Annotated in this window: 49 protein-coding genes, 1 tRNA gene and 1 other RNA gene (2 of these 51 only partly in view); 28 read left to right on the top strand and 23 right to left on the bottom strand. The window is 58.7% G+C overall.

What is annotated here, in order from left to right:
• Positions 1–451, top strand: the 3' portion of a protein-coding gene (locus BLQ12_RS11245; RefSeq protein WP_092210746.1) for an OmpP1/FadL family transporter. Its footprint begins 1,046 nt before the window's first position; only the last 451 of its 1,497 coding nucleotides appear in the window; the start codon falls outside the window, past its left edge; its stop codon occupies positions 449–451.
• Positions 452–659: 208 nt separating this feature from the next.
• Entirely contained in the window at positions 660–2,138 is a 1,479-nt protein-coding gene (gene putP, locus BLQ12_RS11240) for a sodium/proline symporter PutP (protein WP_217640292.1), read from the top strand.
• A gap of 300 nt (positions 2,139–2,438) precedes the next feature.
• On the opposite strand, the gene BLQ12_RS11235 is transcribed toward putP, so the two are convergent.
• From BLQ12_RS11235 to BLQ12_RS11225, 3 genes are read right to left on the bottom strand one after another with little or no spacing between them, the layout of a single operon-like run.
• A complete protein-coding gene (locus BLQ12_RS11235; protein ID WP_092210744.1) occupies positions 2,439–3,098 on the bottom strand; it encodes a hypothetical protein in 660 nt (219 codons plus the stop codon).
• Positions 3,098–3,802 carry an MBL fold metallo-hydrolase gene (locus BLQ12_RS11230; RefSeq protein WP_092210743.1) on the bottom strand — a complete coding sequence of 235 codons (705 nt, stop codon included), beginning with the start codon at positions 3,800–3,802 and terminating at the stop codon, positions 3,098–3,100. The genes BLQ12_RS11235 and BLQ12_RS11230 overlap by 1 nt, the downstream gene beginning before the upstream one ends.
• A 16-nt stretch (positions 3,803–3,818) precedes the next feature.
• On the bottom strand, positions 3,819–4,208 hold the full coding sequence (locus BLQ12_RS11225; protein ID WP_092210742.1) for a hypothetical protein: 390 nt from the start codon (positions 4,206–4,208) through the stop codon (positions 3,819–3,821).
• 550 nt (positions 4,209–4,758) lie between these two features.
• Here BLQ12_RS11225 and BLQ12_RS11220 point away from each other — a divergent pair.
• The 3 genes from BLQ12_RS11220 (at position 4,759) to BLQ12_RS11210 (ending at position 7,930) form a co-directional block, all read left to right on the top strand.
• On the top strand, positions 4,759–5,439 hold the full coding sequence (locus BLQ12_RS11220; protein WP_092210741.1) for a hypothetical protein: 681 nt from the start codon (positions 4,759–4,761) through the stop codon (positions 5,437–5,439).
• Between the two features lie 78 nt (positions 5,440–5,517).
• On the top strand, positions 5,518–6,768 hold the full coding sequence (locus BLQ12_RS11215) for an IMP cyclohydrolase (RefSeq protein ID WP_092210740.1): 1,251 nt from the start codon (positions 5,518–5,520) through the stop codon (positions 6,766–6,768).
• Between the two features lie 223 nt (positions 6,769–6,991).
• Positions 6,992–7,930 carry an ABC transporter substrate-binding protein gene (locus tag BLQ12_RS11210; RefSeq protein ID WP_092210739.1) on the top strand — a complete coding sequence of 313 codons (939 nt, stop codon included), beginning with the start codon at positions 6,992–6,994 and terminating at the stop codon, positions 7,928–7,930.
• Between the two features lie 45 nt (positions 7,931–7,975).
• Here BLQ12_RS11210 and BLQ12_RS11205 read toward each other — a convergent pair whose 3' ends face one another.
• The gene (locus BLQ12_RS11205; protein WP_092210738.1) at positions 7,976–9,307 is read right to left on the bottom strand and encodes a MerR family transcriptional regulator; all 1,332 of its coding nucleotides are present in this window, start codon (positions 9,305–9,307) and stop codon (positions 7,976–7,978) included.
• Between the two features lie 117 nt (positions 9,308–9,424).
• On the bottom strand, positions 9,425–9,823 hold the full coding sequence (locus BLQ12_RS11200) for an NUDIX hydrolase (RefSeq protein ID WP_092210737.1): 399 nt from the start codon (positions 9,821–9,823) through the stop codon (positions 9,425–9,427).
• Between the two features lie 243 nt (positions 9,824–10,066).
• On the opposite strand from BLQ12_RS11200, the gene BLQ12_RS11195 reads away from it, so the two are divergent.
• The 3 genes from BLQ12_RS11195 to BLQ12_RS11185 are packed head-to-tail and all read left to right on the top strand — an operon-like array spanning position 10,067 to position 12,733.
• Positions 10,067–10,528, top strand: coding sequence for a hypothetical protein (locus BLQ12_RS11195; protein ID WP_092210736.1), 462 nt, complete (start codon positions 10,067–10,069; stop codon positions 10,526–10,528).
• A 20-nt stretch (positions 10,529–10,548) separates the two neighbouring features.
• A complete protein-coding gene (locus BLQ12_RS11190) occupies positions 10,549–11,616 on the top strand; it encodes a type IV pilus twitching motility protein PilT (protein ID WP_092210735.1) in 1,068 nt (355 codons plus the stop codon).
• 58 nt (positions 11,617–11,674) lie between these two features.
• Positions 11,675–12,733, top strand: coding sequence for a type IV pilus twitching motility protein PilT (locus tag BLQ12_RS11185; protein WP_092210734.1), 1,059 nt, complete (start codon positions 11,675–11,677; stop codon positions 12,731–12,733).
• A gap of 290 nt (positions 12,734–13,023) precedes the next feature.
• On the opposite strand, the gene BLQ12_RS11180 is transcribed toward BLQ12_RS11185, so the two are convergent.
• Positions 13,024–13,548, bottom strand: a complete 525-nt coding sequence (locus tag BLQ12_RS11180) for a YfcE family phosphodiesterase (RefSeq protein ID WP_175469667.1) — start codon at positions 13,546–13,548, stop codon at positions 13,024–13,026.
• Between the two features lie 31 nt (positions 13,549–13,579).
• On the bottom strand, positions 13,580–14,314 hold the full coding sequence (locus BLQ12_RS11175; RefSeq protein ID WP_254782040.1) for a 16S rRNA (uracil(1498)-N(3))-methyltransferase: 735 nt from the start codon (positions 14,312–14,314) through the stop codon (positions 13,580–13,582).
• A 602-nt stretch (positions 14,315–14,916) separates the two neighbouring features.
• On the opposite strand from BLQ12_RS11175, the gene BLQ12_RS11170 reads away from it, so the two are divergent.
• The 4 genes from BLQ12_RS11170 (at position 14,917) to BLQ12_RS11155 (ending at position 20,175) form a co-directional block, all read left to right on the top strand.
• The gene (locus tag BLQ12_RS11170; RefSeq protein WP_092210732.1) at positions 14,917–15,672 is read left to right on the top strand and encodes a TerB family tellurite resistance protein; all 756 of its coding nucleotides are present in this window, start codon (positions 14,917–14,919) and stop codon (positions 15,670–15,672) included.
• A gap of 140 nt (positions 15,673–15,812) precedes the next feature.
• Positions 15,813–16,391 carry a TetR/AcrR family transcriptional regulator gene (locus BLQ12_RS11165; RefSeq protein WP_092210731.1) on the top strand — a complete coding sequence of 193 codons (579 nt, stop codon included), beginning with the start codon at positions 15,813–15,815 and terminating at the stop codon, positions 16,389–16,391.
• A gap of 26 nt (positions 16,392–16,417) precedes the next feature.
• Positions 16,418–17,689: a clostripain-related cysteine peptidase gene (locus BLQ12_RS11160; RefSeq protein WP_175469665.1), complete on the top strand. Its 1,272-nt coding sequence runs from the start codon at positions 16,418–16,420 to the stop codon at positions 17,687–17,689.
• Between the two features lie 278 nt (positions 17,690–17,967).
• A complete protein-coding gene (locus BLQ12_RS11155; protein ID WP_175469663.1) occupies positions 17,968–20,175 on the top strand; it encodes a DUF3141 domain-containing protein in 2,208 nt (735 codons plus the stop codon).
• Between the two features lie 395 nt (positions 20,176–20,570).
• Here the strand turns inward: BLQ12_RS11155 and BLQ12_RS11150 are convergent, their stop codons facing one another.
• From BLQ12_RS11150 to BLQ12_RS11135, 4 genes are all read right to left on the bottom strand, one after another.
• Complete coding sequence (locus BLQ12_RS11150) at positions 20,571–21,497, bottom strand: nitroreductase family protein (RefSeq protein ID WP_092210728.1); 927 nt, start codon at positions 21,495–21,497, stop codon at positions 20,571–20,573.
• Complete coding sequence (locus BLQ12_RS11145; RefSeq protein ID WP_092210727.1) at positions 21,494–22,555, bottom strand: AI-2E family transporter; 1,062 nt, start codon at positions 22,553–22,555, stop codon at positions 21,494–21,496. The genes BLQ12_RS11150 and BLQ12_RS11145 overlap by 4 nt, the downstream gene beginning before the upstream one ends.
• A 189-nt stretch (positions 22,556–22,744) precedes the next feature.
• Positions 22,745–23,500, bottom strand: coding sequence for a hypothetical protein (locus tag BLQ12_RS11140; protein ID WP_092210726.1), 756 nt, complete (start codon positions 23,498–23,500; stop codon positions 22,745–22,747).
• A 10-nt stretch (positions 23,501–23,510) separates the two neighbouring features.
• Positions 23,511–24,320, bottom strand: a complete 810-nt coding sequence (locus BLQ12_RS11135) for a tyrosine-protein kinase family protein (protein ID WP_092210725.1) — start codon at positions 24,318–24,320, stop codon at positions 23,511–23,513.
• 277 nt (positions 24,321–24,597) lie between these two features.
• Here BLQ12_RS11135 and BLQ12_RS11130 point away from each other — a divergent pair, with 277 nt between their 5' ends.
• Both BLQ12_RS11130 and BLQ12_RS11125 read left to right on the top strand, forming a co-directional pair.
• Positions 24,598–25,005: a PaaI family thioesterase gene (locus BLQ12_RS11130; RefSeq protein ID WP_175469661.1), complete on the top strand. Its 408-nt coding sequence runs from the start codon at positions 24,598–24,600 to the stop codon at positions 25,003–25,005.
• 526 nt (positions 25,006–25,531) lie between these two features.
• Entirely contained in the window at positions 25,532–26,605 is a 1,074-nt protein-coding gene (locus BLQ12_RS11125; RefSeq protein ID WP_175469659.1) for an HD-GYP domain-containing protein, read from the top strand.
• Between the two features lie 239 nt (positions 26,606–26,844).
• Here the strand turns inward: BLQ12_RS11125 and BLQ12_RS11120 are convergent, their stop codons facing one another.
• A complete protein-coding gene (locus BLQ12_RS11120; RefSeq protein ID WP_092210722.1) occupies positions 26,845–28,578 on the bottom strand; it encodes a YcaO-like family protein in 1,734 nt (577 codons plus the stop codon).
• Between the two features lie 437 nt (positions 28,579–29,015).
• Here BLQ12_RS11120 and hisB point away from each other — a divergent pair, with 437 nt between their 5' ends.
• From hisB to BLQ12_RS11065, 11 genes are all read left to right on the top strand, one after another.
• A complete protein-coding gene (hisB, locus tag BLQ12_RS11115) occupies positions 29,016–29,603 on the top strand; it encodes an imidazoleglycerol-phosphate dehydratase HisB (protein ID WP_092210721.1) in 588 nt (195 codons plus the stop codon).
• 92 nt (positions 29,604–29,695) lie between these two features.
• Complete coding sequence (locus tag BLQ12_RS11110; RefSeq protein WP_092210720.1) at positions 29,696–30,373, top strand: hypothetical protein; 678 nt, start codon at positions 29,696–29,698, stop codon at positions 30,371–30,373.
• Positions 30,374–30,747: 374 nt separating this feature from the next.
• A complete protein-coding gene (gene dnaG / locus BLQ12_RS11105; protein WP_175469658.1) occupies positions 30,748–32,574 on the top strand; it encodes a DNA primase in 1,827 nt (608 codons plus the stop codon).
• Positions 32,571–34,394 carry an RNA polymerase sigma factor RpoD gene (gene rpoD, locus BLQ12_RS11100; RefSeq protein WP_092210718.1) on the top strand — a complete coding sequence of 608 codons (1,824 nt, stop codon included), beginning with the start codon at positions 32,571–32,573 and terminating at the stop codon, positions 34,392–34,394. The genes dnaG and rpoD overlap by 4 nt, the downstream gene beginning before the upstream one ends.
• A gap of 119 nt (positions 34,395–34,513) precedes the next feature.
• Positions 34,514–34,590: transfer RNA gene (locus tag BLQ12_RS11095), tRNA-Ile, on the top strand.
• Between the two features lie 239 nt (positions 34,591–34,829).
• Positions 34,830–35,960, top strand: a complete 1,131-nt coding sequence (locus BLQ12_RS11090; RefSeq protein ID WP_092210717.1) for a Nif3-like dinuclear metal center hexameric protein — start codon at positions 34,830–34,832, stop codon at positions 35,958–35,960.
• 128 nt (positions 35,961–36,088) lie between these two features.
• Positions 36,089–36,817, top strand: a complete 729-nt coding sequence (locus BLQ12_RS11085; RefSeq protein WP_092210716.1) for a zinc ribbon domain-containing protein — start codon at positions 36,089–36,091, stop codon at positions 36,815–36,817.
• 75 nt (positions 36,818–36,892) lie between these two features.
• Positions 36,893–37,276, top strand: an RNA gene (gene rnpB / locus BLQ12_RS11080) — RNase P RNA component class A.
• A 78-nt stretch (positions 37,277–37,354) separates the two neighbouring features.
• A complete protein-coding gene (locus BLQ12_RS11075) occupies positions 37,355–38,665 on the top strand; it encodes an HPr family phosphocarrier protein (RefSeq protein ID WP_092210715.1) in 1,311 nt (436 codons plus the stop codon).
• A gap of 29 nt (positions 38,666–38,694) precedes the next feature.
• Entirely contained in the window at positions 38,695–39,390 is a 696-nt protein-coding gene (ispD, locus tag BLQ12_RS11070) for a 2-C-methyl-D-erythritol 4-phosphate cytidylyltransferase (RefSeq protein ID WP_092210714.1), read from the top strand.
• 267 nt (positions 39,391–39,657) lie between these two features.
• On the top strand, positions 39,658–40,035 hold the full coding sequence (locus BLQ12_RS11065) for a PilZ domain-containing protein (RefSeq protein ID WP_139163946.1): 378 nt from the start codon (positions 39,658–39,660) through the stop codon (positions 40,033–40,035).
• Positions 40,036–40,258: 223 nt separating this feature from the next.
• On the opposite strand, the gene BLQ12_RS11060 is transcribed toward BLQ12_RS11065, so the two are convergent.
• The 11 genes from BLQ12_RS11060 to fliS (BLQ12_RS11010) all read right to left on the bottom strand — a co-directional run bounded on the left by BLQ12_RS11060 (position 40,259) and on the right by fliS (BLQ12_RS11010) (position 51,938).
• Complete coding sequence (locus BLQ12_RS11060) at positions 40,259–41,275, bottom strand: ABC transporter ATP-binding protein (RefSeq protein ID WP_092210712.1); 1,017 nt, start codon at positions 41,273–41,275, stop codon at positions 40,259–40,261.
• Positions 41,272–42,255, bottom strand: coding sequence for an ABC transporter ATP-binding protein (locus BLQ12_RS11055; protein WP_092210711.1), 984 nt, complete (start codon positions 42,253–42,255; stop codon positions 41,272–41,274). The genes BLQ12_RS11060 and BLQ12_RS11055 overlap by 4 nt, the downstream gene beginning before the upstream one ends.
• A 15-nt stretch (positions 42,256–42,270) precedes the next feature.
• The gene (locus BLQ12_RS11050) at positions 42,271–43,191 is read right to left on the bottom strand and encodes an ABC transporter permease (protein WP_092210710.1); all 921 of its coding nucleotides are present in this window, start codon (positions 43,189–43,191) and stop codon (positions 42,271–42,273) included.
• Complete coding sequence (locus BLQ12_RS11045; protein ID WP_092210709.1) at positions 43,188–44,162, bottom strand: ABC transporter permease; 975 nt, start codon at positions 44,160–44,162, stop codon at positions 43,188–43,190. The genes BLQ12_RS11050 and BLQ12_RS11045 overlap by 4 nt, the downstream gene beginning before the upstream one ends.
• A gap of 307 nt (positions 44,163–44,469) precedes the next feature.
• Positions 44,470–46,053 (bottom strand): ABC transporter substrate-binding protein, encoded by a 1,584-nt coding sequence (locus BLQ12_RS11040; RefSeq protein WP_092210708.1) that lies wholly within the window; start codon positions 46,051–46,053, stop codon positions 44,470–44,472.
• Between the two features lie 551 nt (positions 46,054–46,604).
• Positions 46,605–47,003, bottom strand: a complete 399-nt coding sequence (locus BLQ12_RS11035; RefSeq protein ID WP_092210707.1) for a flagellar protein FlaG — start codon at positions 47,001–47,003, stop codon at positions 46,605–46,607.
• Between the two features lie 130 nt (positions 47,004–47,133).
• On the bottom strand, positions 47,134–47,448 hold the full coding sequence (locus tag BLQ12_RS11030) for a hypothetical protein (RefSeq protein ID WP_139163945.1): 315 nt from the start codon (positions 47,446–47,448) through the stop codon (positions 47,134–47,136).
• Positions 47,429–47,866, bottom strand: coding sequence for a flagellar export chaperone FliS (gene fliS / locus BLQ12_RS11025; RefSeq protein ID WP_092210705.1), 438 nt, complete (start codon positions 47,864–47,866; stop codon positions 47,429–47,431). The genes BLQ12_RS11030 and fliS (BLQ12_RS11025) overlap by 20 nt, the downstream gene beginning before the upstream one ends.
• A gap of 57 nt (positions 47,867–47,923) precedes the next feature.
• The gene (gene fliD / locus BLQ12_RS11020; RefSeq protein ID WP_092210704.1) at positions 47,924–49,363 is read right to left on the bottom strand and encodes a flagellar filament capping protein FliD; all 1,440 of its coding nucleotides are present in this window, start codon (positions 49,361–49,363) and stop codon (positions 47,924–47,926) included.
• Between the two features lie 228 nt (positions 49,364–49,591).
• Positions 49,592–51,241: a flagellin N-terminal helical domain-containing protein gene (locus BLQ12_RS28190; RefSeq protein WP_092210703.1), complete on the bottom strand. Its 1,650-nt coding sequence runs from the start codon at positions 51,239–51,241 to the stop codon at positions 49,592–49,594.
• Positions 51,242–51,554: 313 nt separating this feature from the next.
• Positions 51,555–51,938 carry a flagellar export chaperone FliS gene (gene fliS, locus BLQ12_RS11010; RefSeq protein WP_092210702.1) on the bottom strand — a complete coding sequence of 128 codons (384 nt, stop codon included), beginning with the start codon at positions 51,936–51,938 and terminating at the stop codon, positions 51,555–51,557.
• 533 nt (positions 51,939–52,471) lie between these two features.
• Between fliS (BLQ12_RS11010) and BLQ12_RS11005 the strand changes: the two genes are divergently transcribed.
• The 3 genes from BLQ12_RS11005 to BLQ12_RS10995 all read left to right on the top strand — a co-directional run.
• Positions 52,472–55,489 carry a sigma-54 interaction domain-containing protein gene (locus BLQ12_RS11005; protein ID WP_139163944.1) on the top strand — a complete coding sequence of 1,006 codons (3,018 nt, stop codon included), beginning with the start codon at positions 52,472–52,474 and terminating at the stop codon, positions 55,487–55,489.
• Positions 55,490–55,911: 422 nt separating this feature from the next.
• Positions 55,912–56,913: a TRAP transporter substrate-binding protein gene (locus BLQ12_RS11000; RefSeq protein WP_175469657.1), complete on the top strand. Its 1,002-nt coding sequence runs from the start codon at positions 55,912–55,914 to the stop codon at positions 56,911–56,913.
• Between the two features lie 123 nt (positions 56,914–57,036).
• On the top strand, positions 57,037–57,395 hold the 5' portion of the coding sequence (locus BLQ12_RS10995; RefSeq protein WP_217640291.1) for a TRAP transporter small permease. It continues 166 nt past the right edge of the window; the window shows 359 of its 525 coding nt (coding positions 1–359); it begins with the start codon at positions 57,037–57,039; its stop codon lies beyond the right edge, outside the window.

Here is a 57,395-nt window from a genome sequence, read left to right as displayed (position 1 = left end):
CCAGGATGAGCATGCTGTTATCAACGTGCCCGACGCTTATGTTGGTCTGGTAGGGGCATCGACTATTGAGACGACCTTTGAGCATGAGCGTGACTGGGAAGATACCACCGCATACAAACTGGGCATTGCTTACCAGGCCACTGAGGCTTTCGTCTTTCGTGCCGGCTATACCTACGACCCCTCACCCGTTCCCGATGAGACCTTTGAGTTTGGCTGGCCTGACACGGATCGCAACGTCTATGCCCTTGGTATGGGCTGGCGGATCAATGAACGATGGAATCTTGATGCTGTCCTCCAACACGTTGTTTCGACGTCGAAGCGTTCCACAACAGGTGAAAGCACCGAGCTTAATAAAAATTACTCTGCAGCCTATGGTGCCCCTGCCCAAGTGTACTGCGAAAACGAAGGTATCCTCTGGGGTGCAGGCATGACCATGACCTACACCTTCTAAGGCATCGCTTTAGCGTCTCCTTTGATTTACGGACAAAAAAGGTCGCTCCCCCCGGGGGCGGCCTTTTTTTGTCGGTGGGCCCCGGAGTTGAAAAGCAGGGGCCGTTCTGATAAAAACCACGGGTTGTTCGTAAAAACCGGCGCAACGCCGGTTTTTCTGTGTGTATGAATCATGGGGAGTGGAAGTAGGACGTATGCAGGACGGTAATGTGTCGATTTTGATTTCGTTTGTCCTCTACCTGATATTTATGGTGGGGATCGGTTGGGTGTACTACGGCAAGACAAAGACCCTGTCGGATTACATTCTGGGGGGCAGGGGCCTCAACAGCTGGGTGGGGGCCATGAGCGCCCAGGCCTCGGACATGAGCGGATGGCTCCTTCTGGGACTTCCCGGCTACGCCTATGTGGCGGGGCTGGAATCCTTCTGGATCGCCTTCGGCCTGGCCATGGGCACCTGGTTGAACTGGAAGTTCGTGGCGGTGCGGCTGAGGAATTACACGGAGATGTCCGGGGACTCCATCACCCTGCCCGATTACTTTGAAAACCGGTTTCGGGACACCTCGCACCTGCTGCGGATCATTTCGGCCATCTTTATCCTGATTTTTTTCCTGATCTACACCGCCTCCGGCTTTGTGGCGGGGGCCAAGCTCTTCAGCACCGTGTTCGGCCTTACCTATAACTCGGCCCTTCTCATCGGTGTGGCGGTGATCATCTCCTACACCTTCCTCGGCGGGTTTATGGCGGTGAGCTGGACCGATTTTTTCCAAGGCATGATCATGATCGTGGCCATCATCGTGGTGCCAACCCTGGGCATCATCAAGGCCGGAGGGCTTGCCTCCACCCTGGAGGGCGTTCGTTCCATCAACCCCGCTTTTTTGAGCATCTTTACGGACACCACCGGGGCGCCCCTTGCCGTGATGTCCGTTATCTCCCTTGCGGCGTGGGGCCTGGGCTATTTCGGTCAGCCCCATATCCTGGCCCGTTTTATGGCCATCCGGACCACCGCTGAGATCCGCAAGGCCAAATCCATCGCCATGGTGTGGGTGGTGGTGAGCCTCTCCTTTGCCGTGGTGGTGGGGCTCGTGGGCCTCGTCTGTCTGGACACTCCCCTGGCTGCCGGAGATCAGGAGAAGATCTTCATGGTGATGGTTGATCAGATGGTCCCCACGGTCCTTGCCGGGGTGTTTCTGGCAGCGATCCTTGCAGCCATCATGAGCACGGCAGACTCCCAGCTCCTCGTAACCTCCTCGGCCCTCACCGAGGATTTTTACAAGGTGCTCTTCCGCAAAGAGGCCTCGGATACCGAGCTCGTCTGGGTGAGCCGGTGTGCCGTGATGGTTGTGGCGGTGTTTGCCTGGCTGTTTGCCCGGAACCCCGACAGCTCCGTGCTGGGCCTTGTCTCCTATGCCTGGGCCGGATTCGGCGCCACCTTCGGCCCTATTATCCTTCTCTCCCTGTACTGGAAGCGCATGACCCGCAACGGGGCGCTGGCAGGCATCGTGGCGGGTGGTCTCACAGTTATCGTCTGGAAACAGCTCACCGGTGGATTCCTGGGCCTTTTTGACCTCTATGAGATCGTTCCGGGTTTCCTGGTCTCCATTGCCGTGATTGTGGCCGTGAGCCTCATGGACGACGAACCTGCAAAAGAGATCCAGGCCGAGTTCGACGCGGTGAATCGCGCGATGTAAGGGTTAGGAAATACAAAAGCAATGCCTCCGGCGGCGAGGTGTGCCACCTCGAAAGCAGGTTACGAATGCGCTTTTCCCCTCGTTCCTTGGGGAAAATCACATTCGTCTTTGATTTGGATTGACCTGAATTTGTTTTTTTAAGCCTGTTTGTTAAACTTTTTAAAAGTTTAGCCCCCGGCAGGGCCGCCGGAGGCCGTTTTAACCGGATGGCCTCCTGTACCCACATAAAAAAGCCGTGATGGATCGTAATAACGATTCCTCACGGCTTTTTGTGTCTGGTCTTGGGCATTTTGGCAGGTTTTATTTGAATACCGACGCCAGCCCTTGGGCCAGGGCGCCTTGTCGGGCCAGGTCCACGAGGCTCGTCCCGGCAAGGGGGCAGGTGGAGGGGGTGATCCAGGGGGCAAGGGCTTGCGTGTCGTTGTTCAGGGCGACGGGGCAAAGCGAGTCGGCCCCATTCAGGGCGTCTTCAAGGGCGGCGGGGGGAAGATCGCCCGTGGCCACCACGGTCCACTCTTTTTTCAGCTCCTGGTGGAGGAGAAGGGCGTCGAGCTCGCGGCGGACGATGGCGGTGCGTGGGGTAGAGCCGGTGAGGACCAGGGGAACCGGGGCGCTGCCCTCAACGGTGTGGTACTCGCCGTCGTGGCCGTGGCCCATGCGGAAGATGACGACGCGCTTGAGTTCTTTGTCCCGGATGACGGGGATGGTGATGCCTTCGGGCAGGAGGATTTTATCAACGCCTTCGGTGCCCCAGGAGTCGGCCGGTCGCCTTGTGTTTCTCACCTGCCAGCCGAGGAGGGCTTCCCGCAGGGTTTCAAGGGAGAAGCCCGATTCATAGAGCCAGGCCTGGATTGTTTCGTTGTGTTTTCCCCAGAGCATCTTCGTCGCTTTAATGGTTGCGGCCACGGCTTTTTCGTTCCACAGCCCGGGGTTGGTGACCGTTTTTTCAGGTGTTTCCATCAGTACAGCTCCATTACTGAGTGCCATCGTTCCCGCTCGGTTGCCACGGGAAGGTCTCGTTGTTTCATGGTGTCCACAAGGTGCGGTTCGTTGAATCGCACAAAGGGGTTGGCCCGTTTCTCATCGGCCAGGGTCGAGACCACGTGGTCGGGATCGTAGAGGGAAAGGTAGCGAGCGATCTCCGTTTCATTTTCAGGTTCGATGATTCGTGCAAAGGCCATGGATTCCTGGACGTAGTCATGGCCTGCGTAGATTTTTGTGTCGTCGGGAAAGGTGAGGAGAAAGGTGACGGTTCGGTAGAAGCTCTCCATGTCCCCCGAAAAGCAGGTCCCCACGGTGCCGTTGAAGAGGGTGTCTCCGGTGATGAGGCGCCCTTTGATTTCAAAGGTGAGGCAGTCGTCCATGTGGCCCGGGGTGTAGTGGACGATGAGGGGGTCCCCGTCGATGTCCAGGCGGCCGCTCTGGCGAAGGGCCGGAATGTCCTGGTGCGTTGCCCCGGAGCGCAGGATCAGCGGGGTGTTTCCCACGGTGTGGTCCGGGTGGGTGTGGGTGTTGATCACATGGGTGAGGCGAAGGCCCCGGGCACTTACGAAGTCCAGGATTTCGTCCACGGCCCCGGGGTCGATGGCCACGGCGGATTCGGGACCGCTGACCACATAGGAAAAGTTGTCGGCGCTGTACCGGAACTGAGTGAGGGTGAGCATGGGTGTCTCCCGGGGGTTAAACGGGTTTTACGGGAAGGGCTTCCACGGTAAGGCTGAGCTTGCCGTTGTCCGTGCGGAGGTCCCAGCTTTTGATCCCCTTCATCATGGCGGGGTAGGTCTCCTGCTTGGAGGAGATGAGGCCCAGGACGAATTGGGTAAAGACCTCTTTTTTCTCCCCGGGCAGATGGGCGGGAAGGCGCTCTGCCACTTGGGCTTTGTACCCGTCTTCTCCCCGGCTTTCAAAGAGGGAGAGGTTCCAGCCGGTGACGGCAAGGGAGACAAGGAGTCGTTTCATGGCGTCGTCGTCGCCGCAGGCGGCGCAAAGGGGGGCGGCCAGGGAGAGGACCGCGTTGGCGACGTCGGCATTGGTGCAGGCGGCAAAGCTCTTTACGGTAAGGGTGCTCATGGGAAATCCTGTGTTTGGGGTGAACATCACGGCGCCTCGCGGAAGGGGCAGGGGCGTCGGGGCTGCATCTGCCTGATTCCCGGCAGGGATGCCTCTAAACCTTAAGATGATTCCCAAAAAAGTCAAGGCGGAGGTTGCCTCGTCCTGGCCCCCGGCAAGGCTGTGCCGGGTCGCTGCCTTCCGGCAGGATCACCTGGGTGTTCCGGTGCGGCGCAGGGCGGCACAGGCCACAATTCCAACCGGTGTGTGATGATTTTGTGCATTGTATTGTATTTGTGGGGTTTTGTTGACGGGCTCCGACCTGCCAAAGCTCCGGCACGCCCCCTGACATGGTCCTGGCCTCAACGGACAGATCCCCTGCCGAAAATGCGGTGATTTTCATGGAATGTCTCCGGGGAATGCACCTTGATCTTTGCCATGGGCTGTTTTACTATTGCGCACCTGCCGCATCCTGCGGTTCCAGGGGGCGTCAGGGACGCAGATACGATACACAGACAGCCGGGGCACCGGCCGTTCAACGTAAGCCACCACAAAAAAACAGGACAGAACTATGGGGATGAATATTGTGGATCGCATTGATGACCGGGTGAAGGTCAATCATGTGCTGATCAGCGTGTCGGATAAAACGGGACTGGATACATTGATTCCTGCCCTGGTGCGGGTCAACCCGTCCATTCGTATTTTCTCAACCGGGGGAACCTTCGGGGCCATCGAAAAGATCCTGGGCGATGCCGCGGCAAAGCACCTGGTCCAGGTGTCGGATTACACCGGTCAGCCGGAGACTCAAGGGGGACTTGTGAAAACCCTTGATTTTAAAATATATCTCGGGATTTTGACGGAAACATACAACGATTCTCATCAGGAAGACTTAAAGAGAACCGATGCGGTTCCGATAGATATGGTAGTTGTGAACCTTTATCCCTTTGCGGCAACCGTTGCCAAAGAAGGGGTCACCGTGGAAGAGGCTCGGAGCAATGTCGATATCGGCGGGCCCACCATGGTCAGGGCTTCGGCCAAGAACTACCTCCGGGTGGCCTCGGTGGTGAATCCATCGGACTACGGGGCTGTTGTGGCGGCCCTGGAGGCCAACGACGGGGCTACGGATCTGGCCCTGCGTTACGGGCTGGCGGCCAAGGCCTTTGAGCACACGGCCTCCTATGACCGACACATTGCCGATTATCTTGCAGCACAGGCCCCGCAGAGCGTTTCGGGGTGTTACAGCGCATCCTAAACACCCTATCCGGACCCGACGGGACAGCGGTGGCTTTTTTTACAGGCCGCCCACAGGTCCTGCGGGGGGAGAAAGCACATGGCAGACGATCTGAAGAAGATGTACCGAACCATCATGGACGACCACTTTGCTCCGGCCATGGAGATTTCCTTTGTGGATGGCGACAACCGCCAGACGCTCTTTTATGAGAAAGTGGCCTGGACCATCGACCAGGTGAAAAAGGGGCTGCGCTACGGCGAGAACCCCGGCCAGGAGGCGGCCCTTTACCGCCTGGCCAACGGCAACCTGGTGGTGGGAGAGACCCAGACCATCGCCCCCGGGCGCTACCTTGCCTCGGACATCGAGCTGCTCCAGTCCGGGAAACATCCCGGCAAGACCAACCTCACCGATGCCGACAACGCCCTGAACATCCTGCGTTACTTCACCGATACCCCCACGGCGGTCATCGTGAAGCACAACAACCCCTGCGGCGCGGCCCGTGCCGCCTCCCTTGAGGAGGCCTACGCCAAGGCGTACATGGCCGACCGCATCGCAGCCTTCGGGGGATGCATCGCCCTGAACCGCAGCGTGGACAAGGCCACGGCCGAGGCCATCAGCAACCAGTACGCCGAGGTGGTTGTGGCACCCGATTTTGAAGAGGGGAGCCTCGATATCCTGGCTGCGCGGAAGAACCTCCGGGTCATCCGTATCGGCAACATGGACCGCCTCCAGAGCTATGTGGGCGAGCGTGTCGTGGACTTTAAGAGCCTCATGGACGGCGGGCTCATCACCCAGCTCTCCTTTGTGCCCGAGGCCAGGAGCCGCGAGGACTTGAAGATCGCCCAGTGCGAGTACAAGGGGACCCTCTACACCATCGACCGGGAGCCCACCGACGCCGAGTACGAAGACATGCTCTTCGGCTGGCTGGTGGAGTCCGGCATCACCTCCAACTCCGTGATCTACGTCAAGGACCAGGTGACGGTGGGCATCGGCACCGGTGAGCAGGATCGCGTGGGCGTTGCCGAGATCGCGGTGGACAAGGCGTACAAAAAACTTGCCGACCGCTACACCTTTGAGACCTGGGGTATGGGGTACGCCGATCTTACGGACGCCGACAAAAAAGCGGAGATCGACGCCCGGGTCAAGGCCGAGAACGGCGGGATCAAGGGGGCGGCCATGGTGAGTGATGCCTTCTTCCCCTTCCGTGACGGGGCCGATGTGGGGCTGCGCGAAGGGGTTACCTCCATTGTTCACTCCGGCGGATCCATGAACGACTACCAGTCCATCGAGGCGTGCAACGAACATGGCGCCACCATGGTTTACACCGGCCAGCGGAGCTTCAAGCACTGATTCTGAACTGGTCGTAAAACGATGCCCTCACAGCGGCTTTGGCAGCGCTGTTCGGACAAAGGGCATTCTCAACGTACATTCCGGTGGAAAGATGCACCGGAGATGACCGGCGGCACGCCTCCAATGCCAGTTGGAGGCGTGTTTCAGGCCCGATCTTAGAAACCGTGGTTTCTTTTTTTTACCGGGGCCTGGTAACCCATCTGGTGTTTTAAGCGGTGTATGTATGACGGACAAGCCTGTGTTGAAGATTGGTCACTTGCGGATCACCGATCACCTGATTCTCGGTGTCACGGATCTCAAGTTGAGGAAGGGCATGGAGACCTTCAAGCACTGTTCCCTTGAGCCGGTGCTGAAAAACGGGTGGAACGAGGTGGCCGACGATTTGGCCACGGGTGCCCTTGACGGTGCGTTTATCCTTGCCCCCACGGCCATGGACATCTTCAAGTCCGGCGTGGGCATCAAGCTGATCCTTTTTACCCACAAATCGGGCAGCATCCTGGTGAAGAGCCGGCGTGCTGGTATTCAGCGTATCGAAGATTTTGCCGGTAAGGTGGTCCTGATTCCCTATCAGCTGTCGGTGCATAACATGTTGTTTCACCGCCTTCTCAAAGAGAAGGGGCTCAACCCCGGTACCACCCGGGACAAAAAAGCCGACGTGTTCCTGGAGGTGGTGGCTCCCTTTCAGATGCCCGATGCCATCGACCTGGATGAGGACGGCGAGATCGCCGGGTTCATTGTGGCCGAACCCATCGGGACCAAGGTGATCAACAGCGGCAACGGGGAGGCGCTTCACCTCTCGTGTGATCTCTGGCCGAAGCACCCCTGCTGCGTGCTGGTGATGCGTGACGAAGTGATCGAGAAAAATCCCGATGCCGTCCACGAGCTGACCCGCAGCCTGGTGCGTTCCGGCATGGCCGTGGAGGCCCAGCCAAAGCCGGCCTCCATCATCGGTGCCGATTTTCTTGGGCAGAACAGCGACCTGATCTACAAGGTCCTCACCGAGCCCAAAGAGCGCATCTCCACGGACGAGCTTTTTCCGGTCATTGATGATCTGGCGAAGATTCAGGATTACATGAAAGATGAGATGGGGATTCTGACGGACAAGATCGACATGGAGAAGTTCGTGGACACCCGTTTTGCCCTGGATGCCGGGGCCAAGTAAGCAGCAGAGAGGCCGGAAGGCACCGAGTGGCACTATGTGTGCGGGCTACTTGGGGCCGGCCTTTTCGATGATGCTGAAAATCCCTTCGATGGTGCGGGCTCCCCAGGAGCCTTTGCCGCTGAAGGTGGGCCTGCTCTCCTCGTTAAGCCGTTCAGCAACCTGGGCGGCGGATAATCCTTCCCGGCGTTTCATGCCGATGATTTCCTTTAAAATAAAATCTTTGTACGCCTCGGGGTCCGAGGGGAGGGGCGAAGGCTCCTCCGCTGGCCTGGGGACCTGCCGCGGCATCTTTTTGGGCGTCTGTTCGGCAACAGGACGCGGCTGATCCTCCCGGGGTGGTGTGTCCACGAGGTTCCAGAGGTTGTCGGCGTCCCCGGTGGGTTTTTCGGCTTTTTCCGGGGTTGCCGGAGGCACCGGTGGCTCGTCTTCCACGGTCCAGAGGTCGTCCAGGCCCGTGTCGCTCATGGGTGCTTTTTCGGGCTCACGGGGCGGTTCGTCTATGAGGTCCCAGAGATTGTCCGGCTCCTCCTCCTCTCCTTTTCCGGGCGTTTCGTCCAGCAGGGCCCAGAGGTCGTCCAGGTCTTCCTCGACGGGTGTGTCCACGAGGTCCCAGAGGTTGTCCATATCCGGATCCTGTCCGGGCGCATCGTCTTCGATGAGGCTCCAGAGATCATCCACGTCCTCCTGGGGCAACGGGGCCGGGGCATCGACAAGGGCGCTGAGATCATCCAGGGGGACGTCGTCGGTCTCCGGGACGAAGTGATTGTCCAGGGGTGTTTTTTCTGGTGCCTGTTCGGGCCGGGGGGGCGAATCGTTTCGAGGGGTTTCCGGTTCGGAGGGCTCGGCAGGCACGGTGGGTTGAACGTAAGGGGCCTGCTGTGCCGCTTGCATGGCCGGTACGGGGAGGCCCGAGGTGGTCAAGGCGGTGAGGATGGCTGACAGGCTTCGGGACTTCTCCTCTTCTACGGCAATGCGGCGCTCCATGGCCGAGGCTTTGCGCTCTTCGGCTTCGGCGAGGCGACGCTGCTGGATGACGAGGCGTGCCAGAAGGGCCGGTGTGGGGTTGTCCTCATCCAGGAGGGAGAGGATGTCGTCATCGTCGTCGTGTCGAAAAGCGTTGCGGGAAAAGAGGGGCCCTTGGCCTGCCGCCCGGTTCCGTAAGGCCAGGCGTATCTCCTCGCGGGTGAGACCTGATTCGGTGCATTCGGAAATGTAGGTAAAAAGGTGGATGTCCTCACGGCTGAGGGTCTGTTCCCCTGCATCTCCGGTACCGGAGAGGAACTCGCTGTAGATATGTTTCCACAGGAGAAGGGTGGAAACCCCTGTTCCGAGCTCCTTTGCCGCCTCTTCCACACTGTATCGCTTTTCGTCGGCCATGCCTTCTCCGTGGGGTGGCAACTGATGGATTTGCTGATGTCAGGAGATGATCAATCACCCGCCCTAATAGTATCGGCAATTGTATCGGCGCATTTTAGTGTATTTTAACCTGCGGTGTCAATCGGACGCCCGCTTCTCCCCCCAATGGGTAATCACCAGGTTGAATCCGAAGGCGAGGTCCAGGGCATCGGCCTCGTCAAAGGAGAACCAGGCAATTTTCTGCCCCTCGGTCAAGTGCACGGTTTCAGGATCAAAATCAGCCCGGGCGGTGAAGACATATTCAAGGCGGTCGGGGAAATCATAGACCCCGAAGGGGCGGATGAGGTCGGGACAAAATCCAATCTCTTCAAGGAGCTCCCGTTGGATGCAGGCTTCCGGCGTTTCGCCTGCCTCCACATGCCCCCCCGGCAGGTCCCACATATTGGGACAGGGAAGGTGGGGCAGGTCGTCCCTGAGCATGAGCAGCACCTTGTTCTGTGGATTGATGAGCAGGATACTGGTTCCCTCTGGTTTCATGTGAATTCCCAATGATAAATAGATGCTAACAATTGTTTAATAATTGACAAAAAAATTCAATGCAGTTTATATTTATAAGGTTTATCGGGATATTACAAGACGGAAAAAAAGGATCAATTTTCACCGTGTTTGAGACGATAAGGGAGGTAGTGGCAACCTGTGGACCTCTACCGTGAACGGATTGATAACCGGGCCAGGCATCGCGACGACGCGACCGGTTAAGCTCGCCAGGAAGGAGCGCGTATGGGTATCTACCCTAAAAAAGACTGTGAAATTACCTTGTGTCTATCGAACAACAGCCAACTCGATGGACTCGTGAACATCGTGGGCCGGGACATCCGGACCTTTCTCCTGGACAACGAGTCCGATATCGTGATGTACGAAGCCGTCAACGGGGAGGACGAGAGTCGGCGCCCCATGATCGTTCCGAAAAAGCATATCCTCTGGGTGGAGGTCAGAAACGGCGATTTGTCCGAGAGAAAGGTCGCCATCTACCGCAAAATGAAGATGAAGATGACCAACGGCCAGGTGGTGAGCGGAGAGATCGATATCACCGGTTACGACAGGGTCTCCGATTATTTTTTGAAAAACACCGACATGTTCAGCGAGGTGTCCCGCGTGGCGGTGGACGGAGAATCTGTCCGCTCCATCGTGTTTGTATCCACAACCCAGTACCTTTGGGTCATCCCCGACGAAGACTCATAACCGGGACCCGGAGGTCATACATGGCAGAATTGGACAAGGTTTTTCAGGCCGGGGTCAACTTGCGGGCATCGGACGTGCACGTGGTACCGGGTGAACCGATTATCCTGCGCAGAAAAGGGGGGCTGGTTAAAACCAGGACTCCCAAGCTCACCACGGACCAGACGCAGCGGTTGATCACCGAGTTGCTCTCCGACGAGGAGAAGGCGCACCTGGCCCGGGAAAATCAGCTTGATTTCTCCTACGAGATCAAAGGGCTGGGTCGCTTCAGGGGAAGCGCCATGGCCCACAACCGCGGTCTGAGCGCGGCATTTCGCATGATTCCCCCCGCCATTCCTCTCCTTTCAGAGACCGGGCTTCCCGAGGTGGTGGCGAAGGTTCTGGACCAGCACCAGGGGCTGATCCTGGTCACCGGGGCCACGGGGATGGGCAAAACCACCACCCTGGCTGCCATGGTGGACTTTATCAACGAACGCAAGGCCCACCATATCCTCACCGTGGAAGACCCCATTGAGTTTGTTCACCCCAAAAAAAAGGGGGTGGTGAACCAGAGGCAGGTGGGGCGGGACACCCACTCGTATCTCAACGCCCTTAAAGGGGCCTTGAGGGAGGACCCGGACGTCATCGTCATCGGTGAGCTTCGGGACCTTGAGACCATCTCCCTTGCCATCAGTGCCGCCGAGACGGGGCACCTTGTCATCGGCACCCTCTCCACCACCAACGCACCGAAAACCGTGGACCGCATCATCGACTCCTACCCGCCGGGTGAGCAGTCCCAGATCCGGGCCACCCTGGCCGAGACCCTCAAGGCCGTCGTGACCCAGAAGCTTATTCCTTCGGACACCGAGGACCGCATGCTCATGGCCGCGGAGATCCTCATGGTGAATTTGCCGGTGGCGGGCTTGATCCGGGATTCCAAGGTGTTCCAGATTCCCAACCTCATGCAGACGGGCAAGGGCCTGGGCATGAAGCTCATGGACGAGTCCGTAAAGGATCTTCTGGACGAGGGGCTCATCAGCGTGGAGACGGCCCTGATGCATGTGGAGTCAGAGACATTGCAGCGGCAGCTCAAGGCCAAACTGGCAGGGTGATGCGAAGGGATGATCATGGAACGGATACGGACGGCCGGGGCCGTCGGCAGGAGAGCGTGTGGCAGTTATTGATACCTACTTCAGAGAGTTGAATGAGAAAGGGGCAAGCGACCTTCACATGGTCGTTGGGCGACCGCCCCTGTTGCGCTTAAAAGGGGAGCTCGTGGAGACCGCTCACCCCGTCCTGGACCGGAATCGGATGACCGAGGTCCTTTTTGAGATCCTTCCCGGGGAAAAACAGACGGAGTTCGAGGCCAACCTCGACCTGGACATGGCCTATGAGCTGGAAGGGGTGGGCCGGTTCCGGTGCAATTTTTTCTACCACCACAACGGCCCCGGGGCGGTGTTTCGGATGATCCCCACCGAGATCCTGACCTTAGAGCAGCTCGGCTTGCCCGAGGTGCTCAAGACCATCGCCGATTTTCCCAAGGGCCTGGTCCTTGTTACCGGCCCCACGGGGAGCGGCAAGTCCACCACCCTGGCCGCCATGATCGACTACATCAACAAGAGCCGGGAAGCCCACATTATAACCATCGAAGACCCCCTGGAGTTCGTGCACCAGAATCGCCGCTGCATCTTCACCCAGCGGGAGATCGGCACCCATGCGACAAGTTTTGCCGACGCCCTGAAGGTGGCGGGCCGCGAAGACCCGGACATCATCCTGGTGGGCGAGATGCGGGACAAGGAGACCATCAGCCTGGCCCTGACCTGCGCCGAGCTGGGGATCCTTGTTTTCGGAACCCTTCACACCAACAGTGCTTCCAAAACCGTGGACCGCGTGATCAACGCCTTTCCCGCGGACCAGCAGGCGCAGGTGCGCACCATGTTCTCCGAATCGTTGAGGGCGGTGATCGCCCAGCAGCTGCTCAAGACCGCCGACGGAACGGGCCGCTGTGCGGCCAACGAGATCCTTTTGGGCTCCACGGCCCTTGCCAGCGTCATCCGAAGCGGCAAGATCGCCCAGATCAACTCCATGATCCAGACGGGTACCTCCCAGGGCATGCAGTCCATGGACCAGCACCTCATGCAGCTGGTGACGGCCAAGACGATCACCGGCGGCGCCGCCTATGAAAAGGCCATGGACAAATCCCTCTTCGATGCCATGAAACACACGTGATTTTTTTAAGAGACGATGCCTCCGGCGGGTCGTTTTTTGAGAAAAGCTCAGCAAAAACATTCCGGTTGCGTGTTCGTTACGTCGAACTGAGCCGGAAAGCAAACCCCTTCGAATGAATCGAAAAGATTTTAAAATCTTCTTCTCAAACAGCTATCTGACAAGATGTCCTCATCATTTCTTCAATGAAAGGCGAATGTGATTTTCCCCGAGGAACGAAGGGGAAAACGCATTCGCACCCTGCTTTCGAGGTGACACACCTCGCCGCCGGAGGCATTGTTTTTGCCCCTGATTCAGGCGGTCCGGCCGGGAAGGTCGAGGTGATCCACCACCTTTCCCGAGGCCAGGTCCACCAGTTCGAGGCGGGTGCCCGTGAGCCGGGCAAAGCCCTGGTGGCCGCCCCGGGGGCGGGCCGGTGAGCCCGGGTTGAGGAAGACCTTGCCCATGAGGGTGTCCAGTCGGGAGACGTGGGTGTGGCCCTGGACCACGATGTCGTAGTCGGTGAGGTCCGGCAGGTGGCGGTGTCCGTGGGCCAGGAGCAGGGTGGTGCCTTCCCAGGAGAAGGAGGCCGTCAGCTCCCCGGAGAAAAAATCGGGGTGGTCGCAGTTTCCGCAGACATACCAGGTGGGCCCGGCCAGGGCCTTAAACTCGTGCCGGATGGTGTCGGGGTCGTAGTCCGGGTGGCTCTTGCCGTAAACCGTGTCAAAGAGGTCGCCGGCTACGGCCAGGCCGTCGCCGGGCTTCAGCTGGGCCTTGATGAGGCGCCAGGTGGGCAGGTGGCCGTGGATATCGGCCGTGATGATCAGTTGGTGGGGCATGGTGGATCCTGTTGTCGGGTTCATGTGAGTGCTAAAAGGTTGGGTACAGGCGTGAGAGAAGAGCCGGAATGGCCGATTCCACTCTCAGGATGCGTTCTCCCATGGAGACAGCCTGGAAGCCGGCTTCCTTGAGTTTGTCCATCTCATAGGGGATAAAGCCCCCTTCCGGGCCCACGGCAAGGGTGACGGGACCGTCCACCCGGACGGGGCAGGGGACGGCGTCGTAGGGGTGGGCCGCCAGTTTTTCCGTGCCGACGGCCATGGCCGGCAGTTCATCTTCCACAAAGGGCTTGAACCGGTTTTTTAACAGAATCTCCGGAAGCCGGGTGTCTTTGGCCTGCTCCAGGCCCAGGACCCGCTGGGAAAGGAGGTTCTCCTCGGACAGCCGCGGGCTTTGCCAGAAGCTTTTTTCCACCCGGACGGCATTGAGCAGGACCAGTCGCTTCACCCCCATGCTGGTGGCGGCGATGATCACCCGGTTGAGGACCTTGGGCCTTGGAAGGGCAAGAATCAGGGTGAGGGGAAGGGGCGGTGGCGGCGGCGCGTCCAGGCTCACGGCCAGTTCCATGGCGTCTTTATCCATGGAGAGGACCTCACCGGTTCCCAGGTTGCCGTCAAGGCGACCCACAGTCAGGGTATCTCCCACCTTGGCCCGGTGGACCTCTTTGACGTGGCGAAGGCGTCGTCCCGTCAGCCGGGCTGTGGTCTGCCCTTGGGTAAAATCATCATCAAAAAGAAGGATCAGGTTCATCCGTATGTGTTCCATGGGGTTCATCGGTTCGAAGAGTGGTGCATCACAAATCTTTTCCTTGTAGCATTGATGATGAGACCTTGTCGAGGAGCCTCAGGGGCGGTGGCAGGGCAAACGTATTTAGCTGCAAGTTGCCTCCGGCGGGTCGCTTTTTGAAAAAAGCTCCGCAAAAACTTTTCGGCTGCCTGCGCTTTTATTATTCAGGCCAGGGGGCTGAACAATAAAAGCGCAGGTATGCACATCAGACGAAATCATTGGAAATACGAGTGCATTTGAATGAACCAACATCGCGCTTAATGCCTGTTTGTCAAACTTTTCAAACGTTTGGCCCCCGGCAGGGCCGCCGGAGGCAAACTCTACATGCGTTGGCCCTGGGGGCGGTGGGGTGGGTCCGGGGGAACATTCTGCGGCGTCCCTGGCAAGGGCGATGAAGCTTGACACCCCCCGTTTGCGTGTTACTTTAGAGCATTGCGCATGTGTTTTGCACGGAGATCCGGGGGCGTGTTTTTTTGCTCTATGGTGTCGACGCGCCCTGTGCGCAACAGAGCGAATGGATCACAGGTTCCGCCTTGGGGGTGGGGCCGTCATGATGAATACAATGAGGCATAGAGGTTATTATGGGTTGGCTTGGAAAAGTGGTGGGCGGTGCCATCGGACTTGCTTTGGGCGGTCCGGTGGGTGCGGTTGCCGGGGCGGTGTTCGGACACGCCTTTGATATAGACGGCAGTGAACTTAACCGTGAGGAGCGGCGTGGGCTGACCAGCAACGAAGAGGCCCAGATGACCTTTTTTGTGGCGGCGTTTTCCATGCTGGCCAAGCTCTCCAAAGCAGATGGCCGGGTGAGCCAGGATGAGATCGAGTCCATCGACCAGTTCATGACCCAGGACCTTCACCTGAACCGGGAGAGCCGCAACATTGCCATCGATATCTTCCGTGAAGCCGTCAACTCCCCAGAGCCCTTTGAGGGGTTTGCGCGCCAGTTTTACACCACGTTCCGTAACCAGCCCCGGCTCCTTGAGGTGATGCTGGACGTGATGCTCCGGGTTTCCACGGCAGACGGGCAGTTCAGCCCCCAGGAAGAGGAGCTGATCCTGTCGGCGGTCCATCTTTTTAACTACCCCTCTGAAGGGTACCTGAAGCTCAAGGCTCGCTATGTGGACCAGAGCGACGCGTACCACTCGGTGCTCGGCTGCGACCGGAACGATTCCGATGAATTCCTGAAAAAGCAGTACCGGAAGCTGGTCAATGAGTACCATCCGGATAAAATTGCGGCCAAGGGGCTTCCCGAAGAGTTTACGCATTTTTCAGAAGAGAAGTTCCGGGAGATTCAGGATGCCTGGGAGCACGTGAAAAAAGAGCGGGGGATTGCCTGAGGGGCCACCCCAAGCGCACAGGGCCGGCTCACCGGCCCGCAAAGCCTGTGCGGAGATTCCGTTCTCCGGGCTTTTAGTCATGACCGGTTTCAACACGGCCAAACGAGGCATCCGCAGCCGAGGGAAAGGAATGGTAAGGGATGGGCAAAGAGGAGAAACGACAACGGGTGTATGAGGCGGCTCTCCTGCTCTTTTCCCGGTACGGCTTCAAAAAGACAACCGTGGAGGACATCGGGGACGCCCTGGGCATGACCAAGGGGAACCTGTATCTCTACGCCAGGAGCAAGAAAGACCTCTACGAGTCGGCTGTGGCGTGGGCCCTTCGCAATTGGCAGCAGAACTCAAAAGAGGCGGCCGACAAAGAGGAAAGTTGTGCGGCCAGGATCTACGCTTATTTTATAACCGGGTACCGATACCTTGAGTCGGATCCGGTCCTGCGTCACCTGATCCGTCATGATCAGGCCCTTTTTCCCCTGACGGAAGCGGAAGACCGCTTCCAGGAAATCAACCAGGCTTCGCGGCACATTCTCCAGATTTACCTTGAAGAGGGCATCGCCACCGGCGAATTCCGTCCCTTTGAGGTGGCGGGTGTCGCAGAGCTTCTCTACTCCTTCTACGTGATGCTGGTGATCAAGCGGTATGTGGTGCCCGGGAATATCCCGTCCCAACGTGATTTGAACACCGCCTTTGATCTCATCTTGAACGGCTTACTTGCCTGAACGTAACCCCCCCGGGAGGTATGGTTGTGAGACGACACAGGACGTGGGCTGCATGCCGTGTGATCGGTGTGGCCTTGATGGCCCTTGGTATGGTGGCCGGGTGCGGGAGCAGCGGTGGCTCTGAAAGCCAGGAAGGCCCCACCTGGACGGTGATGGTCTACCTGGACGGCGACAACAACCTGGAAGCCGATGCCCTGACTGATTTCAATGAGATGGAAGCGGCGGCGGCAAGCCCCGATACCCGGGTTATTGTCCTGTTTGATCGCAGCAGCGGGTATACCCGGGACCAGGGGGACTGGGCAGAGACCCGTCTTTACGAGATATACCACGACACCGATACCTCGGCCATTGCCTCCAAAAGGCTCACCGACACGACGTGGCTGGGGCTTTACGGGGACGGGGACGATGAGTTGAACATGGGCAGCGCCGAGACCCTGCGCCGCTTTATCGCGTATGGCAGGGCCACCTATCCCGCCGAGCACACGGCTCTTATTCTCTGGGATCATGGCAGTGGCTGGGCCCCGTCCGCATCGGACGCAGCAGCCCCGGGTACGAAATTCATCGCCACCGATGAGACCAGCGCGGGCGATGCCCTTTCCGTGAAGGAGGTGGCCTTGGCCCTTGAGGGGCAGGGCGTGAACCTGCTTGGCTTTGACGCCTGCCTGATGGCGGAGCTTGAAGTGGCCTGGGAGTTTCAGAGGGTTGCCCGCTTTATGGTGGCCTCCGAGGGGCTGGAGCCTTCGTCCGGATGGGATTATACCGGGTTTTTGACCTGTTTTTCCCAGTTGCCGTCAGCAAGCAAGAGCCCGGAAGCCCTGGGGCGGTGCATTGCCGAGACCTACATGGAGAGCCGGGTGGGCGGCATGGACCTGGGCCTTTCCGTTGTGGACCTTGCTGCCCTTTCGCCCCTGGGGGCGGCAGTGGACGAGCTTGCTTCTGAGATGACGGCCCTTTCGACCAATGCGGTCATCACGGCGCGGTATCTGAACGCCGCCCATTACAACGCAGACACCTGCGTGGACCTTCGCCAGTTTGCCGAGGTTCTGGGGGCCTCTGCCGAGACCCGGAATGCCCTGGGCGAGGCTCTTTCCGATGCGGTGATTTACAATGAGGCCACGCGCCCGGAGATGGCCTGCGGCCTCTCCATCTATTTTCCCGTCTTTGGCGTGACCTCCGGCCAGTACTCCCTTTACACCTCCTCTCACCTGTCGTTTGTGGCTGATACCCAGTGGGACGAAGCCCTCGACCACCACAGCCGGGTTGCGGACTGGGCGGCCTTTATCGCCGCGCACCCTTAATAACGTCTTGATAAGACCTGTTATGTTGCTATAATATCCCCTGCTTGTCTTTGCATGCCCTGGCGACCGTGCCCGGGGTAAGGCCTCACCTCCGGTTTTTTTATCTTAGATCCTTTCTTAGCCGTCATGTTCCGGGGCGGGCCGGGGCCTTGTCCTTTTCGGGGCGATCCTGCCACACCAACACATCAATCATGCCTTGTCGGAGCCTTTTGTGCTGTCCGTTTTCAGGCTTTGACCCGTTTACTTTTCGCTACCGGCGAGGTCATTCAGGAGGGGTTATGGACGCTGCTGCCGTCAACACCATGTCATCTGCCTTTGATCTTTTTGCCCACGCATCAGAGTATGTGGTCGATACCTCCCAGCGGTCCCTTTTGTTTTGGGATGTGCTTCGGAAGCGGGGGAACAATTACCTGGATCACCTCGAAAAAGGGCAGCCTCCGGTGTTGATTTTTGATTACGAAATCATTTGCGATGCCCGGACCTTCGATCAGCCGGCCAACTACGCCCTGGCTCAGATCCGGGGGAAACGCGGCTCCGAGGATCGCGGGTTTACAGGGGGTGCGGATCGCAGGGTGAGGGCCGTCGACGGGACGGGCGATCAAGCGGAACCAAACCGTCGCCCCATCGTTATCATCGACCCCAGGGCCGGTCACGGCCCCGGCATCGGCGGGTCCAAGGAGGCGTCGGAAATCGGCCATGCCCTGGCCAACGGGCACTGTGTCTATTTTGTCCTCTTTTTCACCGAGCCCATGGAGGGGCAGACCCTGGCCGATGTGAAAAATGCCGAGATTCTTTTTTTGGAGGAGGTGGCCAGGCGCCACCCGGGCTCCCTCCGGCCCGTGGTGATCGGGAACTGCCAGGGGGGCTGGGCCACCGCCATTGTGGCTGCCGAAAGGCCCGACCTTGCAGGACCCATTGTCCTCAACGGTGCGCCCCTTTCTTACTGGTCGGGGGTGGGGGGGACAAACCCCATGCGCTACAAAGGCGGGCTCCTGGGGGGCGTCTGGATCAACGACCTGGTGAGTGATCTCGGCGGGGGGCACTTTGACGGGGCCAACCTCGTCATGAGCATGGAGGGGCTGAATCCCGGCAACACCTTCTGGTCCAAGCAGTACAATCTTTATAAAAATGTGGACACCGAAGAGCAGCGGTTTTTGGATTTCGAGACCTGGTGGGGCGGTTTTTTCCTCATGACCAAAGAAGAGATCCACACCATTGTCGCCGATCTGTTCATCGGGAATCGCCTTGCCAACGGGCAGCTGAAGCTTGATGACGGGCCCCCCATTGATTTGAAGCGATTCAGCGACCCCGTGGTGGTCTTTGCCTCCAGCGGGGACAATATCACCCCGCCCCAGCAGGCCCTCAACTGGATTCCCATGGTTTACAAGTCCGTGGATGAGATCAAGACCCGGGGCCAGGTTATCGTCTACATCGTGCATCCCACCATCGGCCACCTGGGCATTTTTGTGGCGAGTTCCATTGCCGGAAAGGAGCAAAAAGAGATCATCGGCAGCGTTGAGATGATCAATTTTCTTGCCCCCGGACTCTATGAGATGGAGATCATTGCGGCCCCGTCCAAAGAGTGGCTCAACGACTACAAGGTGAAATTTTCCGAGCGCACCATAGACGACATCCTGGCTTATGATGACGGGGTTGAAGATGAAAAGGCCTTTGAGCTGGTGGCTTCTATTTCCGAGCGGAACAGCGCCCTGTACGGCACCTGGGTGAGCCCCCTGGTTCGGGCCATGGTCAACCCGCTTTTTGTGGAGTGGATGCTTGAGATGCATCCCATGCGTCTGCAGCGAAGTTTGATCACCGATCGGAACCCGTTGATGAGGCCGGTGAAAGACGCCGCGGAATATGTCCGCAGGACGAGGCGACCCGTTTCGGAAGAGAACCCCTTTGTCCAGGTGGAGCGGGCCGTTTCGGACATGGTGGTGACTACCCTGGACTGGGGCCAGTCCCTGAGTGACCTGACCCAGGAGAAGGTGTTCCATCTGATATACGACAACCCGGCCCTGGCATGGCTCTACGGCGTGGATCGGGGGCCGACCCCCGAAGAGGAGAAGGCGACCCAAAAGGCCGAGGCGCAGGAGAGGCGACGGGATCGCAAAATGTGGCTGGACAGGCTCGATGAGGGGGGCTACCCGGAAGGGGCCATTCGGATGATCATCGCCATGGCGAGTGTCGACGGCTCTGTGGATGAGGCGGAGATGGCCATGGGAAATCGCATCGTCAAGGCCAGCTGGCGCCTGAAGCGCCTCACTGCAAGGGAGCTCCACAAGGTGGTCAAGGAGCAGTCACGCATCCTTCAAACGGATTTTAAAAAAGCCCTTGAAGCCCTGCCTGTGCTGCTTACAGAGAAAAAGGACCGGGAAAAAGCCGTCAAACTTGCCAACGACATCGCCCTGGCCGACCACACAATCAATGCCAAAGAGGCTGCCCTTCTTGCGCAGATGAAAAAGATCCTGGAGCTGCCTGCATAGAATCCGGCGGACTCCCTTGGCGATTTCTTTTCTGGCCGTCACCATGACAAAAAGCCGTAAAGGCCCCGACAGGGGTGTTTACGGCTTTTTTTGTACCTGAAACCAGCTTTTGCGGTGGCACACCGTGCCGCCGGGGGCCGCCAAGTTAAAGATGCCTCCGGTGGCCCTGCCGGGGGCTAAGCTTTTACCTGATTTATAAAAAGCGGGTTTAACAAACAGGTTTTAAACACAGATTCAGGCCAATCAAAATCAAAGGCGAATGTGATTTACCCTGAGGAACGAAGGGGAAAGCGCATTCGCAACTTGCTTTCAAGGTGGCACACCTTGCCGCCGGAGGCATCTTTTTGGTTTTTATTCGGAGCCCTCTTGACCCTGTGGTTCATCCGGCTTTCATCTTAGAAGGCATTGCTTTCATTCATGCGGATCACCCGGGGAGTCACCGGTTTGCGGACAGAGGGGCGCATGTAGGGCTCGTGGGGGTGGCCCAGGGCAATGACGGCGTAAACGGTTTCATTTGCCGGGAGGCTGATGCGCTGTCTCAGCTGTTTGTCCCGGGCCAGGGCTTCCACGGCAAAGCCGATGAGGCAGCTCCCGAGGCCCATGGCGTGGGCGGCCAGGAGGATCTGGTTTGATGCGAGGAGGGCGTCCTCGGCGGGACATGATGCGTCCTGGGAGCAGCTGACGAGGATGGCGGCCGGAGCCCCGTGGAAGAGGAGGTCTTTGTGCTGGGTGGTCCAGCTGGCGATGCCCTCTTCGATGCGGTCGTGGTAATCGGCATGGTACCGGGAGAGCTCCGGTTTGCCCAGGAGTTTGAGCAGGCCGCGCAGGGGCGCGATGCGGGCCAGGCGGTTGAGTTGTTGAAAAAAGGAGAGAACGCCCTTTGCAAACCCTTTGACGGATGTCCGGTCGGGGAGCAGGGTAAAGTGCCAGGCCTGGGCGTTGGTCCCGGATGGCGCGGTGGTGGCGATGTGCACCAGGTCTTCAAGGACCGCCATGGGGACGGGGTCCTTGGTAAAGTGCCGGCAGGAGCGGCGGGACGCCATGAGCCAGGCGAGTTTGTCCACCTCAAAGGCTCCGGGGGCGAGCCATCCGTCGGGCATGGCAAAGGTCTGGTAGCTTTGCCCCATGGGGCGGTGGTCCGTGAGGGTGATGGCTTCTGTGGGGCAGACGGCCAGGCAGTGGCCGCAGGAGAGGGAGTCGTCTCCTGTGACGACGGCTTTGCCCTCGGCCAGGGTGAGGGTGTCATGGGGGCAGATGGCAACGCAGGCGCCGCAGCCCGTGCATTTGGATTCATCGATGACCACATGGATGGGGCGTTTCATTCGGCTGTCTCCTTGAGAAGGCTTCGAGCCTCTTTTTCAGGTCCCAAAAGGATGGCGATCCACCGGGTCTCCTCCCGGGCCTCCAGGGTGATTTTAAGGGCCATGGTGAGGGGGACCGAGAGGATCATGCCCACCGGGCCCATGACCCAGCCCCAGAAAGCCAGGGAGAGAAAGACCACCAGGGCCGAGAGGCCCACGCCGCTTCCCATGACCCGGGGTTCGATGAGGTTTCCGATGGTCACATTGATGATGAGGTAGAGGCAGGCCACCATGAGGGCTGTCACCGGTCCCAGCTGGACCATGGCCAGGAGAATGGCCGGTACAGCGGCGATGATGGAGCCGATGTTGGGCACAAAATTGAAGATAAAGGCGATGAGCCCCCAGATGGCCGGGAAATCCACCCCGAAGACCATGAGGCCCACATAGACAAGGCTTCCCGTGGCAAAGCTCGTGGCGCTCTTGATGGCAAGGTAGTGACGGATCCCTTCGGTGATGCGGTGGAACCCTTTATGGGAGGCGTTGCCGTTGCCCAGGGCGGCTTGGAGTTTGACCGAGAACCCCGAGGCCTCCATGAGAATGAAGATGACCGTCAGGACAATAAAAAAGGTGTTGGTGAAGACCCCGCCCAGTCGCGTGAGAAGGGCCCCTAAAAAGGCCATCATGCGACCGGGATTGAGGACGTTGAGCAGGGCCTCGCTGGTGATGTCGATATGGGCACTCTGCAGCAGGGGAACCACACTGCTCACCAGGGCTTCCATGCGTTGCTGGTAGAGGGGGATGCTCTTTGTAAAGGCCTCCACGGCTCCGGTGACGATGTTGATCAGCAGGAGAAAGAGCATGAGAACGACAAGGACGATGACAAGGACGGCCACCCCGGTGGGTACTTTTTTGCTCTCCATCCAGAACATGGGCGGGGAGACCGCCACGGCGATGAACACGGCAAGGAGAAAGGGGACCAGAACGGACGAGGCCGCCTGGATGCCTGTCACCACGATGACGAAACAGGCCATTGAGATCAGGATACCGGCTTTGGGCGATGTTCCGGAAGGGGTCTGCATGAAAGGTCCTTTGTGTCGGGAGTGTGGGGCTGGACAGAGAGATCCAGGGGCCTGACCCGCGGTTTTATACTCGGGCAAACGGTTCCATGTGACTGATTTAGATGTATACACCAAGGCGGGCTGCGGGAAAATACAAAAAAGCGAGTCGGGAGGGGGGCATGAGCTGTGCCCCCGGAAGGGGATAACGGGTCAGGACCGGGTGTCTGCGCTATTGAGGGGCGGCTTCTCCCCAAGGACCCGGGAGACGCGGTTCAGGTCCGGCAGGGAGCCCAGGACGGGCAGGTTGACATACCGGGCAATCTGTCGCTCGGATTTCAGGGCGGCGTCGTTCCACTCGAGCGCTGCCACAAGGGCCATGACGGCCAGAACCGAGGCGGTGAGCAGGATGAGGAGGGGGACCAGCCTGTCCGGCCGCCAGATGGCCCGCAACGCCGTGCTCTCAATGGCCCCGATCCGCCCGGGGAGGCGTTCGCTGGGCAGGTGCATGCCGCTGATTTCAATGCCCTCCCGGGCTTTTCTCACCAGCCTTCGGGCATAGTAGTCCACCAGGTTTGTACCGAGCTCCGCATCTTTTCCAAGGTAGCGGATCCGGGCGATGCCCCCCTGGTAGGAGAGGGTGATGTCGTTGCTGATGGCGGACGTGACCTGCCGGTAGCGTTTGGTTTCCAGCTGCTCGATATTGATGGCGGAGAGGTTGAAATAGCGATTGACGTCAAAGTTGTCCCGGAAGAAGATGGCCTGGGCGCTGACCACTTCGGTGATGGTGTTGAAGGAGGCGGATGTGAACGGGGTCTCTAACGGCAGACGGATGTCCTGCCAGACCGCGTGCCGGTCCGGCGCGCAGGCCGCGGAGAGCAGGTAGAGCCCGGGCATGAGAAAGGAGAGGAGAAACCAGGCTTTGTAGCGCTTGAGTCCGTGGGTGTAGCGTTTGACAATGTAGGACATGGCTGTCTCCTTAGTAGAGGATGGGGTTTTTCCACTGATTGGCCACCACCCCGATGATTTTTGCACCGTTGATGCGCATGGCCGTGGTGGTGCGTTTCAGGGTGGAGCGGGGGGTTCGGTTGGTCATGAAGACCAGCACCACGCCGTCGGCTATGCTCGAAAGCAGGACGGGGTCCCGCATGTTCTGATTCTCAGGAAAGGTGGCGGAGGTGTCCACGATGATGGTGTCGTAGCGGTGCTTGGCCTCCTGGATGAGGCGGTGATCGTAGCCTTCCACGTTGGAGAGGGCCCCTTGGGAATCATCGGTCATGCGGGCCGCCGGGAGGATGTCGATGCCCAGATGCGTCGGGACAATGAGCTCGTCTATGGAGGCCGCCCCGTAAAAGGCGGCCGGGTTTTCAATGAGCTCTACGTCGAAGGTTTTGTGAATGGCCGGGGCATACCAGTTGTAGTCCACAAGAAGGGTCTTGCGACGCTTCGGGTGGCTGGCTGCCATGGCAAGACCGGTGGCCACGGTGGTTTTTCCCTCTCCCCGGGCGCCGCTCGTGATGACGAGGCAAAGGGATTCCCGTCGCCCGGTGGCGGTCTGGATGGCCGTGAAGATGCGTTTGGTCTCGGCGATTTTTCCAAGGGTCTCAAGGTGTGACTCATTGGGACGGTTCATGAACGGGCGCTCCCTGGGTTGGGTGGATCCGGGCTGAGGCCGGGTGGGTTCAAGGCTCATGTAAAAGCTCGTGGTTCCGGGTGTTCGCGGCAAGGGGCGGGTGACGCGGATCGGGTGGCGATCCATGCGTATGGTGCAGATGGAAGACCGTTGCATGGCCCGGATGTTTCATGGGAAAACGAACACGTCAACGCAATGGTGCCTTATGGCACCGGCTTACTGACTAAAATGCAGTTATTCCAAACATGCAAAATGTAATGTACGGTTTTCAGGTCGATGTTCCCGCCCTTCGGGCGAGCCGGGATAGGGCCGTGCGCGGCCGGTGTCTGGTGGCAGGTTGTGGGTAATGGGTTTATATTAGACCAAATACATGCGGGTGGCAACAGGGGAGACCAAGGCCCCGGGTACCCGTTTTATGGTGTCGGGAGGAAAGATGGCGTTCAGGTTTGATCCACCGGAGGTGTTCCGGGAGATGGGGGCGCAGATTCTTGCGTTTGATGGGGAGAAAGGGACTATTGAGGTGCGTTTTCCCGTAAAGAAGGGGTATCGCAATCCCATGGGGGCCATGCAGGGAGGGATGGTCGTGGCGGCCATGGACAACACCTTCGGCCCCCTTACCGTGCTGCTGGGGACCACCAGCGTGACCACCCAGCTGAACACCAGCTTCGTAAAGCCCGTGGGCCGGGACGAAGCCTGCATCATTGTTGTCGCCAGGGTAACCGCAAGATCACGACGCCAGATTCACATGGCCGCCGAGGTGTGTAACGCCCAAGGGGAGATCGCGGCCCTGGGGACAGCCAGCTTTCTGGTGCTGGAGACCCGGGACCCGGAATCGGTCTGACCCTTATTTTCTTTTTTTAACGGTTCAGTTGATCTTTGCCTCCGGCGGCAAGGCGTGCCACCTTGAAAGCAGAAGGCGGATGCGCTTTGCCCCTCGTTCCTCGGGGCAAATCACATCCGCCTTTCAAACACATTTTTTTAAGACCTGTTTGTTTCCCTTTTTAAACGTTTGGCCCCTGGCAGGGCCGCCGGAGGCATACCCTGAATCGTTGCCTTTGCCGAAAGGGTTTTTCGGCCCCTTGGATTCGCAGTTGTTGGCGGCCGGGGTTTGGGGTATACTGATTTTATTCATGAACCCGTGCAATCATGATTGTTTTAACGCATCAGACGCATCAGAAGATGGCGGCTTTGTCTTGCCTTCGTAAGCTGCCAGGGTCCCCCGTTTTGCTGAAAAACGCTCCGGCCTTTCCTTTGTTGATCTGTGTTGATACGCGCCCTCCCTTCGTTTCCGGATTTCAGCAACCCTTCCTCTTTTTTCACCCGGTTTATGTCTTTGGGAGCGAAAACCTATGACCATGCAGAAAACAATGAACCCCCCCGGTCTGTTGATTGTGGACGATGATGAAACCATCCGGATGATCTTAAGGCGCGTGATGGAAAAGCAGGGGTTTGTCTGCCACATGGCCTCACATGGCGTGGAGGCCCTGGCCGTGCTCGAAGAGCACCCTGTTGATATTGTCCTGACGGATGTGGATATGCCGGAGATGGGAGGCCTTGAGCTGGTAAAACAGATTCGGGCCAGGCACAGCGCAGACCCCATTGTGATGACCGGTCATATCGACGAATTCAGCTACGAGCAGATCATCCAGACCGGTGCCGTGGATTTTATCCTGAAGCCCATGGCCCCGGGAGAGGTGGTTTTAAGGGTGCAGCGCGTGCTGAGGGAGCGCCGCCTTGTCAAGGGGCTCAAGGAGACCCACCAGGCCCTTAAAGACTCCTACCTGGATACCATCAACCGGCTGGTCACCGCAGCCGAGTACCGGGACGAGAACACCGGGAGCCACATCACCCGCATGAGCACCTACAGCGCGTTTCTTGCCGAAAAACTGAACATGGACGGGGCCTGGGTGGATCGGATCCGCTACGGCTCGGTCATGCATGATATCGGCAAGATCGGCATCCCGGACCACATCCTCATGAAACCGGACAAGCTCTCGGGAAACGAATACCATGTGATTCGGACCCATCCTGCCATCGGGGCGCGGATTCTTGCAAACGCCAAGTCCGATGTATTGCGCAGCGGCCAGCAGATTGCCATCTCCCACCATGAAAAGTGGGACGGCACCGGGTATCCCCAGGGACTCTCCGGAGAGCGTATCCCCCTGGCCGGGCGCATCGTGGGTATCGCCGACGTCTTTGATGCCCTTGCAACGAGACGGCCGTACAAAGACCCCTATCCCCCGGACGTGATTTACGGCCTCATGCAGGGGGAAAGGGAGAAGCACTTTGATCCTGGGCTGACAGACATCGTCTTGAACCATTTTGATGACTTCCTGGCCATTCGCAACGGCAACTGCAACGGCGGCACAGAGATGGTCAACTCCGGGGCTCCTTTCAGCTGGAGCCAGCGGGATGCAGGGGACCACCCCTCCTCGACATAGGGACAGGTCCGGCGCAAAGGGAAAACATAAAAAAAAAGCGATGCCTTCTATGGCTAAAGTGCATGGAAAAGCATGCCTCCGGCGGTCAGGGAATGATCCCCTGAACCCCAGGTTGCGAATGCGCTTTTGAGCCAGATGAAACGGACTCTGTTTTTAAGACCTGTGTGTCACACTTTTTAAACGTTTGGCCCCCGGCAGGGCCGCCGGAGGCATTTTTTTAAGGGGGCGGTTTACCTTTTTCAGGCCGTTTCGGCCAGTGCGTCGAGGTTGGTTCGTGCAAAATCGATGGAGGGGTCCATTTTGAGGGCCATTTTGTAGTAGGTGATGGCCTTGTCGGTGTTGCCGAGCTCCCGGTAGTTGGAGGCGATGTTGGCATAATCAATGGCGGAGTTGGGGTTGAGGCGGAGCACTTCCCGGAAGGCGTCGATGGCCCGTTCGTGATCGGCCATCATGTAGTGGCAAAAGCCCATGAGGTTGTGGATGTCTTCCCGTTCCGGGTCGATGTCGATGCCGGCCTGAAGGACCTTCAGGGCCTCCCGGTAGCGGCCCGTCTCTTTGAGGCTTACCCCCATCCAGGAGCAGATGGAGGGGATCTCCGGCTCGTCGGGGTTGGCGGACAGGGCTTTTTCAAAGGCGGCGGTGGCTTCGTCAAAGGCGCCCCGGTTCAGCAGGAGCTGGCCCTTGTAAAAGTGGAGGTAATAGCGCTGCCCCACGGCCTCTTCTATTTTGGTGATGCGCGTCAAGGCGTCGTCGGCATCGCATTTTTCGGTGATGAGCCGTGCAGCGAACATGGGCACACTGGTGCCCAGGCTCCGCTCTCGGAAGTGGGCACCGGGGATGATGGTGTAAAATGCGGGGATGCCCAGCTCCGGGTGGGTGGTTTCGATGGTGAGGACCTCCATGTCGATGGACTCCAGGGCCGCCACGTAGCGTTCGATCTCCACCTTGATGTTGGCATCCGACAGGTCGGGAAGGCTGGAGAGGGGCACATCGGGCTGGGGACGGGTGATAAACTCGGCCTCGGCAAGGTCGGTGTACTTGGGCAGGCCGCTGGCCACATAGTTGGCATCGGTGTTGAAATCACCGGCAAGCTGGGCAACCTCGGTCATGGCTCGGCTCATGGCTTTTTCCGGGTCGGGGGCGGTGCCTGCGGTCCACACCAGCTCGCTGGACTCGGGGAAGGTGGCCGGATCCCAGGCCAGGACCCCCACCGTGGGAATGCCGGTATCAAGGGAGAGATCTGAAAATACGAGGTTGATGTCGTTTTTTCGGTATTTGGCGAGCATGTCCCTGACGGCGGGGTCGGTGGCGGTGTCCGGGTCGATGGTGGGGGTGGTTTTTTTGCCGTGGCTGACAAGGGAGCAGACGTGGCGTTCCACGATTTCGGAGATTCCCTGGCAGATGGCCTCTTCCTTGCAGTTTCCGGCGGAAGGGCCGTTGAATTCGTTGATGGCAAAGAACCAGTCAAAGGGGATGAGCACCTCGGCGCCGGTGGTGAGGTTGCGGGCCGGGGTCCATTTCAGGGGAATGTCCGAGAAGATGGCCTCGGCCGTGTCCATGGGGGTCTTGTCGTCGTGGACCGATCGGGCAATAAGGGCAAAGGGAAGGGCCTTGTCCTTGAGGTTGGCGTAGGTGTCGGTGACAAAATGGCTTTCATCGGCCTTGAAGGCAAAAAAGCTGAACCGTTCGGCAAGCTCCATGACGGCGCTGGCCTCGGACTGCTCGGGGGTGGCCCCTTTGCCCATCTGCTTGGCCGTTCCCGTCAGGGCCGAGGCGTCTTTGCCGCAGACACTGAAAAATACAGGGATATCGAGCCTTCCGTTGTCGATCCGCGACGTCTCCTTGAGGATGTCCAGGGAGAGGTTTTTTGCCTTCTCCTTGAAACGGGCCACGGTCTCTTCCGGGGAGATTATTTTGTCCTGATCGGTGGTGCAGATTTTGATGGCATCTTCCAGTACAATTCCGGCACTCATACAACACGTCCTTCCCATGGGTTCCCGGGTGGTTCCGGGAATGGATTATTGCTTTGGTATGCGGTGATCATGCAACGCCCGGCTTCAGGAGGCGGCGGGGTATTTCGTGTGGTTCCCCCCGGTTATCGGGGGCCGGGGACGATGCGTGAAAAAACAATCTTCGTACCATACAACATGCGGAAGTGAAAAGCCTTTTTTACGTTGACCCCCCAGTGTCAATCTGGTAATTGGGTGGGGATATCCAAAGGGGCGGAAGAGGGTTTTAAAACGCTTGCCGGAGGGCCGCTCGGCCCATCAGGGGGCGCCATTGAATGCCCTGCGGACGCACAGCGTTGTGCCGCCCTTTTTCACCACCTGCTCGCGGGAAGGCGGAGCCATCACCACCCACTGCCTTATAGCAAATCGCCTCAACTCCGATATTTCACAGGCATCTCAATATGACACGCACAGCCACCATCACGCGCAACACCAAAGAGACCCGTATTTCCATCGATCTGGACCTGGACGGCCGGGGCAAATCCGATGTAACCACGGGGATTCCCTACTTTGACCACATGCTTACCCTGTTTGCCGCCCACGGCTTTTTCGACCTCACCATGAAGGTCGACGGAGACCTGGAGATCGACGCCCATCACACGGTGGAGGACACGGGCCTTGCCCTGGGCATGGCCATTGCCGACGCCCTGGGGGACCGGGTGGGAATCAAGCGGTACGGCCTGGCCGTTACCCCCATGGACGAGACCCTGGCCGAGGTGGTTCTGGATCTCTCCAACCGACCGTTTCTGGTCTACGACTTTCCCGACCACCGGGTCCGGGACGGCAACTTCGACGCCTGGCTGGCCCGGGAATTTTTCCAGGCCCTCTCCGTCAAGGCGGGCATGAACCTTCACATCAACGTTCGGTACGGCGAGAACGATCACCACATCATCGAAGGGGTCTTCAAGTCCCTGGGGCGCGCCCTGGACCAGGCGGTGTCCATTGATCCGCGTATCGAAGGGGTTCGTTCCACCAAGGGCGTGATTTAGGGCCTTACGGGCCAGGGGCGCCAGTCATCAACGTTGCCACCATCAAGGCGGGCAGGGAAACCCCCGGAGCCGGCCAAACCAGGGAGGTGTGTATGGGGTATCCGACGCGGGTGTGGCTCCTTGTGGTTTTGATCTCTCTGGTGAGTGCCTGCACGCCGGCACGGGAGTCCACCAAGCCCTCCAAACCGGCTGTTCCCGTTACCCTCTTCTCTTGCCGAGAGGTGGCGGTTCCCCCCTTTGACTGGGTGGCCCCCGAAGACACGGTCTACATGGAAAGTGAAAGGGAGAAGGGCCGCGACGTGCCTCCCCTCGCATCCTTTGCCGGGCCGGATCTGGCCCGGCGTATGGCCGTCAGCCTGAAAGAAAAGGGCGTGGATGCCACCGCGGTCTCCGTCAATGACACCGACAGCCTCCAGGATCAGGTGTACGCCCTGGCAGAGCAGGGCTACGGCTGCGTGATCCTGGGCCGTGTGGAACGTTACGAGGAGCGCATCGGCTCCGACTGGTCGGTGAACCGACCGGCGTCGGTGGCCTTCAAGATGATTTTAATGGATACGGCCACGGGGCGCGTGCTCTGGAAGGGCTCCTTTGATGAGTCCCAGCAACCCCTCAGCGAGAATTTACTGACCTTTAAGCGGTTTGTCTCCCGCAAGGCGCGTTGGGTCACTGCTGCGGATCTGTCAGAGACCGGGTTCAAGGGGCTCGTGGACTCCATGGTTCAGCTGGGGGGGCGCCCTCGTTCTGTGGCCGATGGAGAGCAGGAACGATAATTTTTGTTTTCGGAGTGTTCCTCCCAGGTTGGGGCCGGATGCCGGAAAATAGTTCTTGACAAACACGTTATTGGCATTAACTTATGCACCTGCTTGGGCGAGCTTGAAGGGCCTTTGCCGCCGGTTTGCAGCGGCGCATCCCTTTGATCGGTATGGCTTGCGTTTCAAGCATCTTGGATGCGTTTGCCGCCCTTGGGCGGTGGGCGTTTCAGGCGGTATGTTCGGCTTTCATCCATGGCGGGTGGAGGCTTTCATTATATAATATGGTATGACAGACGACCTGCCGATGGTTCGGCTATCTTGCATGAGGGGCCATCGATGTGGTTCTTTCTCGGATTGGATACCGGACTCTCGCGGACAGGAGCTTAGTGCACTTGATTCCCGAAGAAGTGATTTCAGATATTAAGCACGCGACCGATATTGTTCAGGTTGTCTCTGAAACCGTTCAGCTCAAGAAGACGGGAAGCAACTTCGCAGGCCTTTGTCCGTTTCATTCCGAAAAAACCCCTTCCTTTACTGTCAGCCCGACAAAACAGATTTACTACTGCTTCGGATGCGGAGCCGGGGGCAGTGTGTTCAACTTCGTCATGAAGCGTGACGGGTTGAGTTTCCCGGAAACCGTACGTTCCCTGGGCAGCCGGTGCGGCATTGAGGTGCCGGAGCGGCCCATGAGCGACGAAGAGAAAGAGAAGATCGGGGTCCGGGAGAAAATTTTTCTGGCCAACCGCCTGGCGGTCGATTTTTTTTCACAGACCTTGAAAGGGGCGTCAGGGGCCGGGGCGCTGGCTTACCTTCGCAACCGCGGGATCACCGACGAGACCATGGAGAAGTTCGGGCTCGGGTATGCCCCGGATGCCTGGGACGCGGTGTCGGGGTGTCTTTCCTCCCATCGGGTGCCTGTGGATATTGCGGTGGGAAGCGGCCTTCTTATCGCCAAAGAGACGGGGCGGTATTATGATCGCTTCAGGAATCGCATCGTCTTTCCGATATTTGATACAGCCATGCAGGTGTCGGGGTTTGGCGGGCGCGTTATGGATGACGCCCTGCCCAAGTACCTGAACTCCCCGGAGACACCTGTTTACCATAAAGCCCGGTCCCTTTACGGACTCCACGCCGCGCGCGAGGGGATCCGGCAAAGCGGGACGGCTTTCGTCGTTGAGGGCTATTTTGATGTTCTGGCCCTGTTTCAAAACGGCATCACCCAGGTGGCGGCAACCCTGGGCACCGCCCTGACCCGGGACCATGTGCGCCTGTTGTCCCGGTGCGGCGCCGAGCGGTTTGTCCTGGTGTTCGACTCTGACGGGGCGGGGATCCGGGCGGCCCTTCGAAGCGTACCGGTGTTCCAGAAAGAGTACATGACGGCCAAGGTGCTGGTGCTGCCCACGGGGCATGATCCCGACTCTTTTGTACGGGAATCCGGGCCCGAGGCCTTTCTGGCTCTGGCGGACAAGGCCATGGATCTCCTTGAGTTTCTCATGGATGCCGCCATAAGGAGCCACGGGCTCAGTGTGGAGGGTCGTTTGAAGGTCCTTGCGGACATGAAAGAGCCCCTCCTTGCCATGGAGGACCGGGTGGCCAGGTCCCTGTACATTCGGATACTGGCCGAGAAGGTGGGCATCGACGAAGAAGCCGTCAGTGAAAAGATTCACCGGGGACCCGGGCCGACATCCCGACCCCCGGTTGCGGAGCCGTGGCAGGAGGCCTCGGGGAAACCTTTGGGCCGCCTCAAGGAAGAAAACAGCCTGGAGTATCAGATCGTCTCCATGCTGGTGCGTTACGCGGGTATCCATGCCTACTGCAGGGAGGTGGGCATTACAGATTATTTTGAAGAGCCGGGGCTCAAGGAGATTTGCTCCCTTGCCCTGGCTTATGACGGACCCCCGGAGGCCATGACGGACTGGTTTCTGATGAACCTTCGGGAGGAGGGACAAAGGGAACTCGTGGCACGTCTTGCCATTGACGAGTTTCCGGTAATTCACCAGCGGTGTGTTGCTCTGATTGACCAGTATGTCCGCAACAGAAACAGATTGGGCGATGACCTCTCAAAACGAATCAGGGATGCGGAAGCGCGTGGTGATCACGAGCTTTTGCTGGCGCTGCTGGAAGAGAAACGACGCTTTTCCCAGGACCTGAAGAGACGTCAGCACGAAGCCAGGAAGGTTAAACATCAATCCGGGGTTGCAGGAGGCAAAACCATATGACCAACAAGTCCGATACCTCTCCCGAGAAGAGCAAGAAGAACCAGGAAGCTGCGTTTAAGGCTCTGCTTGTGAAGGGAAAAAAAGTCGGAGTTCTTACGTATGATGAGATCAATGAGGCCCTTCCGGATGAGGTGGATTCTTCGGATCGGCTGGATGACATCATTGTGATGCTTCAGGAGATGGATATCAAGGTGGTTGCGGAAAGTGATCCGGAGCACGACGAGGCGGAAGAGAAGGAAGATGAACCCGCCGAGTTGGACTCCGAGCTTCCCATGGCCGCTGAGGAGACCCCGAAGAAGAAGGTTGCGGTCTTTGAGTCCGAAACCGGGGCAGCCGATTACGGCACGGTGACCGATCCCGTTAAGATGTACCTTCGCGAGATGGGCATGGTGACCCTCCTCTCCCGGGAAGGGGAGATCGAGATCGCCAAGAAGATCGAGATGGGGGATCAGGAGGTGCTCAGGCACCAGCTCGATACCACCATTGCGGTGGGCTATATCCTCTCCCTTGCCGACGGCATTGCCGCAGGCAAGCTTCGTCCGAAAAACGTCCTGCGAGATGTGGATGAAGGGGACGGGGCCGTCGATGAGAAGAACCTGGTGGGTAAATTCCTGGAGACCATTTCCGAGATTCGTACCATCCACGAGGAGAACACCGGGCTGCGGTACCGCATCTTCACCGAGGAGCTCTCCTCGGATGAGCAGCGTAAGATCAGGCGCTCCGTGAGCCGTCGCACCGAAAAGATCTTCAACCTTCTCAAGGAGTGGCGCCTTGAAGTCAGCGTCTCCGACATCATCGATGCCAAGATCCTGGAGAACATTGCCTGGTTTGAATCCATGAACAAGGTGCTGGGCCGTTGTGCCGACACCTTCGGCACCTCGGTGACCGAGTTCAGGGGCCAGCTCTGCGATGTGGAGACCTTTTTGGCCTGGGCCGTTGAGAAAAGTGCCCTGGGAGAAGAGAAGCTTCGCACCATCTACCCCGATTTCGCGTACCTCCAGATGCAGATCGAAAGCCGCGAGCTGGGTATCAAGGCCAACGGCCGTATCCTTTCGCGCATTGCCTCGTCCATCGAAGAGGGCAAGGTGCGGGCCAAGGAGGCCAAGAGCGAGCTGGTCAAGGCCAACCTCCGTCTTGTGGTGAGCATCGCCAAAAAATACACCAACCGAGGGCTGCAGTTCCTTGACCTCATCCAGGAGGGGAACATCGGCCTGATGAAGGCGGTGGACAAGTTTGAGTACCGAAGGGGCTACAAGTTCAGCACCTACGCCACCTGGTGGATCCGGCAGGCCATCACCCGTGCCATTGCCGACCAGGCGCGTACCATTCGTATCCCGGTGCACATGATCGAAACCATCAACAAGCTGATTCGGACCAGCCGCTATCTGGTGCAGGAGCTGGGGCGTGAGCCCTCTCCCGAGGAGATCGCCGAGAAGATGGAGATCCCTCTGGACAAGGTGCGCCGTGTCCTTAAGATCGCCCGGGAGCCCATCAGCCTTGAGACTCCCATCGGGGAGGAGGAGGACAGCCACCTCGGCGATTTCATCGAAGACAAGAAGTTCATGCTCCCCTCGGATGCCGCGGTGAACATGAACCTGGCGGAGAAGACCCGAAAGGTCCTGGCCACCCTCACACCGAGGGAGGAGAAGGTTTTGAGGATGCGTTTCGGTATCGGGGAGAAGGCGGACCACACCCTGGAAGAGGTGGGCAAGGATTTTGCCGTTACCCGTGAGCGTATCCGCCAGATTGAAGCCAAGGCCCTGAGAAAACTCCGACACCCCACACGAAGCAAAAAACTGAAGAGTTTCATCGAGATTTAGGGCGAGACCTTTCCCTTTGGCACACCCCGGGAAAGGGGCGCCCCTTAAGCCTTTTTGCAAGGCGGATAACACTTGACAAAAGGGGCGCGCCGGGGGTAAGGATACTCACCTTGATGCACGGGCCTATAGCTCAGCTTGGTAGAGCCACCGGCTCATAACCGGTCGGTCCCTGGTTCGAATCCAGGTGGGCCCACCAGCTCAACACACCGTGAAAAGGGAGACGCCACAACAGGTGAGGCAACGCACTCACTTTTCATGAACCATGGCGGATGATGCACCATGAACGATGCAACAAAAAGCCGAGACAGTTTTTAAACACCAAGGCGTGCTGGCTGAAAAAGGCCACCACGCCTTTTTTATTGAAGGGCCCCGATATGCGTGGCCCGGGCCTATTCGCCCGGCCTTTCGGGCCTTGGAAAGAGGATTGGAGGAGAGATGAGCGCTACGGTATCTGAGATAATCTCCATGATGGAGGAACTTGCCCCATCATCCCTTGCAGAAGACTGGGATAATGTGGGGCTGCAGGTGGGCCGCACAGACCGGACGGTCACTCGGATTCACATCGCCCTCGACCCCACCCCGGAGGTGGTGGCCAAAGCCTGCGACGACGGGGCGGAGATGCTGATCACACACCACTCTCTGATCTTCGCCCCCCTAAAAACCCTGGACCTTGCCACCCCCCTGGGCGAGATCATCGCCCGCTCCGTTTCTTCCTCCCTTGCCATCTACTCCGCCCACACCAACCTTGACAGTGCCCCCGACGGACTCAACGACGCCTTCTCCCGCATGATCGGAATAGACCCCAGCGGTCCTCTTGTACCCTCTGTGGATTCGGAGACGGTAAAGCTCGTCTTTTTTGTGCCTGAAGAGTACCGCCACAAGGTGATGAAGGCCCTTTTTTCAGGCGGGGCAGGAGCCATCGGCAAATACAGCTGTTGCTCCTTTTCGTCTGCCGGGCGGGGTACCTACATGCCGTCAGGCGACGCCGAGCCCTTTGAGGGCAGCGCCGGAAAGATGAGTTGCGTGGATGAGGTGCGCGTGGAGGCGGTGGTCAAGCGATCGAGGCTGGACCATGTGCTGAGTGTGGTGCGGGAGGTTCACCCCTATGAAACCATGGAGTACAACATCTATCCCTTGCTGCGCACGGCCGATGCCGACGCCAGCGGTGCGGGCCTCGGCCGGGTGGGGGCCTTAGCCGCTCCCATGACCCTTGCAGAGCTTGCGCAACGGGTCAAGGAGGTCCTTGGCCTCCCTGCGGTGAAGATGGTGGGGGACCCCGGCATGACGATTCGGCGGGCCGCCGTATGCACGGGCAGCGGGGCTTCGCTGATGAAGGCGTTTTACCGGAGCGGAGCCGATGTCTACGTCAGCGGTGAGCTCAAATACCATGATGCCCATACCGTTCTTGAAAAGGGCAAGGGGCTTGTGGATGCCGGCCACTTTGGCACGGAACATTTTGCGTGCGGCCTTCTGGCCCGGGCGCTCAAAGAGAAAATCCGGGAAAGGGGGCTTGCCGTCGAGGTGGTGGCAAGCGATATCGAAAAAGACCCCTTTGCCTTTGTTTGACAGGGTTGTGCGGCGAGATGCCGGCACAAGGGCCCTGTCCCGATACAGACCGTGACACAGTCCGTCAGGCACTGATATATTTACCGGCATAAGGCCGGTCCACAGACCTTGGAGGCTTAATAACTTACATGCGTAATCTTAATGTGACCCGGGAACAGATCCAGACCCTGATGCGACTTCAGAAAATCGAGACGGAGTCTGCACGGATTGAAAAGAAGCTCACAGGGGTGACGTCCCAGACTTCCGTACAGGGCGCCCGTCTGAAAGAGCTTGACGCTGAGCTGGAGGAGGCCCTTGAGGCCCTGGACGGCGAGAAGAAACGGTACGCGGCCATTGAAGAAGAGATTGCCGAACTCAATACCCGTGTGGCCAAGAGCCAGGAGTACCTCCGTGTTGTCACCAACAACAAGGATTACCAGGTGCTTCGCCGCGAAGTGGACGATAACACCAAGCGGGTGGGGGAACTCGAAGAGGTCCTTATTGCCATGCTGGACGACCTGGAGGAGCGAAAGAAAAAGATTGCCGAGCTCACCGAGGTCCATACCGGGGAAGCCGAAAAGGTCAAGAGCATCGAGCAGGAGATCTACAACGACACCGCCGAGGAGCGAAAGGCCCTTGAGTCCATGGCCGTAGAGCGTGAAGAGGTGGTCAAGGTTATTCCGCCCGCCCTTTTCGCCCACTATGAGAAGCTGCTCAAGACCACGGGTCGGCTCGCCGTGGTGGCCGTCTCCGGCGGGGTATGTTACGGGTGTTTTATGAACATTCCTCCCCAGCAGGCCATCGAGGTCCAGCAACAGGGCGGACTGCACCATTGCCCCCGGTGCCACCGCATTCTGGTAAGCGAACCCACCGCCTGAGGCCAGGGGTGAAAATGGTCGTTTTCCTTTCTGTCGTTTTGAGGTATAACACGGGCACACAATCGGAAGACGGTTGGAGGGGAACAGATGATCGCCGGGTTGCTTCGTGCAGCCGGGAGGAAAGTCCGAACACCACAGGGCAGGGTGCTCCATAACGTGGAGTCGCGGTAACGCGAAGGCAAGTGCAACAGAGAGTAGACCGCCACGTACCCGTTTCGGGTGCGGGGTAAGGGTGAAAGGGTGCGGTAAGAGCGCACCAGTTCTTCGGGTGATCGGAGAAGCTGGGTAAACCCCACCCGGTGCAAGACCAAATAGGGAAGTGTTTGAGGGCTGCCCGTCCGAGCTTCCGGGTAGGTCGCGTGAGGTGTCGGGCAACCGGCATCCTAGATGAATGATCATCGCCCCGTTTCCGGGTAACCGGGACGGGGAACAAAATTCGGCTTACGTACCCCTTCAACCGTCTTCATTTTTTTCTGACGGATCCGTAAAAGGCCATCCGCTTTTATTACGACAGACCAGAGGCAGGCGACAGGCTTTATGGCAGATAAACAGTCGGCATGTTCCATTACCTTTAAAGAAAAGGTGCAGATCTACTCCCACGATTTTCTCAAGGCCTGTGTGTACATCGCCAGGTTTGACAGGGACGAAAACCCTTTTACCAAAAAGCTCTACTCCCGCATGACGGCCACCAGCCACCTGTTGGAAGACTTTCTGGACCTCCACGGGGCCAAGAACAACAGGGACTGGTTCTACTACCGGGAGCTGACCTCCCTTATCCGCCACATCAGCCTCAGCTGCTATTCCCAGCGCCACATCGCCAACCGCATTCCCTTTTACGACCTTCCGGACATCGCCGATTTCGAATCCCAGGGTCGGATCACCTTGGATTTTCTGAATGATATCCTGAGAAAAGCCGCACCGGCCATTATCGAAGAGGCGCGGCGGCTCGACATCCGCGTGCCGGAAGGCGGGTATGACCAGGCCAATTTCCCCGGGGTTGTGTCGGGCGAGATGCTTGAATACAACATCGATGACGACGCCGGCCACGACCAGCGCAAGCACATCGTCAAGATTTCCAGTGAGTTTTTAAACATCGCAAAGCTTTTTGCCCCCTTCACCTTCTATGAGGAGCAGACCCTTGAGGCGATCCGTGAGATGGTGCCTGCCAAGGTCAACGAGGTGGAGATCAGGGGCTTTGAGATGGTGGTCCACAACCTTCAGTCCTCCTTTGACTCCTACGTCATTCAAGGGGGCTTTCGGTACGGCAACCGCAAGCTCAAGCAGCTGCGTGCCCATTTTTCCGTGGTGCTGCACATCATGGAGGTGCAGGGGCGGCTGCTCCATTTCTACGAGCGCCATCTCCACGAGGTGGGCTCCATCCACACCTACCGCGAGGTAAGGCAAAAGCTCGGGGAGATTGTCGACATCGACAGGCTCCTGGACCGCACCGTCAACTACTGCCTTTTTTACGCCTGCCACTTCATGAGCTGCGGCAAGCGCCTGGCCAAAGAGGTGTTGAACGAGAACATCGAAAGGGGCATCATCACCGTGGGCATCCCTGAGACCCGGGGGTTTCACGCACGGCCCAGCCTGATGGTTGCCAAGATCGTTCAGAACTACGGGGGCGAAGTGGAGCTGGTGGTCAACGGGGACCGGTTCGATGCCAGCAGTGTCCTGGATATCCAGTGGGCCGGTGGCAAGATCCAGAAAGAAGAGGTCTCCCAGGTGGTCTTTGAAGGGGACACGCGGGCCCTTAAGGACATCGAAATTCTCGCCTCGGTCAACTATGCCGAAGATTCCATGGGCAAGGGCCTTCCCCTTCCCAAAGAGCTGAAATATCTTAAGTAATAACGGACTGGCTTCGGGGAGGAGTGCCTATGCAGATTGCCGCCATTATCGTCGCCGGAGGCAAGGGGCTTCGCATGGGGGCAGATACCCGCAAGCAGTACCTTGAGCTGGGCGGGATTCCCATTCTTGTGCGCACCTTAAGGCGGTTTCTCGCCTGCCCGCAGGTCGACCGCATTGTGCTGGCCGCTCCGGCCGATGATTTCTCCTTTATCCAGTCAGATCTTTTTCCCCTTCTCCCCGAAAGGCACCGCATTGTCCTGGCCCCGGGAGGCGCCGAGCGCCAGGGGTCCGTCTACAACGCCCTGATCACCCTTGGGCCGGATTTCGAGGGCCTGGTGGCGGTCCACGACGGGGTTCGGCCCTTTGTTTCCCCGGAGGAACTCCGGCGGGTGTGCGAGGCGGGCCAGCGCTTCGGGGCTGCCATCCTGGCTGTCCCTGCCTTTGAGACCCTCAAGCGGGTGGGGGACGAGGAGACCATTGCAGGGACACTGTCCCGGGAGGGGCTCTGGATGGCCCAGACTCCCCAGGTGTTCCGTTGCGACCTCCTTGCCGCCGCCCATGAACAGGCCCGTGAAAACGGCGTCCTGGGCACGGATGATGCCTCTCTGGTGGAGCGCATGGGGGTGCCGGTTCGTGTGGTTACCGGGAGCCGCTGCAACATCAAGATCACCACGCCGGACGACCTGGATCTTGCCGCTCTTTTCCTTCCTCGTTTTCCTTTCTGATTCAAAACTGCCTATAAATAGGGGTGTGTTCGTGACTCATGATGAGTAATGCGGTGGTGGTCTCATCGGGCTTTGGGTAGTCTTTCACATTGCCTTGGGGGCGCGATTGTGCTACAGATGGTGGCTGGCTGCCCGTGTATGAAAATCTTCTAGGGTCAGTGACCGTTGTGATGTTTCAGTGCCGAGGCGGCCCCTGCGCCCGCCCGATTTTATTTTTCCGACCCCTTCTCGTCCATTGGAGCCGCAATGATCGGAAAGTCCCAGGAGATGGCTGACAGACGTGCCCACAGGCGCTACCGAGCCGGTGACGGAGCTTATGCTGCGTTGTCTCCGGACTCAAGCAAGGTGGGGCCCATTGTGGACATCAGCATGGACGGGCTCTGTTTCCGCTACATTGTCCATGCCGATCAGCCCAAGGAACCGGTGGAGACCCATATCTATGTGGGGGACAACGGCTTCTACCTGGAAAAGATGCCCTACGAGACAGTGGAAGACGTGGAGATCGACAACCCCTCGTCCCTGTCCACCATCATCATGCGCCAGCGGCGCGTCCGGTTTGTGGGGCTTAGCGCCAACCAGAAGGCCCAGCTCAAATACTTCATCGCCCACCGCACCTCCGAACAGGCGGACCTGAGGGTGAGGTAAGGCACCGCACAGGCATTCCCGGACGTCTTTTGCACAAACGGCAAGGGCGTAAACGAAGAGATTTTCTTCGTTTACGCCCTTTTTTTGTGGGTGGTGCTTGAAAGCCGTTCTGCCCCTTTGTCAGGGCTCAGAGAAAAAATAAATGTGCAAATCAACCCGCCTGCAAGGTGGCTCACCTTGCCGACGGGGGCCTCGCCTTTGCCCGTTTTTTTTGTGCCGTCCCTTACAGGACGCCCTCTTCCACCCTGTGGCAGGCCACAAGGCCTGTACCGCAAGGCTTGGCCTCGGGAATTTCCTGGACACATCGCGTGTCGGCGTGGGGGCACCTGCCGTGGAAGACACATCCCGTGGGCAGGTTGATGGGGGAGGGGACCTCCCCTTTGAGGCTGATGTGGCTTTTTTCTCCGTTTAGCTTCGGGATGGCGCTCAACAGGGCCTTGGTGTAAGGGTGCCGCGGTTCGGCGTAGAGGGTTTCCGCGTCGGCAAGTTCACAGAGGCTTCCCAGGTACATCACGGCCACCCGGCTGCTGATGTGGCGCACCACGGAGAGGTCGTGGGAGATGAACATGTAGGAGAGGCCCCGTTTTTCCTGTGTTTCCATGAGGAGGTTGAGGATCTGGGCCTGCACCGAGACGTCCAGGGCGCTGATGGGCTCATCGGCTACGATAAAGGCCGGATCCACCACAAGAGCCCTGGCAATGCTCACGCGCTGGCGCTGGCCCCCGGAAAATTCATGGGGGTAGCGCTGGGCCCACATGGGATCGACTCCCACCTGCTCCATGACCTCGGCAATGCGGTCCTTCACCTCTCCGTTTTTTATGCCCGGGTTGTGGAACCTCAAGGGCTCCTCCAGGGTTTTTTGAACGGTCAGGCGGGGGTTCAAAGAGGAGTAGGGGTCCTGGAAGACCATCTGCATTTTGGCCCGGTAGGGCATCATGGCCTTGGGGGTGAGGTTGTCGATGCGGTTGCCTCGAAAGCGAACCTCCCCGCTGTCGGGGGTGTGGATGCCGATGACGCATCGGGCCAGGGTCGATTTCCCGCACCCGCTCTCCCCGACCACGCTTAAGGTCTCCCCTTCCAGAATATCCAGGCTGATGCCGTTGACCGCCTGGACCACTGTGCTGTGGAGGCTGAGTTTTCCGCCTTTAAGGCTCAGTTTCTCCAGAAAACCTCCGGAGATGTCGAAGTGCTTGACGACGTTATTCAGTGTGAGGATGCGCTTGGTGGATTCTGTGCTCATGATGCAAGGTCTCCCGAGACTAAATGGCATGCGGCCATGTGGCCTGTTTTTTCATCCGCAAAGGCCGGCTCGGGCCGTGTTGTCATGCAGATCTCTCCCTTCATGGGGCAGCGGGGGTTGAAGGCGCAGCCGCCGGGTATGTCGGTGAGGGTGGGCATCATCCCCGGGATCTGGTAGAGGGGCTCGCCCGGTGTGCGGCTCTCCGGCAGGGCCTTGATGAGCCCCTGGGTGTAGGGATGTTGCGGGGTGTTGATGATGGCTTGTGTGGGGCCGCTCTCAATGACCCGGCCCGCGTACATCACCGCGATGCGGTCGGTGACTTCGGCCACCACGCCCAGGTCGTGGGTGATAAGGATCAGGCTCATGCCGTCGGATTCGCACAGCTCGATGAGCAGGTCCATGATCTCCGCCTGGATGGTCACGTCCAGGGCGGTGGTGGGCTCATCGGCGATGATGAGGTCCGGATCGGTGAGGAGGCTGATGGCGATGATGATCCGCTGGCGCATGCCCCCGGAGAACTCGTGGGGGTACTGGGCCAGGCGCTTCTCAGGGGACGGGATGTGCACACGGGCCAGCTTTTCAAGGGCGATGCGCTCGGCCTCTTCCTTGGTGACATCCATGTGAGCGTGGATGGCCTCGGTCATCTGGGTGCCGATGGTCAGGACCGGGTTCAGGGCCATCATGGGGTCCTGGAAGATCATGCTGATGCGGTTTCCGCGGATGCTGCGCATCTCCTCTTCGGAGTAACCGGAGATCTCCGTGCCGCGGAACCGGATGGAGCCGTTGGCGATGAAGCCCGGTTTGCGGATCAGCTTGATGATGGAAAAGCCCATGACCGATTTGCCGGCACCGCTTTCTCCCACGATCCCCAGGCGTTCTCCCTTGGTCAGGGAGAGGGAGAGGTTGTCGATGGCGGTGACCTCTCCGGTTCGAAGGGCGAATTTGACGTCAAGGTTTTGTATGTCGAGTATAGGTTCCATGATCGGTTGTCACCTTTATCCTTTGTAGAGCTTGGGGTTGAGCACATCCCTGAGCCAGTCCCCGAGAAGGTTGATGACAAGGACGAGGACCACGAGAAAGAGGCCGGGAAAGAGGGTGATCCACCAGACGCCGCTGAAGATGTATTCAAATCCGGCGTTGATAAGGGATCCCAGGGAGGGCCGGTTCACGGGCATGCCGAGGCCGAGAAAGGAGAGGGCCGCCTCGCTCATGATGGCGTTTGCCACCTGGACCGTGGAGATGACCAGCACCGAGCTCATGGTGTTGGGCAGGATGTGGCGGAACATGATGCGCATGCGGGAAAGGCCCACCACCCGTGCGGCTTCCACGTACTCCTTGCCCTTTTCCCCCAGGACCGAGGCCCGGACCGTCCGGGCGTACTGGGGCCATTCGGCGATGCCGATGATCACCACCAGCAAGGGGACGGCCAGGTCATTGTAGCGGCTCTCACCGAACACCGTCTGGAAGATGGCGCTGATGAGGATGGCCACCATCATGGTGGCAAAGGAGAGCTGGATGTCGGCCATGCGCATGAGAAAGTTGTCCAGCCGGCCGCCTAAGTAGCCCGCAAAGAGCCCCACGGTGATCCCGAGAAACGCCTGGAGCACCACGGCCCCCAATCCGATGAGGACCGAAAGGCGCATGCCGTACATCATGGTGGACAACAGGTCTCGTCCCTGCTGATCCGTGCCCAGGAGGAAGGTGCTGGAGCCGCCGTCCATCCAGGCCGGGGGAAGCTCCGAGTTCAAGATGTCGATGGTTTCGGAGTCGTACGGGTTGTACGGGGCGAGAAGGGGGGCAGAGAAGCTGACGATCATGAGCACCAGCAAAATGGCGAAGCTGACCACAGCGATTTTGTCCCGCTTGAAACTATAAAAAAAGTACGAATCTTTGAAATTTCTAAGTGACTGTTTCATTTTCTCCCCGATACCCGGATGGTGGGATTGACGAGACCATAGATGATATCCACCATGGTATTGACGACGACAAAGAGAGCGCCCACAAAGATGATGTAGGCCACCAGAAGGGTGGTGTCGGAGCGCTGAACCGCTTCAAGGAACATAAAGCCCATGCCGGTCCACTGAAAGACGGTTTCAGTGAGGATGGTGTAGGCGAGCATGATGCCCAGCTGGACGCCGCCCACGGTGATGACGGGGAGCAGGGTGTTCTTGAAGGCGTGCACGAACCAGATGCGCTGCTTCTTGAGCCCTTTTGCGTAGGCAAAGCGGATGTATTCGGTCTCCAGGACCTCCATCATCTCCGAGCGGATGAGCCGGATAAAAAGGGGCAGCATGATGGACGAAAGGGCGATGGCGGGCATGATGAGGTGTCTCAGCCCGTCCACGGTGAGAAGGCCCGTCTGCCATCCCCACAGGTTGACCGTTTCGCCCCTGCCGTAGGAGGGGAACCACTCCAGGGTGACGGCAAAGAGGTAGATCATGAGAATGGCGGTGAGAAAGACCGGGATGGAGACCCCCACGATGCTGCCCCCCATGGTGAGGCGCGAAAACCAGTGGCGGGGGTTGATGGCGGCGAAGATGCCTGCAGGCACGGAAATGAGGATGACGATGAGGCTGGCTGCAAAGACCAGCTCGATGGTGGCCGGTGCCTTGGCCAGGATCACGTGCAAGGCCTGTTTCTTGTGGATGAAGCTGGTGCCCAGGTCGCCATGGGCGGCGTTTTTGAGAAACCGCCCGTACTGGGTCAGGAAGGGGTCGTTCAGTCCCATCTGGTCCCGGAGCTGCTCGCGCTCCTGGACCGACACCCGGACCCCCACCATGTCCCGAACGGGGTCGCCGAACTGGTGTTTGATGGAGAAGCCCAGCAAGCTGATGATCAGCATGACGAACAGTGCCTGGAAGATGCGTTTTACGGTAAATGCAAACATGGGTATGGTCGCGTCCTTATTGTCACGGTGCATGGGATGACGTGTCGGGGCGGCACAGGCCGGAGGGCCCTTGTACTGCCCGTCACGATTCCCGGGGGCGTTCTACCCGCTGCCTGCCGGTGTCCGAGAGGGACACCGGCAGGTAGCGGGTACAGCTGGCAGGGAACATGTTCCCTCGCCGGTAATCGAAACGCTCGTATTCAAGCATATGTGGTCGGTGAAATGCAAACGAATCCGCCAAAATAAATGGCCGGCTCAACCGGTTGATGTCGGTGGAACCGGCCAGGGATGTCTATGCTTTTACGCCTTACTTGATCACGAGATCGCCCAGGTAGGGGAAGTTCATGGTGTTGACGATGGGCTCGATGTCCAGGTTCTTCACCGAGGCCCATGCCAGGTTCTGCCAGTGCAGGGGCACAAAGGCCGCCTCGTCGTAGAGGATCTGCTCGATTTCCTGGAGCATGGCGGTACGCTTGGCCGTGTCGGTCTCAGACTGGGCTGCCAGGGTCAGCTCATCGACCCTCGGGTTGCAGTAAGTCCCGCTGTTGTACTGGCCGTAGCCGGTCTCGGTGTTGATGCACATGGTGAGGTACTCGGTGAAGTTGCCGGAGTCTTCGGTATCCGCGTGCCATCCGATGAGCTGGATGTCGGCCACCTTGGCGTCGAATTCATCCCAGTACTGGGCCTTGGGCATGGTCTGCAAGGTCACCTTGATGTTGATCTTGGCCAGCATGTTGGCTGCTGCTTCGGCGATCTTGGCGTCGTTGACGTAGCGGTTGTTGGGGGAGATCATGGAACACTCGAACCCGTTTTCGTAGCCTGCCTCTTTCATGAGGGCCTTGGCTTTTTCCAGGTCGTAGCGGGGCACGAGGTTTTCTTTGTAGCCCAGGTAGCCTTTGGGGCTCTGCTGGCCGGCGGTGGTGGCGAAACCCTTCATGATGTTCTTGACGATGCCGTCGTTGTTGATGGCGTGAACGATGGCCTGTCGGACGCGCACATCCTTGAATTCGGGACGTCGGGTCTGGTTGAGCTGAAGGGTGATGATGCGGGTGCCGCCCATGGTGACGAGCTTGGTTTTTTCGTTGCTTTCAATCTGGTTGAAGTCCTGGGGGGAGACGGGGTAGATGAAGTCGGTGTCCCCGGAGAGCAGCGAAGCCACGCGGGTGGCGGTGTTTTTGATGGGGGTGAGCACGATCTTCTGGACGTTGCCGGGGGAGGCTTTGTCCCAGTAATCGGCATAGCGCTCGTAGACGGTCTTTACGCCGTGTTCCCGGGAGATCACGCGGTAAGGGCCGGTGCCGGATTCGTTGTTGAGGGCAAAGGAGGGGCCGCTTTTGACCTGGGCGTCCTTGGGCTGGCCGTTTTCATCGGTGCCGGTGTAGAAGACGCTGTCCATGGGGAAGATGTAGGTGGCCATGTTGAGGAGCAGGGGGTAGGGACGCTTGGTGACGATGTCGATGGTGTGCTCGTCGATGATGTTGATGCTGTCAAAGGGCTCGAAGAGGCCTTTGTAGTCGATGCTTTTCTGAAGACGTTTAAAGGTCCAGACCACGTCTTTGGCGGTGAAGGGGTTGCCGCTGTGGAAGGTGACGTCTTTTCTCAGCCAGAAGCGAACGGTGAGGGGATCCAGGCGTTCCCATTTTTCAGCCAGTCGGCCTTCGATGGACATCTCGCGGGTCCAGCGGACAAGGGGGTCGAAGGTCACATGGGAGTAGGCCAGCATGCCGCCTGAGAGCTGAATATGGGGGTCCAGAGAGACCGGGTCTGCGTCCATGGCAAGGTGAATCGTGCCTTTTTGGGTTTCGTCGACCTCTTCCTGTTTTGAACATCCCGACATCATAAGGGCGGCGCCCACGAGCAGGACGGTTGTCAGTGCCAGTATTCGTCTCATTCATGCCTCCAGAAAATTAGTGTGTTGTAAAAGACCAGGCCAGAGCGTTCACTCGGTTGCGCCGGTCCCCCGGGGAGGGAGACCGCCGGAGTGTCGTCTTGCATTCCCGGTTTGGAAAAGGCGCCGAGGATCCCGTGCGCTGGTTTTCCGTGTTCTTCATCAAAAAATGGTTCGTGTGCCGTGTAAAGTCAGGTATGCCTTCGGTATGAAATGACTTGTTATTCTAGAATCATACCGAAGATAAGTTATAAAAATTAGCAAAAATAAATATGAAAAGCAAATTAATTCATCAATGTTCTTAGGGGGTAACAGTGCGTTTGGGATATGGGGATGGAGTTATATATCGGTGAGATAACAGCGAATTCAAGGGGAGGGGAGGGGAGGTTTTACCGAAAAAAAGTGAAAGCCTGGGGAACACCGGAGGCCTCCAGGGAGCCAGGGGCAGGGGATAAGAGGGCCGGCAAAAAAAGGGTACAGTTCACCCGTGCCGGAAAGACCGGTTTCAAAAGAAGATGTTACGGACGGGATACAGGGGGGGGAGAGGCTGACCGTTACACTTTTTCGTCGAAGATAATGCCGACCATCTCTTCGATTTTGGCCGCAAGGTCCAGGACCTTCTTGGCCGGAATTTCACGGATGACTTCCTCGGTGTCCCGGTTCGTGATCCGGACCATGGTGCGCCCGGTTTCGTCGTGCCGCGTGAAGTTCAGGCCCACGGCATGAAGGGTGTCTAAGTCTCGGGATATCTCGTCGAGGGTCTCCTGGGAGAGCTGCTTTTCTCGAAGCCGGTCCTCCCGGTCGGCGCGCACTTTTTCCTGCCGCTCTTCGGTGCTGGCTTTGTTGTCCGAGGTGGCCTCGGACCCGGGGGCGGGGCGGACGGGTTCCGCCTGGGAGACATCGTCTCGCCGTTGGGGCATCTGGGGTTGGACTTGCGATACGGTTTGCATCATGGTGATCTCTCTTTATCCATGGGCCCCCAAAGGGATACGGCGCCGGGGTAAGGGCAGTGAACGTCCCTTTCGAGGCCTGGTTTAATCTAAAGGGGTTGTGACGGTACCACGCCGGGCGGGGTGCCGTCGGTCAATAAGGGGACGCGTAGGCCCCCCTTATCCGTTTTTTGTTTGCCGAGGCGGTGAGCTGGGATCGGATGGCCTCCATCTCCCCTTCGATACGCAGGGCAAGATTCCGGCTTCGTTCCAGAATGCGGGACAGGGCCTCGGCATGCCCCTGGTCCACGGGCAGTGTTCTGAGCGTGTTCATCAGGTCGGCCTGATGCCTGGCAAGGGTGGACAGGGCCTCGGGCTCGGCGGAGGTCAGGGTCTCCTCCACCCGGTCCATGAGGGCCTCCATGCTCGCCATGACATGGGCCGGGGTCTCAGATGGCGACACAGACACCGCAGCTCTCCCTGGGCTTTTCAGGCTGGCGTACCGACGACTGCCTTCGAATACGCGAGGCCTCGGCAAAGCCCTCTTTCAGGCTTACGATCAGGGTCTCCACTTCACGCAGGGCGGCCGTGTCGTTTTTGATGTTGGCTTCGGTGAGGCGCCGGACCATGTAGTCGTACAGGGCAGCCAGGTTTTCGGCGATCTCTCCTCCGCGCTCCATGTCCAGTGCTGCGCTGAGTTCGGTGAGGATGGCCAGGACTTTGGATATGTACTCCCCCTTGAGTGCCGGGCGTTTTTCATCGATGCCCCGAACGGCGAGGTGGATGAATTTGATGGCCCCTTCGTAGAGCATGACGAGAATGCGATCCTGGGGAAGGTCCTCGCGAGCTGCCGATGCGGCATATGCACTGTAAGTCATGGGTGTCATGGGTGTAAACTCCTTCAACTGTGGCGGAAACGGGAGGGCTTTCTTCCGATTCCGGATCTACTGCTTGGATACCCCGGGCAGAGCCTTCAACTGGGAGGCGAGGTGATCGCTTGTGACTTTGTACTGGGCCAGCAGGCTCTCAAGGGAGTTGAACTTTTTCCGGAGCCTCTCCTCGGATCGTTCCGCCTTGTCGTCGATTCGGGTGATCTGTTTGTCGATGCTTCCGATCTTGCTCTTGAGCCCTTTGCTTCCGGAGGCGAGGATGCCGCCGGTGGGGTCGTTGAACCCTTCGATGAGGCCGCACATACGAACCGCAAATCCCTCTTCGCCTTCGTCTATGCTGGTAAAAAAACGCTTCAGGTCGTCGGGACTCTCGGAAACGGCCCGGGAAAGGGCTTCCTGATTCAGTTCCAGATAAGGCTTGCCGTATTCGGGGTCTTCTTTGTCCGTGACACGCCGCATGGTCACCCCGATGTCGGAAAGATAGCGGAAGCTGTCGTTTCCGGCCACCGTACCCGCTGTGGCGCGGGTGAGGGAACCGTTGATGCGGTTGGCGGTCTGGTCGCCGAAGAGGGTGCCCTGTTCTTCTCCTTCGCCGTTGTACTTCTGGCTGTTGAAAAAGAAGGTGAGGACGTTGTTGTATTTTTCCACAAAGGTATCGAGCTTTTCGGAGATGGCCCCCTGGTCCAGCGCCACGGAAAAGGTGGTGGCAGGGGCCGTGCCGGAAAGATTCAGGGTCACATCCTTGACCACATCGGTGATGGTGTTGGTGGGGCGGTGGATCCCTGCAACTCCGTCCACGGTGATGATTGCGTCCCGGGCTTCCTGGGTGACGGAAAACGCGGTTGTGCTCTCCTCGCCTTCTTCGCCTCCCGGTGCCACCAGGGCTGAAAGCCCTTCGTTGTCCGAATCATCGCCGTCCTCGTCGTTGGAGACGGACACCTCAATGGTGCTGGCCGCTCCGGTTTCGTTGGTGGCAAGGGTCAGGAACTGGTGGGTGCCGTCAAAAATCACCCCGGCTGTGACATCCCCTTTTTCCGCGTTGATGGCGTTGGCCAGGTCATGGAGGGTGAAGTTGGCCCCGGAGGTGATCTCCATGGGGTCACCGTCGCCCACCTGAAGGGTCAGGGTGCCGCCCCCGGGATGCGCATCCTCCGTGAAGGGGCCTGCGGCCATTTTCTGGCCTGCGGCCAGCTGGTGGATCTCCAGGGAGTAGCTTCCCGCCCTTGCAAACGAGCCGGCGGAAACCGTGTAATGTTCCGGGTCTGGTGAGGTGGCCGTACGTGCGGTAAAGGCGCTGGGGTAGCGAAGAGAGCGTGCAGCGTTGCTGAGGCCGGAGAGCTCCTTCGACAGGTTGGCGTAGGCGGAGATAAGGACTTTGAAATCCTCTTTCTTCGCTTCCAACCCTTTGACGGGTCTCTTTTCCACTTCGGTTATCTGATCGACAATGCCGTCGAGATCGATGCCCGAAACGATGCCGCCAACCGACACTCCCATGATCCTGCTCCTTTGGCACCTGCCGTGCGGCCGGTCTGACCGTGACCGTCGATGCCTTTGCGAACGTTTTCCCGGTGCACGGGATATTCAAAGGCGCCGGGAAAAGGCCCCGGTGAGGGTATCACCTGGGGCCTTTTCCGGCACATGTTGTTACCTGTGCACTCGTTTTATCCCGAATAACCGGATAAAGGCAAACCTTCTCTTTTAGCGGGTGCCGAGGCCCCGTTTCTAACCGATCAGGCTGAGAACAGACTGCGGCAGCTGGTTCGCCTGGGCAAGCATGGCGGTACCGGCCTGCTGCATGACCTGCAGTTTGGTCATGTTGGCAGTCTCGGAGGCGAAGTCCGTATCAAGGATACGGGACCGTGACGCGCTCAAGTTCTCAGAAACGTTGGAGAGGTTCTGGATGGTGGATTCAAAACGGTTCTGAACCGCACCCAGGTTGGCCCGCATGTCATCCACCTGTCGGATGGCGCTGTCCACCGACTTGATGGTTTCGTTGGCGGCCTCCATGGTTGAGACATCGGCGTTGGAGATGGACCCCTTGGCCTGGACGTTGTCCTCGGTAAGGGTTGCAAAGCCGGCGTCCGTGGCGTTGAGGCCGGACAGGGAGAGGGTGTCCCCGGCAGTCAGGGAGACAGAACCCGTGACACGCACGTCGTTGAAGTTCGAGTCAAAGGCGGTGGATTTCACGCCGCCGCCGAACACGAGGTTGGTGACTTCCGCGTTGGTGGTGCTCAGGACGATGTCGCGACCGTCGTCGGCTGCAAGGGTCAGCTCGCCGTCATCATCGACACTGGCCGTAACCCCGGTGAGGTGGCTCTTGGCGTTGATGGCGTTGGTGAGGCTGCCGTCGGAGTCGTTCTCTTTGAATTCGGCAGGGCCCACGCCCACACCGTTGATCATCAGGTCGCTGTTGCCGATGCGGCCGACACCGACGTTGCTGGGGCCGTCCCCTGCCACGCTGGAGCCGGAGTAGTCTGCGGCGTCCATGTCCGAGGCTTTGAAGCTGGTGGAGGCCTTGGCGTAAACGCCCTGGAGGCTGGTGCCTTCCATGCCTTCGCCGGGATCTTCCTCGTTCATATCACGGATGGAGTTGATCCGTGCGGCGATGTCTTTGGCGCTACCCCCGCCGTAGCTGGCGGAGTTGGTGTCCTTGAGGTCGGCGGTGGCCGCCGAGGTGATATCCCCGCCGTACTTGGCCTGGGCGATATCCACGGAGGATGCGCCGTCCACCTGGACGCTGACGTCGCCTGCGGTGACGGTGCTGCCTGCGGCCCCTTCCTGGATACCGATGCTGCCGGCGTCGGCGGCGTCGTTGGCCAGGGAGACGCGGGAGGCGGTGGACTGGACGATGCCGGGCTGCTGGCCCAGGGCGTTGGCCTTGACGTTAACAAGGTCCACCCCGATGGTCTCGTTGGCGTTGGCGCCTACCTGGAACTTGAAGGTGCCGGAGCTGCCGTCGAGGATGTTTTTGTTGTTGAAGGTGGTGGCTTCGGCGATTCGGTCGATCTCGGAGACCAGCTGGTCGATTTCGAGCTGGATGGAGGCCCGGTCTTCAGCGGTGTTGGTGTCGTTGGCTGCCTGGACGGACAGTTCACGGATCCTCTGAAGGCCGTTGGTGGTCTCCTGGAGGGCACCTTCAGCCGTCTGGGCAAGGGAGATACCGTCGTTGGAGTTTCGAACAGCCTGGTTCAGACCGCGGATCTGTGAAGTCATTCGGTCGGTGATGGCAAGGCCGGCGGCGTCGTCTTTGGCTGAGTTGATCCTCAGGCCGGAAGAGAGGCGCTGGAGAGATTTGTTGAGGCCTGAAGCGGTGTTGCCCAGGTTACGCTGTGCGTTGAGAGAGGTGACGTTCGTGTTGATTGAAAGTGCCATGTGATTTCCTCCGTGAAATAAACTTTCAATGGTCGGCATCCGTGCCGTAAACTCAAATTGTCTGTATCGATGTCGGGTGCGCCTAAGGTGTTCGGAAAATCCTTTTTCCAAAAGTGGCATAACGCCGGGTGAACCCTCGATATAAAGTACTTATCGGAGGCTTTGCCGGTTTCTTTAAATAAAAATCGCGATGAATGATTGAAAAATGACGAGGTGAGGCGGGGTGATGTCGGCGAGGCGTTGAAAATACAAGGGGTTCTTGCGGGGTGGCGCCCCGCATGAATGCTCTCTGCGGGGCGCCCGGGGGGATGGTTTATGACTGCGGGATATCCGCGGGCCGCTCCGGCTTTTGGGCGGGGGCGGATAGCTCTTTCAGGTTCCGGATCAGCCAGTTTACCTCGTTGACGGGGTCGATGCCGAGGCCGGAGTGGCTGATGGAAAGGCGATCAATCATATATGCGTACAGGGCCGAGAGGTCGGTGTCGTCCTCCCCGTGGGGCGGGGCCTTTTCACCGGCCTCTTTCAGGTGGTTCAGGATCTTGACCACGGTGGAGATGCTTTTCTTTTGCTCGCCGGGCCCGCTGCCGCGGGCATGGGCGAGGTGCCCCATGGCGTCGTCGTACATCCGGATGAGCTCCTTCCGCCCAAGGGGCGAAGGGCTTTCAGGGGTGCTGTGCAGGGGATGGGTGGATGGCATGGTTTCCTCCCTTCATAACTATAAAGGTGTCGGGCGTGGCGCCGGTGTTGGTTGGGTTCAACGGGTGGTCAGGTATGTTCGGGAGGCCGGGGGCAGTTTATGACGTCTCTGGTCAGTGGGAGGCGGGAACGATGTCAGAATGCGTTTCTGTTGAGATGTTTTGTGAACAACGTACTGAAATTGATAATACAACAGCTTGTGCGTAAAAGCCATTACAAATAAACAATGGGGATGGCCGTGTGTGTCTGTTTAGTTGCTGTGCTTCAAGTAATACGACCCGGATCAATGTCCTTATGCCGCGAACCGGGGCCGTTGAGTCGGGGCGATCTTTTTTTTGCGGGGTGCCATTTTTGAAGGGGCCCGGGGGGGAAACCGGCCCGGCGGCCCTTGCTGCGCGTAATTCTGTTTTTGTCCGGCCTGCCGCAGCCTTTCGGGGCCGGGTGTCCGCTATTGACGACTGGCCCTGAACTGCCCTATCGTTTTGTTTTTCCGTGGTTGCTGTGGTTGGATAATCAGATGAGACGAGGGGTGTTGTGGATCGTTTAAAGGCGTTGACGGAAGACCAGGTAGTCGCACTGAATGTGCTTGCGTTTGTAAGGGGGCATATCCAGGAGTCCACCCTTGCCGAGTGGACCGGCAGCACCATCCGGGAAACGTCCCTGGCTCTTAAGGGGCTCCATGGGGCCGGTCTCGCCTGTTCCCATGGGGGGACTCGCTGGCAGCTTGCCCAGGGAGGGCTTGACCGCGCCCTGATCCGGGCAAACCTTCCGAGCCTTGAGTCACGGGCTTATCGCGGGGGGCTTGTCTCGGAGATAGATCGGCTTCGCGCCCCCGATGAGATTGCGGTTTTTGAGGCTTTGGTGGCCGATATCTCCACCCAGCTTGAGGTCTCGGTCACCGCCGGGCTCCAGGCCCTCCTGACGGAGACCCTGGAGCAGATGCTGGCCTTCTGCGACGAAGAGCCCTCCCTGGAAAAATCCCGTGAGGAGCTCTCCCGTTTTTTAGAGCTTGTCATTGCCATTTTGGGGCTCAGTCTTTACCTTGCCCGGAACTTGTCTCTTTCCATCCGTCTCTATTTCTTTGCCAATGAAATCGCCATCCGCATCGGTGATATGCGCAAGCGTATTATCTTGAAGCTCAGTGAGGTTCTGCTGGATCACTTTACCGGCCGTTCCTCCCTTCAGGCCTTGCCCTCTCTCATGGAGAGCCAGGAGGCCATCGACGAGCTCGGGGACAACGACATCCTGTGTATCGCCGCCATGTTTCTCTCCTCCCTGCACTTCAATCAGGGGGACATGAAGAAAACACTGCGCTACTACAACGAGGTGGATCCGGCTTCCTATGTCTGGAATGTGCGTTACTACAAAGACCTGTCCGGTATTTATCCCTCGTCTGCGGCCCATTTTCTGGGGAAATTTCACCTGGCCATCGGCATTGCCAAATCGGCGTGCCGCACGGCCCACCTCAAGGGGAATGAGCTTACCGAAGGGTGGTGGTGCCTTCAGCTCACCATGGTGCTGGGGGATGCAGGGTGTGACCGGGGGCAGGTGGAGAGGTATCTGAGTCGGGCCAGGAGTCTCCTGAATCCGGAACTCCACGAGATGGCCTATCTTTTTTATCTCCACGTAACGGCCTGTACCCACAGCCGGTACGGTGAGATGGAGAAGGCCTTCGAGGCCTTGCGGGCGTATTATGAATTCTTCTCCTCCTGTGAGTTTGAGCAGACCCTGTTCGGCCGGTCGCGAAGCTATGAGCTCTGTGTCGATTTTTTCAGGCGGGGGTATCCCCCGATCCCTGCCGTGGATGTGGAGGCAGAGACCCGCAAGAACTTGAACGGCGGAGACAAGATGATGCGGGGGGCAGCCCTCAGGCAAAAGGCCCTTTTGGCCTATGACGCCGGAAAACCCCTGCCGGTGGTCCGCCAGCTTCTCACAGAGAGCATGGAGGTGTTTCAGGAGGCGGGCGGGGTGATACGCATTCCCCAGACCCGGCAGCTCCTTGATCGTCTGGAGGCCTTTGAAAAAGAGGGGGGCAAGGAGAGGCCCCGTTTGTTTCTGGAGGAGATTGCCTGGCCCGAGGTAAAAAACCAAGCCGGGCAGCCCGGTTCGGGAAGTCTGACACAGCGGTGCACACGACGTTTTAAGAAACTCACCTCCCATAAGGACCCGTCGATCTTTTATCGCCAGCTTGTTACCACCATTCAGGAAGAGTTCCAGGCCGAACGGGTGATACTCCTCCAGGGCTTCGAAGGCGGGGAGGTTGAAAGCGTCGCCGGGTGCAATATCTCCCGGGAGGAGCTGGAACAAGGGGTGTGTACTTCGCTTCTGCCCCTGGCTTCCCAGGCCATTCAGAGGCAGGAGGTGGCCAGGGTGAACCTGGAGTCCTTTGCTGCCGTTGCCATTCCCATCAACACCCGGGAAAAATCCACCTGGGTGTTGTACGCCGAAAGCCAGGAGACCTCCGGGCTCCTGGGGCGGGCCATGGAGGACATGGATGAGAACCTGGCCCTGCTGATCTCATCGGAAGTGCGCTCTGCCGTGATTCTGGAGGCCTCACGCCAGCAGCCTCAATACTATCCCATGCCCGGGGACACCTCCCATGAACCCTTTTACGGGGTCTCCATGGCGCCACTGCTTAAAAAAGCGGCCCAGGCCGCCCGCACCGATGCCACCATGTTGATCCTGGGGGAGACCGGGGTCGGCAAAGAGCTCTTTGCCCGGCACATCCATACGGAGAGCGGGCGAAAGGGGCCTTTTATCCCGGTTCACCCGGCGAGCATGGCCGAATCTCTCATCGAAAGTGAACTCTTTGGCCATGAAAAAGGGGCCTTTACCGGTGCCACCTCGCAAAAGGTGGGCTTTTTTGAGCTGGCCAATCAGGGGACCCTTTTTATAGATGAGGTGGGTGAGATCTCGCTTTCGCTGCAGGTGAAGCTCTTGCGCGTGCTGCAGAACCACAAGTTCACCCGGGTGGGCGGCACCAAAGAACTCCTCTCCGACTTCCGGTTGATTGCCGCCACAAACCGGGATTTGAAACAGGACGTCATCGACGGGACGTTCCGTGAAGACCTTTTTTATCGCCTTTTCGTCCTTCCCTTTACCATTCCGCCTTTAAGGGATCGGGCCGAGGATATTGTCTATCTGGCCCAGATGTTTCTGACTCATTTTGCCAGGCGCTACGGGAAAACGGTGTTGAGTCTTACCCCCGGGCAGATTGCCGACCTTCAGTCCAGGCCCTGGCAGGGCAATATCCGTGAACTCAAAGGCATCATGGAACGGGCGGTGATTCTCTCCTCCGGGAACCGGCTTGAGCTGTTTCCCGTGGCCCACGATGCGGCCGTGGTCGCGTCCGCTGACCGTGTGGCAGGGGCCGGTGCCGATCTTTTTGACGGGTTGCCCACCCTGAAAGAGCTGGAGGCGAGGTACCTGGCCCATGTGCTGGCCCTTACCGGCGGCAAGGTGGCCGGGCCGGACGGCCTTGAAGGGGTGCTGAAAACCAAGCGATCCACCATCTACGCAAAGCTCAAGCGCCACGGCCTGATCGGCTCCTGATGCCTGGGATCGGGCGCGTGGCCCCCGCCCCGGGGCGGCGTCCAAAAACCAAGACATGCACGACGGGGTGTCCCGTTTTTTAGATCCAGAAAACGGGACACCCGTACCTTCCGCCTGGGCCACATCTCCTCACCATGCCTGTATTATCCCATCTCTGCTGTTCTTTGTTTACCCTTTGTGGCCCTAAATGTGGGTGGTCTGGCGATGTGTCTGCACCCGATGTGGTATGGCTTGCCGTGGCATGCCGATGCGCTGAAAGGCCGCATCTGTTTTGTGGCATGGTTCGTGCTCAACCCACAGAGACAAACATTGATGCCCGGTAGCTCCGGTGCCATGAATTTTTCGGGCCGGGGCGTCGGGCGATCACACCGACAAACAGTGATGTAAACATGATGTTGGCAGACTTTGTAGGAGGAAATGCGATGAAGAGAGTGGCTTTATGTGTGGCGATGCTGTTTTTGATGGCGGCGTTCAGTGCTCCGGTCTCAGCAAAGGTGGTGATGAACCTGGGGTGGCAGACAGCCGATGACAGCGCTTACGGCGAACTGGTTACCATTTTTTCTGGTCTGGTGGATGAGTACACCCAGGGGGAGGTGGTGGTCAAGCGCCGCTGCTGCGGTCAGATCGGGGGCGAGGAAGACGGCTTCAAATCCCTTCAGATCGGCATCGTGGACGGGTTTATTATCACCATGAACAACGTCTCTCCCCATTACCCCCTCATGGACGTGTTCGTCCTGCCCTATATTTTTAACAGCCTCGAACACGCCTCCGAGGTTCTTGAAGGGCCCATCGGGGATCGGTTCAGGGATCAGCTCTACGCCAAGACCGGCGTTTACCTTCTCTCCTACAATGCCGTGGAGCCCCGGGACATGTACAACACCAAGCGTCCCATCCGCAGCATGGACGACATGAAGGGCCTGAAGCTCAGGGTCCCCAAAAACAAGATCATGATCAGCACCTTCCAGGCCTTCGGGGCCGAGCCCGTGCCCCTGGCATGGTCCGAAATGTCCACGGCCCTTCAGACGGGCACCGTGGAAGGGGGCGACAACGGCACCTTTGTCATTCGTTCCCAGAAGTTCTTCGACCTGGCCGACAACCTCACCGTCCTGGATCATTTCACCTCCTTTTCTCCTTTGTTCTGCAGCAAGCGGTTCCTGGGGAAACTGACCGATGCCCAGCGCGATGCCGTCATCAAGGCGGGGCGTGACGCCGGCAGGCTCCACCGGGCCAACATGCTCAAAAAGATCGAGGAGTGCCGCTCCTACCTTGAGGCAAACGGAATGAAGATCACCCGTCCGGACCGCACGCCTTTCATCGAAGCGGCCCGCAAGCTCCAGGATGAGATCCTCTCCAAGCGGTCTGCCGAGTTCCGGGAGATGGTGGATCAGATCCGTGCGTCCTCCGGCAGCAAAAACGACGCATAGCCCTTTACCAGGGCAATGATGGCGTCCATCTGCTGTTACCCGCTGCTCCGGGAACCTCCTGAACCCCCGGGGCAGCCCTCATAAAAAAAATCCGACTTATGTGTCATGAGTAAGGAGCGTTTGATGTCCCCGTCAACCCTGATGCGCTGGTTCAACACGAAGTTTGAAAGCACCCTGTGCGTGATATCCCTTGTGGTGATGTCCTGCTGCGTCTTTCTTCAGGTGATCCTGCGGTACGTTTTTCATCAGTCTGCCCCGTGGGCGGAAGAGCTGGCCATTTACGGCATGGTGTTTTCCGTTTACTTCGGCACGGCCCTGGCTGTTACCGAAAAAAGCCATGTCCGCATTTTGAACCTGGTCCAGCTTTTCCCCAGAAAAATCGCCGTCGGTCTCATTGTTGCGGGCGATGCCGTCTGGTGTGCGTTTAATATCTTTATGGTCGTCCACGGCGTGGATTACGTGGGGCTCCTTTGGGACACCCA

The sequence above is a fragment of the Desulfoluna spongiiphila genome (assembly GCF_900101345.1).
In the GTDB taxonomy this organism is placed as follows: Bacteria; Desulfobacterota; Desulfobacteria; order Desulfobacterales; family Desulfolunaceae; genus Desulfoluna; species Desulfoluna spongiiphila.
This window is presented reverse-complemented; position numbering and strand designations above follow the sequence as displayed.

Excerpts from the sequence above, each read along its gene's own strand:
- BLQ12_RS11235 (WP_092210744.1), bottom strand. The coding sequence starts at position 3,098 with ATGGAAACACCTGAAAAAACGGTCACCAACCCCGGGCTGTGGAACGAA.
- BLQ12_RS11230 (WP_092210743.1), bottom strand. The coding sequence starts at position 3,802 with ATGCTCACCCTCACTCAGTTCCGGTACAGCGCCGACAACTTTTCCTAT.
- BLQ12_RS11225 (WP_092210742.1), bottom strand. The coding sequence starts at position 4,208 with ATGAGCACCCTTACCGTAAAGAGCTTTGCCGCCTGCACCAATGCCGAC.
- BLQ12_RS11220 (WP_092210741.1), top strand. The coding sequence starts at position 4,759 with ATGGGGATGAATATTGTGGATCGCATTGATGACCGGGTGAAGGTCAAT.
- BLQ12_RS11215 (WP_092210740.1), top strand. The coding sequence starts at position 5,518 with ATGGCAGACGATCTGAAGAAGATGTACCGAACCATCATGGACGACCAC.
- BLQ12_RS11210 (WP_092210739.1), top strand. The coding sequence starts at position 6,992 with ATGACGGACAAGCCTGTGTTGAAGATTGGTCACTTGCGGATCACCGAT.
- BLQ12_RS11205 (WP_092210738.1), bottom strand. The coding sequence starts at position 9,307 with ATGGCCGACGAAAAGCGATACAGTGTGGAAGAGGCGGCAAAGGAGCTC.
- BLQ12_RS11200 (WP_092210737.1), bottom strand. The coding sequence starts at position 9,823 with ATGAAACCAGAGGGAACCAGTATCCTGCTCATCAATCCACAGAACAAG.
- BLQ12_RS11195 (WP_092210736.1), top strand. The coding sequence starts at position 10,067 with ATGGGTATCTACCCTAAAAAAGACTGTGAAATTACCTTGTGTCTATCG.
- BLQ12_RS11190 (WP_092210735.1), top strand. The coding sequence starts at position 10,549 with ATGGCAGAATTGGACAAGGTTTTTCAGGCCGGGGTCAACTTGCGGGCA.
- BLQ12_RS11180 (WP_175469667.1), bottom strand. The coding sequence starts at position 13,548 with ATGCCCCACCAACTGATCATCACGGCCGATATCCACGGCCACCTGCCC.
- BLQ12_RS11175 (WP_254782040.1), bottom strand. The coding sequence starts at position 14,314 with ATGGAACACATACGGATGAACCTGATCCTTCTTTTTGATGATGATTTT.
- BLQ12_RS11170 (WP_092210732.1), top strand. The coding sequence starts at position 14,917 with ATGGGTTGGCTTGGAAAAGTGGTGGGCGGTGCCATCGGACTTGCTTTG.
- BLQ12_RS11165 (WP_092210731.1), top strand. The coding sequence starts at position 15,813 with ATGGGCAAAGAGGAGAAACGACAACGGGTGTATGAGGCGGCTCTCCTG.
- BLQ12_RS11155 (WP_175469663.1), top strand. The coding sequence starts at position 17,968 with ATGGACGCTGCTGCCGTCAACACCATGTCATCTGCCTTTGATCTTTTT.
- BLQ12_RS11150 (WP_092210728.1), bottom strand. The coding sequence starts at position 21,497 with ATGAAACGCCCCATCCATGTGGTCATCGATGAATCCAAATGCACGGGC.
- BLQ12_RS11145 (WP_092210727.1), bottom strand. The coding sequence starts at position 22,555 with ATGCAGACCCCTTCCGGAACATCGCCCAAAGCCGGTATCCTGATCTCA.
- BLQ12_RS11140 (WP_092210726.1), bottom strand. The coding sequence starts at position 23,500 with ATGTCCTACATTGTCAAACGCTACACCCACGGACTCAAGCGCTACAAA.
- BLQ12_RS11135 (WP_092210725.1), bottom strand. The coding sequence starts at position 24,320 with ATGCAACGGTCTTCCATCTGCACCATACGCATGGATCGCCACCCGATC.
- BLQ12_RS11130 (WP_175469661.1), top strand. The coding sequence starts at position 24,598 with ATGGCGTTCAGGTTTGATCCACCGGAGGTGTTCCGGGAGATGGGGGCG.
- BLQ12_RS11125 (WP_175469659.1), top strand. The coding sequence starts at position 25,532 with ATGAACCCCCCCGGTCTGTTGATTGTGGACGATGATGAAACCATCCGG.
- BLQ12_RS11120 (WP_092210722.1), bottom strand. The coding sequence starts at position 28,578 with ATGAGTGCCGGAATTGTACTGGAAGATGCCATCAAAATCTGCACCACC.
- hisB (WP_092210721.1), top strand. The coding sequence starts at position 29,016 with ATGACACGCACAGCCACCATCACGCGCAACACCAAAGAGACCCGTATT.
- BLQ12_RS11110 (WP_092210720.1), top strand. The coding sequence starts at position 29,696 with ATGGGGTATCCGACGCGGGTGTGGCTCCTTGTGGTTTTGATCTCTCTG.
- rpoD (WP_092210718.1), top strand. The coding sequence starts at position 32,571 with ATGACCAACAAGTCCGATACCTCTCCCGAGAAGAGCAAGAAGAACCAG.
- BLQ12_RS11090 (WP_092210717.1), top strand. The coding sequence starts at position 34,830 with ATGAGCGCTACGGTATCTGAGATAATCTCCATGATGGAGGAACTTGCC.
- BLQ12_RS11085 (WP_092210716.1), top strand. The coding sequence starts at position 36,089 with ATGCGTAATCTTAATGTGACCCGGGAACAGATCCAGACCCTGATGCGA.
- BLQ12_RS11075 (WP_092210715.1), top strand. The coding sequence starts at position 37,355 with ATGGCAGATAAACAGTCGGCATGTTCCATTACCTTTAAAGAAAAGGTG.
- ispD (WP_092210714.1), top strand. The coding sequence starts at position 38,695 with ATGCAGATTGCCGCCATTATCGTCGCCGGAGGCAAGGGGCTTCGCATG.
- BLQ12_RS11065 (WP_139163946.1), top strand. The coding sequence starts at position 39,658 with ATGGCTGACAGACGTGCCCACAGGCGCTACCGAGCCGGTGACGGAGCT.
- BLQ12_RS11060 (WP_092210712.1), bottom strand. The coding sequence starts at position 41,275 with ATGAGCACAGAATCCACCAAGCGCATCCTCACACTGAATAACGTCGTC.
- BLQ12_RS11055 (WP_092210711.1), bottom strand. The coding sequence starts at position 42,255 with ATGGAACCTATACTCGACATACAAAACCTTGACGTCAAATTCGCCCTT.
- BLQ12_RS11050 (WP_092210710.1), bottom strand. The coding sequence starts at position 43,191 with ATGAAACAGTCACTTAGAAATTTCAAAGATTCGTACTTTTTTTATAGT.
- BLQ12_RS11045 (WP_092210709.1), bottom strand. The coding sequence starts at position 44,162 with ATGTTTGCATTTACCGTAAAACGCATCTTCCAGGCACTGTTCGTCATG.
- BLQ12_RS11040 (WP_092210708.1), bottom strand. The coding sequence starts at position 46,053 with ATGAGACGAATACTGGCACTGACAACCGTCCTGCTCGTGGGCGCCGCC.
- BLQ12_RS11035 (WP_092210707.1), bottom strand. The coding sequence starts at position 47,003 with ATGATGCAAACCGTATCGCAAGTCCAACCCCAGATGCCCCAACGGCGA.
- fliS (WP_092210705.1), bottom strand. The coding sequence starts at position 47,866 with ATGACACCCATGACTTACAGTGCATATGCCGCATCGGCAGCTCGCGAG.
- fliD (WP_092210704.1), bottom strand. The coding sequence starts at position 49,363 with ATGGGAGTGTCGGTTGGCGGCATCGTTTCGGGCATCGATCTCGACGGC.
- BLQ12_RS28190 (WP_092210703.1), bottom strand. The coding sequence starts at position 51,241 with ATGGCACTTTCAATCAACACGAACGTCACCTCTCTCAACGCACAGCGT.
- fliS (WP_092210702.1), bottom strand. The coding sequence starts at position 51,938 with ATGCCATCCACCCATCCCCTGCACAGCACCCCTGAAAGCCCTTCGCCC.
- BLQ12_RS11000 (WP_175469657.1), top strand. The coding sequence starts at position 55,912 with ATGAAGAGAGTGGCTTTATGTGTGGCGATGCTGTTTTTGATGGCGGCG.